General features: G+C 72.6%; 44 protein-coding genes and 2 pseudogenes (1 of these 46 running past the window's edge). 26 read left to right on the top strand and 20 right to left on the bottom strand.

The window, feature by feature from the left end:
• Together ABZS80_RS19670 and ABZS80_RS19665 are read right to left on the bottom strand one after the other, a co-directional pair.
• Positions 1-347 (bottom strand): annotated as a pseudogene (locus ABZS80_RS19670) (EamA family transporter) (its annotated part extends 175 nt beyond the left edge of the window); the annotation flags it as partial.
• 345 nt (positions 348-692) lie between these two features.
• Positions 693-1,457: an HAD-IA family hydrolase gene (locus ABZS80_RS19665; RefSeq protein ID WP_151464615.1), complete on the bottom strand. Its 765-nt coding sequence runs from the start codon at positions 1,455-1,457 to the stop codon at positions 693-695.
• An 86-nt stretch (positions 1,458-1,543) separates the two neighbouring features.
• Here ABZS80_RS19665 and ABZS80_RS19660 point away from each other — a divergent pair, with 86 nt between their 5' ends.
• Positions 1,544-4,345, top strand: a complete 2,802-nt coding sequence (locus ABZS80_RS19660) for a DEAD/DEAH box helicase (protein WP_355057712.1) — start codon at positions 1,544-1,546, stop codon at positions 4,343-4,345.
• A 165-nt stretch (positions 4,346-4,510) separates the two neighbouring features.
• Positions 4,511-5,395, top strand: a complete 885-nt coding sequence (locus tag ABZS80_RS19655; RefSeq protein WP_355057710.1) for an MHYT domain-containing protein — start codon at positions 4,511-4,513, stop codon at positions 5,393-5,395.
• 13 nt (positions 5,396-5,408) lie between these two features.
• On the opposite strand, the gene ABZS80_RS19650 is transcribed toward ABZS80_RS19655, so the two are convergent.
• Positions 5,409-6,332 (bottom strand): 5'-3' exonuclease, encoded by a 924-nt coding sequence (locus ABZS80_RS19650; RefSeq protein WP_355057708.1) that lies wholly within the window; start codon positions 6,330-6,332, stop codon positions 5,409-5,411.
• A 120-nt stretch (positions 6,333-6,452) separates the two neighbouring features.
• Here ABZS80_RS19650 and ABZS80_RS19645 point away from each other — a divergent pair, with 120 nt between their 5' ends.
• Positions 6,453-7,526, top strand: a complete 1,074-nt coding sequence (locus ABZS80_RS19645) for a DUF4037 domain-containing protein (protein ID WP_355057706.1) — start codon at positions 6,453-6,455, stop codon at positions 7,524-7,526.
• Positions 7,527-7,561: 35 nt separating this feature from the next.
• On the opposite strand, the pseudogene ABZS80_RS19640 reads toward ABZS80_RS19645, so the two are convergent.
• A pseudogene (locus ABZS80_RS19640) lies at positions 7,562-7,825 on the bottom strand (MFS transporter); the annotation flags it as partial.
• Positions 7,826-7,908: 83 nt separating this feature from the next.
• On the opposite strand from ABZS80_RS19640, the gene ABZS80_RS19635 reads away from it, so the two are divergent.
• Positions 7,909-8,799 (top strand): winged helix-turn-helix transcriptional regulator, encoded by an 891-nt coding sequence (locus ABZS80_RS19635; RefSeq protein WP_355057704.1) that lies wholly within the window; start codon positions 7,909-7,911, stop codon positions 8,797-8,799.
• Here the strand turns inward: ABZS80_RS19635 and ABZS80_RS19630 are convergent.
• Entirely contained in the window at positions 8,796-9,359 is a 564-nt protein-coding gene (locus ABZS80_RS19630; RefSeq protein ID WP_355057702.1) for a GNAT family protein, read from the bottom strand. The two genes, ABZS80_RS19635 and ABZS80_RS19630, sit on opposite strands and share 4 nt — an antisense overlap.
• A 46-nt stretch (positions 9,360-9,405) precedes the next feature.
• Here ABZS80_RS19630 and ABZS80_RS19625 point away from each other — a divergent pair, with 46 nt between their 5' ends.
• The 5 genes from ABZS80_RS19625 (at position 9,406) to ABZS80_RS19605 (ending at position 15,308) form a co-directional block, all read left to right on the top strand.
• The gene (locus tag ABZS80_RS19625; protein WP_355057700.1) at positions 9,406-9,984 is read left to right on the top strand and encodes a TetR/AcrR family transcriptional regulator; all 579 of its coding nucleotides are present in this window, start codon (positions 9,406-9,408) and stop codon (positions 9,982-9,984) included.
• Between the two features lie 192 nt (positions 9,985-10,176).
• Positions 10,177-11,508 (top strand): PHB depolymerase family esterase, encoded by a 1,332-nt coding sequence (locus ABZS80_RS19620; protein WP_355057698.1) that lies wholly within the window; start codon positions 10,177-10,179, stop codon positions 11,506-11,508.
• Between the two features lie 210 nt (positions 11,509-11,718).
• Positions 11,719-14,304: a discoidin domain-containing protein gene (locus ABZS80_RS19615; RefSeq protein ID WP_355057696.1), complete on the top strand. Its 2,586-nt coding sequence runs from the start codon at positions 11,719-11,721 to the stop codon at positions 14,302-14,304.
• A 102-nt stretch (positions 14,305-14,406) separates the two neighbouring features.
• A complete protein-coding gene (locus tag ABZS80_RS19610; RefSeq protein ID WP_091265774.1) occupies positions 14,407-14,529 on the top strand; it encodes a 50S ribosomal protein L36 in 123 nt (40 codons plus the stop codon).
• 5 nt (positions 14,530-14,534) lie between these two features.
• Positions 14,535-15,308, top strand: a complete 774-nt coding sequence (locus ABZS80_RS19605) for an SDR family oxidoreductase (protein ID WP_355057693.1) — start codon at positions 14,535-14,537, stop codon at positions 15,306-15,308.
• On the opposite strand, the gene ABZS80_RS19600 is transcribed toward ABZS80_RS19605, so the two are convergent.
• The 4 genes from ABZS80_RS19600 to ABZS80_RS19585 all read right to left on the bottom strand — a co-directional run bounded on the left by ABZS80_RS19600 (position 15,268) and on the right by ABZS80_RS19585 (position 17,807).
• Positions 15,268-16,032, bottom strand: coding sequence for a glycosyltransferase family 2 protein (locus ABZS80_RS19600; RefSeq protein ID WP_355057691.1), 765 nt, complete (start codon positions 16,030-16,032; stop codon positions 15,268-15,270). The two genes, ABZS80_RS19605 and ABZS80_RS19600, sit on opposite strands and share 41 nt — an antisense overlap.
• A 98-nt stretch (positions 16,033-16,130) precedes the next feature.
• Positions 16,131-16,766: a YdcF family protein gene (locus ABZS80_RS19595; RefSeq protein WP_355057689.1), complete on the bottom strand. Its 636-nt coding sequence runs from the start codon at positions 16,764-16,766 to the stop codon at positions 16,131-16,133.
• A 52-nt stretch (positions 16,767-16,818) separates the two neighbouring features.
• On the bottom strand, positions 16,819-17,094 hold the full coding sequence (locus tag ABZS80_RS19590) for a DUF4873 domain-containing protein (protein WP_355057687.1): 276 nt from the start codon (positions 17,092-17,094) through the stop codon (positions 16,819-16,821).
• Positions 17,091-17,807: a TetR/AcrR family transcriptional regulator gene (locus ABZS80_RS19585; RefSeq protein ID WP_355057685.1), complete on the bottom strand. Its 717-nt coding sequence runs from the start codon at positions 17,805-17,807 to the stop codon at positions 17,091-17,093. Before ABZS80_RS19585 ends, ABZS80_RS19590 begins: the two co-directional genes overlap by 4 nt.
• A gap of 48 nt (positions 17,808-17,855) precedes the next feature.
• On the opposite strand from ABZS80_RS19585, the gene ABZS80_RS19580 reads away from it, so the two are divergent.
• On the top strand, positions 17,856-18,758 hold the full coding sequence (locus ABZS80_RS19580; RefSeq protein ID WP_355057684.1) for a diiron oxygenase: 903 nt from the start codon (positions 17,856-17,858) through the stop codon (positions 18,756-18,758).
• 43 nt (positions 18,759-18,801) lie between these two features.
• Here the strand turns inward: ABZS80_RS19580 and ABZS80_RS19575 are convergent, their stop codons facing one another.
• The 4 genes from ABZS80_RS19575 to ABZS80_RS19560 all read right to left on the bottom strand — a co-directional run bounded on the left by ABZS80_RS19575 (position 18,802) and on the right by ABZS80_RS19560 (position 21,455).
• Positions 18,802-20,202: a transposase gene (locus ABZS80_RS19575; protein ID WP_355057682.1), complete on the bottom strand. Its 1,401-nt coding sequence runs from the start codon at positions 20,200-20,202 to the stop codon at positions 18,802-18,804.
• Positions 20,203-20,266: 64 nt separating this feature from the next.
• Entirely contained in the window at positions 20,267-20,551 is a 285-nt protein-coding gene (locus tag ABZS80_RS19570) for a BON domain-containing protein (protein ID WP_355057680.1), read from the bottom strand.
• Complete coding sequence (locus ABZS80_RS19565; RefSeq protein WP_355057679.1) at positions 20,551-21,144, bottom strand: STAS domain-containing protein; 594 nt, start codon at positions 21,142-21,144, stop codon at positions 20,551-20,553. Before ABZS80_RS19565 ends, ABZS80_RS19570 begins: the two co-directional genes overlap by 1 nt.
• Complete coding sequence (locus tag ABZS80_RS19560; RefSeq protein ID WP_355057677.1) at positions 21,141-21,455, bottom strand: hypothetical protein; 315 nt, start codon at positions 21,453-21,455, stop codon at positions 21,141-21,143. Before ABZS80_RS19560 ends, ABZS80_RS19565 begins: the two co-directional genes overlap by 4 nt.
• A 154-nt stretch (positions 21,456-21,609) precedes the next feature.
• Between ABZS80_RS19560 and ABZS80_RS19555 the strand changes: the two genes are divergently transcribed.
• The 5 genes from ABZS80_RS19555 to ABZS80_RS19535 all read left to right on the top strand — a co-directional run bounded on the left by ABZS80_RS19555 (position 21,610) and on the right by ABZS80_RS19535 (position 29,876).
• The gene (locus ABZS80_RS19555) at positions 21,610-22,284 is read left to right on the top strand and encodes a response regulator transcription factor (protein WP_355057675.1); all 675 of its coding nucleotides are present in this window, start codon (positions 21,610-21,612) and stop codon (positions 22,282-22,284) included.
• Positions 22,281-23,630 carry a HAMP domain-containing sensor histidine kinase gene (locus ABZS80_RS19550; protein ID WP_355057674.1) on the top strand — a complete coding sequence of 450 codons (1,350 nt, stop codon included), beginning with the start codon at positions 22,281-22,283 and terminating at the stop codon, positions 23,628-23,630. The genes ABZS80_RS19555 and ABZS80_RS19550 overlap by 4 nt, the downstream gene beginning before the upstream one ends.
• The gene (locus tag ABZS80_RS19545) at positions 23,627-24,187 is read left to right on the top strand and encodes a GerMN domain-containing protein (protein ID WP_355057672.1); all 561 of its coding nucleotides are present in this window, start codon (positions 23,627-23,629) and stop codon (positions 24,185-24,187) included. Before ABZS80_RS19550 ends, ABZS80_RS19545 begins: the two co-directional genes overlap by 4 nt.
• Positions 24,188-24,341: 154 nt before the next feature.
• Complete coding sequence (locus ABZS80_RS19540; protein ID WP_355057670.1) at positions 24,342-25,154, top strand: SigB/SigF/SigG family RNA polymerase sigma factor; 813 nt, start codon at positions 24,342-24,344, stop codon at positions 25,152-25,154.
• Between the two features lie 213 nt (positions 25,155-25,367).
• The gene (locus ABZS80_RS19535; protein WP_355057668.1) at positions 25,368-29,876 is read left to right on the top strand and encodes a HAMP domain-containing protein; all 4,509 of its coding nucleotides are present in this window, start codon (positions 25,368-25,370) and stop codon (positions 29,874-29,876) included.
• Between the two features lie 126 nt (positions 29,877-30,002).
• Here the strand turns inward: ABZS80_RS19535 and ABZS80_RS19530 are convergent, their stop codons facing one another.
• A complete protein-coding gene (locus ABZS80_RS19530; protein ID WP_355057667.1) occupies positions 30,003-30,257 on the bottom strand; it encodes a hypothetical protein in 255 nt (84 codons plus the stop codon).
• A 589-nt stretch (positions 30,258-30,846) separates the two neighbouring features.
• Here ABZS80_RS19530 and ABZS80_RS19525 point away from each other — a divergent pair.
• Complete coding sequence (locus ABZS80_RS19525; protein WP_355057666.1) at positions 30,847-34,086, top strand: hypothetical protein; 3,240 nt, start codon at positions 30,847-30,849, stop codon at positions 34,084-34,086.
• 81 nt (positions 34,087-34,167) lie between these two features.
• On the opposite strand, the gene ABZS80_RS19520 is transcribed toward ABZS80_RS19525, so the two are convergent.
• Entirely contained in the window at positions 34,168-36,201 is a 2,034-nt protein-coding gene (locus ABZS80_RS19520; RefSeq protein WP_355057665.1) for a glycosyl hydrolase family 28-related protein, read from the bottom strand.
• A gap of 250 nt (positions 36,202-36,451) precedes the next feature.
• Between ABZS80_RS19520 and ABZS80_RS19515 the strand changes: the two genes are divergently transcribed.
• The 7 genes from ABZS80_RS19515 (at position 36,452) to ABZS80_RS19485 (ending at position 50,216) form a co-directional block, all read left to right on the top strand.
• Complete coding sequence (locus ABZS80_RS19515; protein WP_355057663.1) at positions 36,452-37,453, top strand: LacI family DNA-binding transcriptional regulator; 1,002 nt, start codon at positions 36,452-36,454, stop codon at positions 37,451-37,453.
• 348 nt (positions 37,454-37,801) lie between these two features.
• Positions 37,802-39,181 (top strand): extracellular solute-binding protein, encoded by a 1,380-nt coding sequence (locus ABZS80_RS19510; protein WP_355057661.1) that lies wholly within the window; start codon positions 37,802-37,804, stop codon positions 39,179-39,181.
• Between the two features lie 80 nt (positions 39,182-39,261).
• Positions 39,262-40,218, top strand: coding sequence for a sugar ABC transporter permease (locus ABZS80_RS19505; RefSeq protein ID WP_355057660.1), 957 nt, complete (start codon positions 39,262-39,264; stop codon positions 40,216-40,218).
• A 12-nt stretch (positions 40,219-40,230) separates the two neighbouring features.
• Positions 40,231-41,118, top strand: a complete 888-nt coding sequence (locus tag ABZS80_RS19500; protein WP_355057658.1) for a carbohydrate ABC transporter permease — start codon at positions 40,231-40,233, stop codon at positions 41,116-41,118.
• Positions 41,119-41,226: 108 nt separating this feature from the next.
• Positions 41,227-42,852 carry a glycoside hydrolase family 13 protein gene (locus ABZS80_RS19495; RefSeq protein WP_355057656.1) on the top strand — a complete coding sequence of 542 codons (1,626 nt, stop codon included), beginning with the start codon at positions 41,227-41,229 and terminating at the stop codon, positions 42,850-42,852.
• Positions 42,853-42,974: 122 nt separating this feature from the next.
• A complete protein-coding gene (locus tag ABZS80_RS19490; RefSeq protein WP_355057654.1) occupies positions 42,975-45,839 on the top strand; it encodes a discoidin domain-containing protein in 2,865 nt (954 codons plus the stop codon).
• 93 nt (positions 45,840-45,932) lie between these two features.
• A complete protein-coding gene (locus tag ABZS80_RS19485; protein WP_355057652.1) occupies positions 45,933-50,216 on the top strand; it encodes a discoidin domain-containing protein in 4,284 nt (1,427 codons plus the stop codon).
• A gap of 67 nt (positions 50,217-50,283) precedes the next feature.
• Here ABZS80_RS19485 and ABZS80_RS19480 read toward each other — a convergent pair whose 3' ends face one another.
• The 5 genes from ABZS80_RS19480 to ABZS80_RS19460 all read right to left on the bottom strand — a co-directional run bounded on the left by ABZS80_RS19480 (position 50,284) and on the right by ABZS80_RS19460 (position 54,446).
• Complete coding sequence (locus tag ABZS80_RS19480) at positions 50,284-51,348, bottom strand: SRPBCC domain-containing protein (protein ID WP_355057650.1); 1,065 nt, start codon at positions 51,346-51,348, stop codon at positions 50,284-50,286.
• Between the two features lie 48 nt (positions 51,349-51,396).
• Positions 51,397-52,728, bottom strand: coding sequence for a low temperature requirement protein A (locus tag ABZS80_RS19475; RefSeq protein ID WP_355057648.1), 1,332 nt, complete (start codon positions 52,726-52,728; stop codon positions 51,397-51,399).
• 79 nt (positions 52,729-52,807) lie between these two features.
• Entirely contained in the window at positions 52,808-53,431 is a 624-nt protein-coding gene (locus ABZS80_RS19470; protein WP_355057647.1) for a GNAT family N-acetyltransferase, read from the bottom strand.
• A gap of 52 nt (positions 53,432-53,483) precedes the next feature.
• Positions 53,484-53,825 (bottom strand): MmcQ/YjbR family DNA-binding protein, encoded by a 342-nt coding sequence (locus tag ABZS80_RS19465; protein ID WP_151464746.1) that lies wholly within the window; start codon positions 53,823-53,825, stop codon positions 53,484-53,486.
• Between the two features lie 30 nt (positions 53,826-53,855).
• A complete protein-coding gene (locus tag ABZS80_RS19460) occupies positions 53,856-54,446 on the bottom strand; it encodes a TetR family transcriptional regulator (RefSeq protein ID WP_355057645.1) in 591 nt (196 codons plus the stop codon).
• A 103-nt stretch (positions 54,447-54,549) separates the two neighbouring features.
• Here ABZS80_RS19460 and ABZS80_RS19455 point away from each other — a divergent pair, with 103 nt between their 5' ends.
• The 3 genes from ABZS80_RS19455 to ABZS80_RS19445 form a co-directional block, all read left to right on the top strand.
• Entirely contained in the window at positions 54,550-55,020 is a 471-nt protein-coding gene (locus tag ABZS80_RS19455) for a MarR family transcriptional regulator (RefSeq protein WP_355057643.1), read from the top strand.
• Positions 55,017-56,657 (top strand): MDR family MFS transporter, encoded by a 1,641-nt coding sequence (locus tag ABZS80_RS19450; protein WP_355057641.1) that lies wholly within the window; start codon positions 55,017-55,019, stop codon positions 56,655-56,657. The genes ABZS80_RS19455 and ABZS80_RS19450 overlap by 4 nt, the downstream gene beginning before the upstream one ends.
• A gap of 97 nt (positions 56,658-56,754) precedes the next feature.
• A partial coding sequence (locus tag ABZS80_RS19445) for a phosphatase PAP2 family protein (RefSeq protein ID WP_355057639.1) occupies positions 56,755-57,671 on the top strand: 917 nt, incomplete at its 3' end.

Genomic DNA, 57,671 nt, shown 5'->3' with positions numbered 1-57,671 from the left:
CCGCCCGACCCCACGAGCCCGATGGGAAGGGTGACCAGCGCGGCCACCGCGAGCGCCAGCGCCAGCCCGTCGGCGCGGGGGAACCGCCCGCCGACCCGGGCCGAGCAGACGATGTACGCCGCCCACAGCGCGCCCGCGGCCAGCGCCAGCGCGGCGCCGACCGGGTCCAGCCGGTCGAACCCGCCCTGCCCGAGCAGGGCCACCCCGGCCAGCGCCAGACCGGCCCAGCACCAGGCGGCCAGCCGCCGGGCGGTGATGACGGACAGCGCCAGCGGGCCGAGCACCTCCAGGGTCACCGCCGGTCCCAGCGGGATCCGCTCGATCGCCTGGTAGAAGATCGAGTTCATGCCGGCCAGGGCCAGCCCGAAGGCGACCACGGCCGCCCAGTCGCCCCGGGCGTGCCCGCGCAGCCGGGGGCGGCATACGGCCAGCATCAGCAGCGCGCCGATGGTCAGCCGCAGGGTGACCGCCCCGGCCACTCCGGTACGCGGGAACAGCAGCGCGGCCACGGCCGCGCCGAACTGCACCGACAGCGCCCCGCCGAGCACCAGCCCGACGGCGCCGAGCCGGCCGCCGGAGAGCCGGGCGTGAAAGGAGCGGTCGGGCGTCATGCCCGTTACGCTAGCGCCGCTGGTCGGTCCGGGTGCCGCCGGGCCGCCGGCCGCCCGGCAGGTGGCCTCCGGGGGGTGTGGTCAGTTCCGGAGCGCGAGGTCGAGCACGGCGCCCAGCCCGTTCGGCCGGCCCGGGTCGGCGCCGGGCAGCACCAGCACCTCGCAGCCCGCCGCCACGGCACCCGCGTCGGCGGGGCTGTCACCCACCATGAGTGCCCGCTCCGGGTCGACCCCCAGCATCCCGCAGGCCCGCAGGAAGATCCCCGGGTCGGGCTTGCAGCGTCCCACCTCGTACGACAGGGCCCAGGCGTCGACCAGCCCGTCCAGCTTCCAGGCGGCGAACAGCGGCCGGATGTCGAAGCCGATGTTGCTGACGAGCGCCACCTTCACCCCGGCGTCCCGGAGCGCGCCCAGCACCGGCTCGGTGTCCGGGTAGGGCACCCAGCCCTCGGGGACCAGCAGCCGCTCGTAGAGCGCGTCGGCGAACCCGTCGATGCCGGCGTCGACCGTCTCGGCCAGCCCGGTGTAGGCGCCCCGGTGGGCGTGCTGGTAGAGATCGCGGTCGGCCCAGAGCTCGGCCAGCCGGGGCGGCACCCGGGCCGGCAGCGGCCCGCCCGCCCGGCCGGCGGTGAGCAGCCGGTCGGCCAGCGCGGTGGCCCGCACCCGGTCCAGCTCGACGCCGCAGGCCGCCGCGGCGGCGAGTACCCACTCGCGGGGCTCCTCCACCTGCGCGAGCGTGCCGTGGAAGTCGAAGAGCACCGCCTCCACGGGGCGACGGGACGGGCTCGGGCGGACGGCGTCGTCGGCGCCGCGCGAGACTCGGGGCGGTTCGGCATGATCCGGCACGTCGTGCACCCTACCGACCCGCTCCGACCCACCTGCCGGACGGCCTTGGCCGGTGGCCGTCGTCCGCACCGATTAATCTTGGGGACATGTCGAGTCCCGCCGAGCGGTACGCCGCGGCGCGCCGCCGGGCCGCGCAGGCCTCCGCCTTTCCGGCCCTGGACGAGTTCGCGCTCGATCTGGGGTTCGACCTGGACGACTTCCAGCGGGAGGCGTGCGAGGCCCTGGAACGGGGAAGCGGCGTGCTGGTCTGCGCGCCCACCGGCGCCGGCAAGACCGTGGTGGGCGAGTTCGCCGTCCACCTGGCGCTGCGCGGCGCCCCCGGGAAGCCGGCGGCGGCCGACGGCGGCGGCGGGCCGACCACCCGGCGCAAGTGCTTCTACACCACGCCGATCAAGGCGCTGTCGAACCAGAAGTACCACGACCTGGTCGACCGCTACGGCGCCGAGCAGGTCGGCCTGCTCACCGGCGACAACGCGATCAACGGGGACGCGCCCGTGGTGGTGATGACCACCGAGGTGCTGCGCAACATGCTCTACGCCGGCTCGGCCACCCTGGAGGGCCTGGCCTACGTGGTGATGGACGAGGTGCACTACCTGGCCGACCGGTTCCGCGGCGGCGTCTGGGAAGAGGTGATCATCCACCTGCCCGCCTCGGTCACGCTGGTCTCGCTCTCCGCCACCGTCTCCAACGCGGAGGAGTTCGCCGACTGGCTGGTCACCGTGCGCGGCGAGACCGCCGTGGTGGTCAGCGAGCACCGCCCGGTGCCGCTCTGGCAGCACATGCTGGTCGGCAGGCGGATGTTCGACCTGTTCCACGACGCCGACGCGGCGCGCAAGCACGACGTCCATCCCGAGCTGCTGCGCTACACGCGGGACACCGTGCGCCGGCTGGAGCTGGGGGAGGGGCGCAGCGCCGGACCCGGCGCGGGCCGGCGCGGCCCCCGCTGGCGCGGCCCGATGCGCCCCGACATCGTCGAGCGGCTGGACCGGGAGAACCTGCTCCCCGCGATCCTGTTCATCTTCAGCCGGGCCGGCTGCCAGGCGGCCGTCCAGCAGTGCTTGGCCGCCGGGCTGCGGCTCACCTCGCCCGAGGAGCGCACCGAGATCCGCCAGGTGGTCGAGTCGCGGATCACGGCCATCCCCGGCGAGGACCTGACCGTGCTGGGCTACTGGGAGTGGCTCGACGGGCTGGAGCGCGGGCTCGCCGCCCACCACGCCGGCATGCTGCCCGCGTTCAAGGAGGTCGTCGAGGAGCTGTTCGTCCGCGGTCTGGTCAAGGCCGTCTTCGCCACCGAGACCCTCGCCCTGGGCATCAACATGCCGGCCCGCTGCGTGGTGCTGGAGCGCCTGGTCAAGTTCAACGGCGAGGCGCACGTCGACCTCACCCCGGGCGAATACACGCAGCTCACCGGGCGGGCCGGCCGGCGCGGCATCGACGTCGAGGGGCACGCCGTGGTGGTCTGGTCGCCGGAGACCGACCCCCGGCACGTCGCCGGCCTCGCCTCCACCCGCACCTACCCGCTGCGGTCCAGCTTCCGGCCCTCCTACAACATGGCCGTCAACCTGGTCGGCACCGTCGGCGCGGAGCCGGCCCGGGCCCTGCTGGAGTCCTCCTTCGCGCAGTTCCAGGCCGACCGGTCGGTGGTCGGCCTGGCCCGGCAGGTCCAGCGCAACACCGAGACCATCGAGGCGTACGGCGCCGAGGCGTCCTGCCACCAGGGCGACTTCGACGAGTACTTCGCCCTGCGGGTGGCCATCGCCGACCGCGAGCGCGCCATGGCCCGCGAGGGGCAGACCCAGCGCAAGGCGGCGGCCGTCGCCTCGCTGGAGCGGCTGCGGGTGGGTGACGTGATCCGGGTGCCCTCGGGTCGGCGGGCCGGCCTGGCGGTCGTGCTCGACCCGGCCACCGGCGGCTTCGGCGAGCCCCGCCCGCTGGTGCTCACCCAGGACCGGTGGGCCGGTCGGGTCAGCCCCGGCGACTTCACCACCCCGGCGGAGGTGCTCGCCCGGATCCGGGTGCCCAAGCACTTCAACCACCGCTCGCCGGCGGCGCGGCGGGACCTGGCGGCCGAGGTCAGCGGCACCGGGCTGGACCGGCACGGCGGTCGCCGCGGCGGTCGCTCCCGGCAGGCCGTCGGTGAGGATCACCGGCTCAGCCAGCTCCGCACCGAGCTGCGCCGGCATCCCTGCCACGCCTGCCCGGACCGGGAGGAGCACGCCCGCTGGGCGGAGCGGCGGCGCCGCCTGGAGCGCGACACCGAGGAGCTTCGCCAGCGGGTGGCGGGGCGGACCGGCTCGCTGGCCCGCACGTTCGACCGGATCGTCGCGCTGCTGACCGCGCGCGGCTACCTCTCGGCCGACGGCGAGGTCACCGACGCCGGCCGGATGCTGGGCCGGATCTGGACCGAGGCCGACCTGCTGGTCGCCGAGTGCCTGCGCCGCAAGGTGTGGGACGGGCTGTCCCCGGCCGAGCTGGCCGCCGCCGTGTCGGTGGTGGTCTTCGAGGCCCGCCGCGACGTCGACGAGCGGGCTTCGCTGCCGCGCGGCGCGGTCGTCGACGCGGTCGACGAGACGCTGAAGCTGTGGGGCGACATCGAGGCGGACGAGGCCTCCCGCGGCCTGGCGGTCACCCGCGAACCGGACCTGGGCTTCGCCTGGCCGATCTACCGCTGGGCGCGCGGCGAGGCGCTCGCCAAGGTGCTCGCCAGCGGGCACCAGATCGACGGCGAGATGCCGGCCGGCGACTTCGTCCGCTGGTCCCGGCAGGTGGTCGACCTGCTCGGGCAGCTCGCCGACTCCGGCGGCGCCTCCACCGAGCTGCGCTCCACGGCCCGGCAGGCCATCGCGGCGGTCAACCGGGGCGTGCTGGCCTACCACGCCGCTGCCTGATCATCACTTCCGGTCATCGAGGCCGGAGAATCGACGCATCGCTCCGTCACTGTGACACCACCGCCCGGAACGGCCGGGGGTGGTGTCATGCCCGATCGACGACACCCGGATGATTGCCGAGGCGCAAGTGTTACGCGCCGGTAGCCAGCAGGGGGGAAGTCCGTCATGGCAGAGATCAATCACTTCGAGTACGGGTGGATCACCCCGGCGCTCAGCTACGCGCTGTCCGTGCTCGGCTCGGCGCTCGGGCTGGTCTGCGCCGGACGGATCCGCACCGCCACGGGGGCCGGCCAGCGGGCCTGGTGGGGCCTCCTCGCCGCCTGGGCGCTCGGCGGCACCGCGATCTGGGCGATGCACTTCGTGGCGATGCTCGGCTTCGCCGTGGCCGGCACCCGCATCCGGTACGACGTCCCGCTGACCGCCGCCAGCACGGCGATCGCGGTGGCCGCGGTCGGTATCGGCCTGGCCATCGTGGGCACCGGCCGGCTGTCGGCGGTCCGGCTGCTCGCCGGCGGCCTGTTCACCGGCGCCGGGGTGGCCGCCATGCACTACACCGGGATGGCCGCCATGCGGCTGGACGGCACTTTCGGCTTCGACCAGGCCCGGGTGGCGCTGTCCGTGGTCATCGCCGTGGTGGCGGCCACCGTGGCGCTCTGGCTGTCGATGACCGTCCGCCGGGGGCTGGCCGTCGCCGCCTCCGCCCTGGTCATGGGCGTCGCCGTCAACGGCATGCACTTCACCGGGATGAGCGCCCTGTCGGTGCACCCGCACGCGTCGCGCGGCGAGCTGGCCGGCGCCGAGGTGAACGGACTGCTCGTGCCGATCATCCTGGCCGTGGTCTCCGGCGTGGTCGGGCTGGTCTACGCGCTGCTCGCCGCCCCCACCGACGACGACCGCGCCGGAGTCGCGTACCTGGACGCGCGGCGGGACGGGTCGGCGCAGGACGTCGCGGCAGAGCCCGCCCCCGATCCGGTGGGCCTGCGCGGCCGGTCGACCCTCGGCCAGCCGGGCACGCCGTTCCCGTCGCGCCGGGACGCCAGCCCCCGCTGACCGCTTCCGGTCGTCAGGCGCGGGCGGTGGCGAGCGCGTCCACGAGACGCCGGCACGAGCCGGCGAGATTCCACCGCTGCGCCAGCTCCAGCAGCCGGTCCGGGTCCGCCGGCGCCGTCGGCAACGCGGTGGCCAGGTCGGGCAGCGGCACGTCGAGGGCGACCCGCACCACCTTCGGCGCGACGGCCAGGTAGTCCCGGGCCGCGTCGAGCTTGGTGCGCAGCCCGGGGGCGAAGCCGGAGCCCGGGTCGTCCAGCGCGGCGAGGATGCCGGGCAGGCCGTCGTAGCGCTCGATGAGGCGGGCCGCGGTCTTCTCGCCCACGCCGGGCACGCCGGGCAGGCCGTCGCTCGGGTCGCCGCGCAGCGCCGCGAAGTCGGCGTAGCGGTCGGCGGGGACGCCGTAGCGGGCGCGGACCGCGGCGTCGTCGCAGTCGTCGAGCTTGGCCACGCCGCGCCCGACGTAGAGCAGCCGCACCTGGCGGTCGTCGTCGACGAGCTGGAACAGGTCACGGTCGCCGGAGACCACCTCGGCCGGGCCGGGCTGGGTCACCGAGAGGGTGCCGAGCACGTCGTCGGCCTCGTAGCCGGTGGCGCCCACCGCGGGGATGCCGAGCGCGTCGAGGACCTCCAGGATCATCGGCACCTGCGGGGAGAGCGTGTCGGGCACCACCTCGCCGCCCTGGGGCGCCACCCGGTGCGCCTTGTACGACGGCAGCAGCTCCACCCGCCACGCCGGTCGCCAGTCGTGGTCGAGCGCGCAGACCATCCGGTCGGGCCGCCGGGTGCGGACCAGCTGGGCCAGCATGTCGAGGAAGCCACGGACGGCGTTGACCGGCTGGCCGTCGTCCGTCTTCGCCGCCGACTCCGGGATGCCGAAGTAGGCGCGGAAGTAGAGGCTCGGGGAGTCGATCAGCAGGATCGGGGGTCGGTGTGCCACGCCGACAGCCTGGCACAGCCCACCGACGAGGTGGGGGACGGACGCCCGCCGCGCTCGGCTCACCCGCTCGCGGGTGGAAACCGGGCGGCGCGGGCGGCCGGCGGTGCGCAGACTGGCAGGGTGACGTTCGTACCCGGGCTGACCCTGGCGCACCGGTTCCACGACGAGGTGGTCGCCCCGCTGCTGGCCCGCCGGCTGCCCCGCCTGCGCTACGCGGCCGGGCTGCTCGACGGCGGCTCCGAGCTGCTCGGCCTGGACACGCCCCGGTCGACCGACCACGACTGGGGGCCGCGCACCCAGCTCTTCGTCGCCGAGGCGGAGGAGGTGGCGCCGGTGCGGGCGGTCCTCGACGCGGAACTGCCGGCCGAGTTCCTCGGCTGGCCGACCCGGTTCACCGGCGGCCCGACGGTCCGGCTCGGCGTGGCCCGCGCGGACGGCGAGCGGCACGGGGTGAGCGTCGACGAGCTGGGGGCCTGGCTGCGGGAGCGGCTGGGTGGGGACCCGCGGGCCGGGATGACCGTGGCGGACTGGCTGGCCGCGCCCACGCAGCGGCTCGCCGAGCTGACCGGCGGCGCGGTGTTCCACGACGGGCTGGGCGGGGCGCTCACCGACGTCCGGGTCCGCCTGGCGTGGTACCCGGACGACGTCTGGCGGCACGTGCTGGCGGCCGGATGGCAGCGGGTCGGGCAGGCCGAGCACCTGGCCGGCCGCTGCGCCGAGGTCGGCGACGAGCTGGGCAGCCGGGTGGTGACGGCCGGGCTGGCCCGCGACCTCATGCGGCTCGGCCTGCTGCTGCACCGCCGCTGGCCCCCGTACGCGAAATGGCTCGGCACGGTCTTCGCGGCACTGCCGGCCGCGGCGCCGGTGGTGGACGCGCTGGCTGTCGCCCTCGGGGCGGGCGGGTGGCCCCGGCGGCAGGCCGGGCTGGTGCGGGCGCTGGAGACGGTGGCGGCGTGGACCAACGACACCGGGCTGGCGGCGCCGGTCGACCCGGCCGCCCGGCCGTTTCACGACCGGCCGTTCCTCGTCCTGCACGCCGACCGGTTCACCGCCGCGCTGCGCGCCGCCATCGCCGACCCGGCACTGCGCGCCCGCCCGCCGGTCGGCGCGGTGGACCAGTACCTGGACAACGTCGACGTGCTCACCCGCCCGGCGCGGGCCCGCCGGGTCGCCGCGGCCGTCCTGCCGGACTGAGCGCCCCTCGGGTCACCCGGCCGCCGCCACGAGGCCACCGCGGCGGCCCGGGCCAGGTCGGCGCCGACCTGTGCCCCGCGCAGCGGCAGCCGTTGGACGATCACGCCGGCGGGGAGCCCGATGACCAGCCAGGCGACGCAGCTCGCGGCGGCCACCAGGCCCATCTCGAACGCGGACGCGTCCAGCACGGTCAGCGCGGTGAGCGGCAGCGCGACCGCACCGACCGCCGACCCCACCGAGCTGGTGGTGCCGGCGGTCCACCAGCGCCAGAACACCCCGGCCCCCTGCCCGACGGATATGCCGCCAACCCCCGATCCGAGCCAGTTAGTTCCAGACTGAAACGGACTATAGTCGGGACTGCTGACCGAGCGGGAGGTGGGATGTGAGACGGGCGGACCTCGGCGACGCCGACTGCGGCATCGCGCAGGCGCTCGGCGTGCTGGGCGACTGGTGGACCGTGCTGATCGTGCGCGAGATCGCCGGCGGCGTCACCCGGTTCGACGGGCTGCAGCGCGAGCTGGGCGTCAGCCGGCGGGCGCTCACCGAGCGGCTCGGTGGGCTGGTGGCGCACGGCGTGCTGCGGCGCGAGCCTTACTCGGCGCACCCGCCGCGCCACGACTACCTGCTCACCGCGAAGGGGGAGGCCCTGCTGCCGGTGCTGGTCGCCCTGCAGGACTGGGGCACCCGGCACGTGATGGGCGACGGCGCGCTGACCGCCACCGCCGACGAGGACTCGGCCGAGGCGCGCCGGGCGCACCGGCTGGTCGGCCGGCGCGTACCCCCGATGAGCCTGCCCCGGCACGACGGCGGCTCGGAGCCGCCGGCGGCGCCCGGGCGGTGGACGGTGCTCTACCTCTTCCCGGGGGCGTTCGCGCCGGGCGCGCCGGCCCTGCCGCCCGGTTGGGGCGAGATCCCCGGCGCCGCCGGGTGCACGCTGGAGTCGCGGACGTACGCCGACCGCCACCCGCTGTTCCGCGCGGCCGGGGCCGAGGTGCGGGGGGCGAGCACCCAGCGCCCGGACCAGCTCGCCGCCTTCGCCGCGCACGCCCGATTGCCGTTCCCGCTGCTGTCCGACGAGGACGGTCGGCTCGCCGCCGGCCTCCTGCTGCCGACCTTCCGCGCCGGTGGCGCGGCCCGGTTGAAGCGGCTCACCCTGCTGCTGGACTCGGAGGCGGTGGTGCGGGCGGTGCAGTTCCCGGTCACCGACCCGGCCGGCTCGGTGGACGAGATGCTCGCCGAGGTGCGCCGCCGCACCGCCGCGCAGGCGGCCTAGGCGCCGGCCTCCGGCCCGGCCGCTCGCCACTCGGTGGCCAGCAGCGACCAGACCTCGATGTCGAGCCGCTCGCCGAGGAACGGGAAGGCGGCCCGAAGCACGCCCTCGCGGGTCATGCCCAGGCGCCGCGCCACGGCCCGGCTGCGGGCGTTGTGCGGGACCGTCCGCCATTCCACCCGGGCCAGGCCGCGTTCGCCGAGCGCCCAGTCGATCATCCGGTGGGCGGCCCGGGTCACCAGCCCGTGCCCCTCTGCCTCCGGGGCGAGCCAGACCCCGATCTCGCAGGTCCCGACCGCGGCGTCGAAGGTGCGGAACAGGGTGCCGCCGACCAGTTTCCCGTCCAGCCGGATGCCGTGGATGGAGCCGGCGTCGCGGGCCTGGGCGTCGGCGTAGCGCTGGAGGAAGGCCCGGGCCGTGTCGGTGTCGGTGATCGTGTGCGCCCAGGGCAGCCAGGGCGCGAGGTGGATGCGGGTGCGCGCGACGAAGTCGGCGAACTCCGCCGCCTGCCACGGGGCGAGCGGGTGCAGGGTGGCCCGGTCGGTGAGGGGAAGGGAGAACATGTCGCTCCAAGGTGCGTACCGAACGTTTGTTATGTACTCTAGCCCCATGCCGGCACGGGGTGACCACGACGCCCGCCGCGCCGACGTCTCGGCGGCGGTCTGGCGGGTCCTCGCGGCCCGCGGGTTCGGCGGGCTGACGCTGCGGGCCGTCGCGGCCGAGATGGGTGTCTCCACCGGCCTGCTGACCCACTACTTCCCGAACAAGCGGGCCCTGGTGCGGCACGCCGTCGACGTGGCCGAGCGGCACACCGACGCGCGCGACCGCCACGCCGCCGCGGGGGAGGGCCGGCCCGCGCTGCGGGCCGCCCTGCTCGACGTGCTCCCGCTGACCGACGAGGCGACGGTGATGAGCCGGGTCTGGGTCAGCTACTGGGACGGCGCCCTGGCCGACGAGGAGTTCGCCGCCGACCAGCGCCGCCGCTACGACCGGTGGCGGGCCCGGCTGCGGTCCCACGTGGACGCCGCGCTCGGCGGGGCGGGCGCCGACCCCGACGCTGTGGTGGCCACCTGCGCGGCCTTCGCGCACGGCCTGGTCGTCCAGGCGCTCTTCGACCCGGCGGCGTTTCCGGCCGACCGGCAGGTGGCCCTGCTCGACCGCTTCCTGGCCGATCTGTTCCCGGTCTGAGCCACCGCTCCGACCACTTCCGGAAGTTGTTGTCGGCCATTCGGCCGGGGCCTAGACTCCGGTTCGGATCGCATATCTGCGACCGTCTATCTCGTCTCCGAGGGTCCGGGCCGCCGTCGAAGGCGCCTCGCCGGCGAGCACGCCGCGGGCGCACCCGCCCCGCGCGCCGTCCTCACCACCCGAGGAGATTCCATGCTGCACAGAAGAGGAAGGCGCCGGCTGTTCGGCGCCGCCCTCGTCGCCGCCGGGCTGGCCGCCCTGGCGACGGTCACCGCCCCCGGCCCCGCCGCCGCGGCCGCGCTGACCGAGGTGACGAACTTCGGCGCCAACCCGAGCAACCTGCGGATGTACCTGTACGTCCCGGACACCGTCGCCGCCCGGCCGGGGCTGCTCGTGGTCAACCACTACTGCACCGGCACCGGGCCGGCCATGTACTCCGGCACCCAGTTCGCGGCGCTGGCCGACCGCTACGGCTATCTTGTCGTCTACCCGTCGGTGACCCGGAGCAGCCAGTGCTTCGACGTCTCCTCGCCACAGGCGCTGCGCCGCGACGGCGGCAGCGACCCGGTCGGCATCAAGTCGATGGTCGACCACGTGCGGCAGCGGTACCCCGTCGACCCGAACCGGATCTTCGCGACCGGCGTCTCCTCCGGCGCCATGATGACCAACGTGCTGCTCGGGCTCTACCCGGACGTGTTCAGCGCCGGCGCGGCCTTCGCCGGGGTGCCATTCGGCTGCTTCGCCACCACCAACGGCTCGGAGTGGAACAGCGAGTGCGCCAACGGTCAGGTCGTGAAGACCCCGCAGCAGTGGGGTGACCTGGTCCGCAACGCGTACCCGGGCTACAGCGGGCGGCGGCCCCGGATGCAACTGTGGCACGGGACCAACGACGAGACGCTGCGCTACCCGAACTTCACCGAAGAGATCAAGCAGTGGACCGACGTGAACGGGTTGGGGCAGACGCCGGCGTACACGGACAGCCCGCAGGCCGGCTACACCCGCACCCGCTACGGCGGGACCGGCGGCACCGCGCCGGTCGAGGCGATCAGCATGCAGGGGGTCCCGCACAACCTGCCGGTCGACGCGGCCCAGGCCGTGCGCTTCTTCGGCCTGGACACCACGACGCCGACGACCCCGCCGCCCACCAGCCCGCCGCCGACGAGCCCCCCGCCCACGACGCCGCCGCCGAGCACGCCGCCGCCGTCCGGCGGGTGCCGGGTCGCGTACGGGGTGAACGCGTGGAACAGCGGGCTGACCGCGTCCGTGACGATCACCAACACGTCCGCCACGGCGGTCAACGGCTGGAGCCTCGCCTTCACCCTGCCCGCCGGACAGAGCGTCACCAACGGCTGGAACGCCACGTACGCCCCGGCCAGCGGGGCGGTCAACGCCCGCAACGTCTCCTACAACGGCACCATCGCCCCGAGCGGCTCGGTGAGCATCGGCTTCCAGGCCACCCACACGGGCAACACCGGGCGGCCCGCCTCCTTCACCCTCAACGGCACCCCCTGCACGGTCGCCTAGCCGGGCGGCGGCCGCCGGGAGGAGCCTCCCGGTGGCCGCCCCGCGCTTAGTTCCGGACTTTTCACAAGGCGCGAAAAAAGCCTCGCGTCCCGCGTCGAGGAATTGACATGCATCCCTGTCCGGAGGAAGGGTCCAGCGGAACGGCGACGGCAACTTGTTGGTAACCCGTTCGTCGTTCCGCACCCCACCACCCCCGCCAGGGAGACGCCCATGTCACCCGTCCCGCCGCACCACAGCCCACCCCGCCCGCCCCTGCGCCGGCTGCTCGCCGTGCTGGCCGCGCTGTTCGCCACCGTGGCACTGGTGGCACCGCCGTCCCCGGTCCGGGCGGCCGACCCGTTGCTCTCGCAGGGTCGGCCCACCACGGCCTCCTCGGTGGAGAACGCCGGCGTCCCGGCCAGCAACGCCACCGACGGCAACGCCGGCACCCGGTGGGCCAGCGCCTTCGCCGATCCCCAGTGGATCCAGGTCGACCTGGGCGCCACCGCCACCGTCTCCCGGATCACCCTGGCCTGGGAGGCCGCGTACGCCCGGGCGTACCAGATTCAGACCTCGACCGACGGCGCCACCTGGACCACCGTCTTCAGCACCGCCGCCGGCGACGGCGGCACCGACGACCTCACGGTCAGCGGCACCGGCCGCTACGTGCGGATGACCGGCACCGCCCGGGCCACCGCCTACGGCTACTCGCTGTGGGAGTTCCAGGTCTACGGAGCGACCGGCGGCGGCGCCGGCTGTGACACGGCGACCAACGCGGCGCAGGGCCGGCCGGCCACCGCCTCGTCCACCGAGAACGCCGGGACCCCCGCCGCCGCGGCGGTGGACGGCAGCGCGACCACCCGCTGGGCCAGCGCGGCGAGCGACCCGCAGTGGCTCCAGGTCGACCTCGGCAGCGTCCGCACCCTCTGTCGGGTCGTGCTGAGCTGGGAGGCCGCCTACGGGCGGGCGTACCAGATCCAGACCTCCACCGACGGCGCCGCCTGGACCACCGTGTACGCCACCACCACCGGGGACGGGGGGTCCGACACCCTCACCGTCAGCGGCTCCGGCCGCTACGTGCGGGTGTACGGCACCGCCCGCGCCACCGGCTGGGGATACTCGCTCTGGGAGGTCACCGTGAACACCACCGGCGGCGGCACCATCCCGGGCGGCGGCTCGCTCGGGCCGAACGTCATCACGTTCGACCCGTCGATGTCCAGCGCCAGCATCCAGAGCCAGCTCGACGCGGTCTTCCGCACCCAGGAGTCGAACCAGTTCGGCACCCAGCGGTACGCGGTCATGTTCAAGCCGGGCGACTACTCGGGCATCAACGCGCAGATCGGCTTCTACACCTCGATCATGGGGCTCGGCCGGAATCCCGGCGACGTCCGGATCCACGGGGACCTCACCGTCGACGCCGGCTGGTTCAACGGCAACGCCACCCAGAACTTCTGGCGGTCGGCGTCCAACATGCAGGTGTTCCCGTCGGCCGGGTTCACCCGGTGGGCCGTCTCGCAGGCCGCGCCGTTCCGCCGGATGGACATCCAGGGCGACCTCAACCTGGCCCCGAACGGCTACGGCTGGGCCAGCGGCGGCTACCTCGCGGACAGCCGGGTCACCGGCGTGGTCCAGCCGTACTCGCAGCAGCAGTGGTACACCCGGGACAGCAACGTGGGCGGCTACCTCAACGCCGTGTGGAACATGACCAGCTCCGGCGTGGTCGGTGCGCCGGCCACCAGCTTCCCCAACCCGGCGTACACCACCCTGGCGCAGACCCCGGTCAGCCGCGACATCCCGTACCTCCACCTCGACGGCGGCGGCAACTACCAGGTGTTCGTCCCCTCCACCCGGACCAACGCCAGCGGCGCGTCCTGGCTGGGCGGCGCCACACCCGGCACCTCGGTGCCGCTGAGCCAGTTCTACGTCGCCAAGCCGGGCGACTCGGCCGCCACCATCAACGCGGCGCTGGCGCAGGGTTTGAACCTGCTGTTCACCCCCGGCGTCTACCCGGTCGACCAGACCATCACGGTCAACCGTCCCGGCACAGTGGTGCTCGGCGTCGGCTACCCGACGCTGATCCCGCAGAACGGGGTGACCCCCATGACCGTCGCCGACGTGGACGGGGTCCGGCTGGCCGGGCTGCTCTTCGACGCCGGCCCGGTCAACTCGCCGGTGCTGCTCCAGGTCGGCCCGGCCGGCTCGGCCGCGAGCCACGCCGCCAACCCGACCTCGATCCAGGACGTCTTCTTCCGCATCGGCGGCGCCGGCGCGGGCAAGGCCACCACGAGCCTGGTGGTCAACCAGAACGACGCCCTGATCGACCACATCTGGGCGTGGCGCGGCGACCACGGCACCGGCATCGGCTGGACCGTGAACACCGCCGACACCGGCCTCATCGTCAACGGCAACAACGTGACGGCACTCGGGCTCTTCGTCGAGCACTACCAGAAGACCGAGGTGATCTGGAACGGCAACAACGGGCGGACGATCTTCTTCCAGAACGAGTTGCCGTACGACCCGCCGAGCGCGTCGGCCTGGATGAACGGCTCGCGGGTCGGCTACGCCGCCTTCAAGGTCGCCGACGGGGTCAGCTCCTTCGAGGGCTGGGGGATGGGCAGCTACTGCTACTTCAACGTCGACCCCACCATCGCGGCGTACCACGGCTTCGAGGCGCCGACCAGGGCCGGTGTGCGGTTCCACAGCCTGCTCACCGTCTCGCTGGGCGGCAACGGGTCGATCACCCACGTCATCAACGACACCGGTGGCACGGCCCAGGGCACGAACACCGTTCCGGTGAACGTGGTCAGTTATCCGTGACCGGGCCGGGGGCGGCAGGGAGACCTGCCGCCCCCGCGCATGACGGTGGCCCCGGCGGGTACGCGACCCGGACGGGGAAAGCAGCGGGAACGGAGGAACGGGATGAAGGTCCGAAGCTCCCTGCGCGCGCTGAAGCGCAAGGCCAACTCGATCGTGGTACGCCGCCGCGGCAAGGTGTTCGTGCTCAACAAGGCGGATCCCCGGCAGAAGGCCCGGCAGGGCTGACCGAGGTGGCGGACATCCTCATCACCGGGGCCGGCAGCGGCCTCGGCCGGGGTGCCGCTCTCGGCCTGGCCCGGGCCGGCCACCACGTGATCGCCGGCGCCGAAATCTGGCCGCAGGTGCGCGACCTGCGCGCCGAGGCCGAGCGGGCCGGAGTGAGCCTCGACGCGATCAAACTGGACGTCACGGACGCGGCCGACCGTGCCGCCGCCCGGCGGCACCGGGTGGACATCCTGGTGCTCAACGCCGGCGTCCAGGAGGCGGGGGCGGTGGTGGAGATCCCGATGGAGCGCGTCCGCCGGTCCTTCGACGTGAACGTCTTCGCGCACCTGCACCTCGTGCAGGACCTCGTGCCGCCGATGCTGGAGCGCGGCGCCGGCAAGGTCGTCTGGGTGTCCTCCGCGGTCGGCATCCGGACCCGGCCGTTCGTCGGCGTCTACGCCGCCACGAAGCACGCCATCGAGGCCCTGGCCTGGGCCATGAAGGGCGAACTGGAGCCGCGTGGCGTCCGCGTCGCCGTGGTCAACCCCGGCCCCTACCGGACCGGCTACAACGACACCGGCGTCGAGGCGATGTCCCAATGGTGGGACCCCTCGACCGCCCTGCTGGACCGGCCCGACTTCGCCGACTACCTGGAGCACCAGCGCGACCCCGAGGAGATGGTCGAGGAGATGGTCCGGGTGATCCCGGCCGACCGGCATCCCTTTCGGACCGCGTGGCCGGAGGAGATGCGGCAACAGCTCAGGGAGTTCGAGTCGCAGGTGTGGGACACGACGGCGTGACCTCGGCCGGGGGCACGTCCTCGCCGCGACGTCCGGGCGCGAGCAGCCGGGCGGCCGCGAACCGCGCCAGCGGGCCGTAGATCCGGGCCGAGTCGGTCAGCGCGGAGAAGTGCGACGAGGCGTTGCCGGCCTGATAGCGGGTGGCGATGGGGACCTGGGCGATGGGCAGCCCGGCCCGGGCCGCGTGCAGCAGCACGTTCATCTCGTACTCGAACCGCTCGCCGGGGACGGTCCGCAGCCAGCCGAGCAGCCCGGCCGGGCAGGCCCGCAGCCCGGTCTGAGTGTCCCGCACGGGGACGCCGGTGGCGAGGCGGAACGCCGCCCGGGTCGCCGCGTTGCCGAACCGGCTGCGCAGCGGCACCTCGCCGTCGAACCGGCGCACGCCCAGCGCCAGCGCGCCGGTGTCGCGCATCCGGTCGGCGACCCGGGCGACGTCGGGGATCAGGTGCTGCCCGTCGGCGTCCACGCACACCACGTCGCGACCCGGGTGGTGGCCGACGGCGTACCGGAAGCCGGTCTTCAGCACGATGCCCTTGCCCCGGTTGACCCGGCGCCGCAGCACCGTGGCGCCCCGGTCGCGGGCCGCCGCGAGCACACCGGCGGAGGTCGGGCCGCTGCCGTCGTCGACGACCACCACGTGCGCGGCGGGCAGCGCGGCGGTCAGGTCGTCGACGAGCCGCGGCAGGCGGTCCCCAGGTCGGTACACCGGCACCAGCACAATCACGGAACCTCCCGGGTGGACCCGTCGCCCGCCGGCCCCGCCGTCGGGGCCGATCGACGATCGTCCTTACCCGAGGCGCGGGCCGGCGAATCCCGCCCGGGTCAACGGCGGAACAGGCCCGCGACGCGCTCCGCGGAGCGGGCCAGGCCGTGTTCCCGCCGCAGCAGCGCCTCCGGGGTACGCAGGCCGAGGTAGCACACGCGGCTGGCGGCCCGGGCCACCCGCTCGCGGCCGGCGGGCACCGGGTCGGGCCCGGTCACGGGCACATCCAGCAGCGTCGCGCCGGACAGCCCGAGCACCTTGCCGGCGAGGAACCGGATCCGGGGCAGGTGCCACGGGTGGGAGACCAGCCCGAGCGGCCGGGCCGGGGTGAAGACCTCACCGGCGAGCAGTCCGTCCTGGACGGTGTGCGCCAGGTTCTGCAGGGTGGTCCGGGACCGGGTCTCGGCGTGCAGCCGGGCGTACCCGTCGAGGCCCGCGGCGCGGGCCAGGGCCAGCATCAGCTCGCCCTCCCGGGAGCCGGCGGGCGGGCCCGGCGCCCCGGCGGGGCCGTGCGGCCAGCCGCCGGTGAACACCACCCGCGCCCCGGCGGCCCGCCGGAAGTCGGCCGCGTGCGCGCGGACGTACCCGATGGCCGCCCGGGCGCGGGCGACGCTCCCGGCGCTGAGCCGGTAGCCGTCGTCGCCCGCGACCACCCCGCGTCCGAACACCAGCAGCACGGTGGCGGTCGGCGTCATCCGACCCACGGTACGCCGGCCGGCGTCCGCCCTCGTCCGCGTCGCGCGGCGTTCAGTCCTCGTCCGCGCCGGGCGGCCAGGGCGGCTCACCCACGCCGGTGACCCGCACCCCGCCCCACGGGTCGGCCTCGGCGAGCCGGCCCCGGGCGACCCGCTCGCCGACCCGCACCTCGACGTCGCGCCGGCCGGAGCGGAGCAGCCGCAGCATGCGCGGGTCCGGCTCGATGCGCCCGGCCCAGTGGTAGCGCCCGTCGACCGGCTCCCAGCGCCCGCTGGCGTGCAGCCGGACCGGGGTGCCGGCGACCTCGACCGGACCCTGCCAGCTCACCGCTCGATCCGCTCGTGCGCGCGGGTCAGCTCGGGAGGCAGGTCGGCCCCGCGCCGGACCCCTTCGATGCCGCTCCAGAGCAGGGTGGTCAGGTAGTCGGTGAGCGCGGCCCGGCGGATGGGCTGGCCGTGGGTGGCCCACCAGTCGCCCACCGCCTGCACGAACCCGACCAGCCCGTACGCCCAGGGCTCGGCCGGGCCGGCGTCCAGCCCGAGCGCGCGCAGCCGGTCCCCGATGACCCGGGCCAACCCGGTGGCGACCTGCCGGCTGGTGCCGGCCACCACCTGCTGGATGCCGGGATGCCCGGCCTCGTGCAGCAGGAACCGGTAGAGCGTCGGCTCGGACTCGATGATGCTCAGGTAGGCGTCGATGGTCGCCTCGACCAGCGCCCGCTCCTCGCGGACCCGCTCGACGGCGGGGGCCACGGCGTCGACGACCCGGGCCGCCACCACCTCGCTGACGGCCAGCCAGAGCTGGGCCTTGTCGGCGAAGTAGCGGTAGAGCACCGGCTTGCTGACCCCGGCCGTGGCGGCCACCTGATCCATGTCGACGGTCGGCCCGTGCCGCAGCAGCGCCTGCACGGCGGCGCCGATCAGCTCCTGCCGCCGCTGCTCGCGGTGGCCGGCCCAGCGGTCGCGCCGGCCGGTGCGCGGGGGCGTGGCCGGCTCCGGCGGTGGGTCCGAGGCATTGACATCCGTGGAGGTGCGTCGCATGCTACCACTCGTAACAGTTACTCGAAGTTACGTCAACCTGGAGGGGCCATGGAGGGGACGTCGGCCGGATTCCCGCGCGAGGCGGTGGCCACCCGCCTGCTCGCCGCCTCGGTGCGCACGAGCTACGACCCCGTGGTCGACATCGACTGGTCGGCGCCGCACACCCCCGGGGCCTACTGGATGCCGCCACGGCGCAGCAGCCTGTACGGCACGGCGCTGTGGGAGGGGATGAGTGAGGAGCAGCGGATCGAGGTGACCAAGCACGAGGTGGCCGGCGCGGCCAGCGCCGGGCTGTGGTTCGAGACGATCCTCATGCAGATGCTCATCCGGCACTACTACGACGCCGACCCGAGGACCCGGCACGCCCAGTACGCGCTCACCGAGGTCGCCGACGAGTGCCGGCACTCCATCATGTTCGGTCGGCTCATCGAGGCGCTGGGCTGCCCGGTCTACCGCGCCGACCCGGTCGATCACCTGCTCGGGCGCTGGCTCAAGGCCACCGCCACCGGCCCGCAGATGTACGCGGCCATCCTCATCGCCGAGGAGATGCTCGACGCGTTCCAGCGGGAGGCCATGGCCGACGAGTCGATCCAGCCGCTGATCCGGATGGTGTCCCGGATCCACGTGGTCGAGGAGGCCCGGCACGTGCGGTTCGCCCGCGACGAGCTGGCCCGTCAGGTCGAGGCCGCCGGCCCGGTCGCGCTGGGCTACGCGCGGCTGGTGATCGGGCGGGCCGCCTACTCGATCACCCGCCGCCTGGTCAATCCGCGCGCCTACGCGGCGGTCGGCATCCCGCCGGCGGTCGGGGTGGCCGCGGCCCGGGCCAACCCGCACTGGCGGGCCACCCTGCGCTGGTCCGCCCAGCGCATCACCGAGCACCTCACCGAGCTGGGTCTGGTCGCCGGGCCGGGCCGGCTGCTCTGGCGCCGCGCCGGCCTCCTGCCGGACTGACCGACGGCGGCCCCCCGCAGAGGGCCGCCGCCGCTCGCGCCGGTCAGGACGTGGGGAAGTTGTCCGGGGTGCGGATGCGGTTGCGCATGAAGTTCCCGGAGTCGGTGAGCAGGGCCGTGCCGGCGTAGCTGCCGCCCGCGCAGGTGCCCGGCCGGAACGCCGCGCTGCCCTCACTCGCGAGTACGTCCAGTTCGCTTGACGTTCTCTCCACCATAAGGGCGAAGATTCCCTCCACGCTGCGTGTGGAGCACGCGGCGTCTGGGCGGATTCCTGCTTCCCGGCGCGGTGCCGGCAGGAGTGCCGGTCTTACCTGCGCTCCACAGGCGTTTAGGCTCTCCCAGCGTCCCTGGGCGAGGATGTTCTTGGCCGCGTTGACATCCCGGTCGTGGGCCGATCCGCACGGGCAGGTCCACGACCGGACGTTCAACGGCTTGGGTCCGTCGAGCCGTCTGCAGGCCGAGCAGGTCTGCGATGTGGGCGCGAACCGATCAATCTTGGCGAAGGTTCGCCCGGCGCGGGCGGCCTTGTACTCCAGCATCCGGACGAATTGCGACCAGCCGGCGTCGTGCACCGACTTCGCTAGCCGGGTTCGGCCGAGACCGACGACGCTCAGGTCCTCGACGTACACCGCTTGGTTGTCGCGGATGATCCGTGTCGAGAGCTTGTGCTGCCAGTCCCGCCGGGTACCGGCCACCCGCGCATGCGCGCGGGCCACCCTCACGACGGCCTTGCCCCGGTTCGCGCTGCCCCGCTGCTTGCGGCATAGGTCCTGCTGCAACCGGCGCAGCTTGCGCGCGGCGCGGCGCAGGAATCTCGGCGCCGCGATCTTCGTGCCGTCGGAGAGGACCGCGAAGTGGGTCAGCCCCAGGTCGATGCCCACCTCGGTACCGGCCGGGGGCAGCGGCTGGTCGGGGACGGCCACCACGAACGAGGCGAAGTACCGCCCGGCCGCGTCCTTGATGATCGCGACCGAGGTGGGGTCCGCGGGCAGTGCCCGTGACCACCGAACTGCCAGGTCGCCGATCTTCGGCAGCCGCAGTCGACCGTTGTCGAGCAGCTTGAAGCGGGCGTTGGCGGTAAACCGGATGGCCTGCCGGTTGTCCTTGCGGGAACGGAACCGGGGTGGGGCGACCGTGCGGCCTTTGCGTTTGCCGGTCAGCGAGGAGAAGAAGTTCCGGTAGGCGGAGTTCAGGTCCGCAAGGGCCTGCTGGAGCACCACGGCCGAGACCTCGCCCAGCCATGCCCGTTCGGGCGTCTTCTTCGCCTCGGTAATCACCCGCTTGGACAGCTCGCCGTCCGACACATACGCCAGCCCGTCCTCGCGCGCCGACTGGCGGATGCGCAGCCCGTTGTTGAACACGATCCGCGCGCACCCGAACGCCCGAGCCAGCGCTTCCTGCTGGGCGGGTGTCGGGTAGACGCGGTAGTTGTAGCGGAGCTGCACATTGGACAGCTTGCCATCGGCCTATGACACAGATTGGGGACATTCGAAGCCGGGGACAACCGCCTCAGCGACCCCGGCGCCGCCCCGAGTGCAGCCGGAGCGCGTTGCAGACGTCGAACACCCCGGACACGTCCCAGGCCAGCTCGCCGGCCACCCGCCGGGTCTCCGCGTCGGCCACCATTCCGGCGAGGATCACCACCCGGTTCTGCACCGTGACGGTGATCTGCTGCCGCCGGGTGGTCCAGTCGATGCTCAACCGCTGCGCCACCAGGGCGGCGAGCCGCACGTCCGCGCGGTCGGGCGCGGGCCCGTCCGAGGCGAACGGGAAGTCAGGGTACGGCCAGGGCATCACGAGCTGCGGGCTCCTTCCGCTCGTTCCCGGCACTCCACCGGCGTCTCCGGCCGGCGCGGCGACGCCCCGACCGACCCGCCCAACGCCCGGGCCCGGCTGTCGAAGACCGCGAAGACGCCGTCCAGCCGCATGGTGTGCAGCACCGTGCGGACGAAACGGGACGGCGCCACGAGGCACAGCCGCCGCCCGTCCCGCCGGGTCTCCTGGTGGGCCCGGACCAGCAACCCGAGCCCGGCCGAGTCGATCACCTCGACCTCGGTGAGGTCGACCAGCACCCGCTCGCCCACCGTGGCGGCCTCCGCGAGCGCCCGGCGTACCCGTTCGGCGGAGTCGGCCTCGGGGACGGCCTGGGCCCCACCGACCTCGTCCAGGTCGTCGACGCCCAGGCCGCCGTCGTCGATCGTCGCCCGGGCGCCGCACCGGGGGCAGTGGTGCGGCCCGGAGGCGAAGGGGGAGCCGGCCCAGCCGTTCTCGAACACCAGCGTCCAGACGACCTCGGCGTCGGGCAGGATGCAGCCGGTGCCGGTGACGCTGTCACCGCAGCCGTCGCAGATGAGCAGCATCAGGTGCTCCGCGGGTACGACCGTCACGATCCCTCCCTCCGCCGCGCGCCCGGTCGGGGCGGCGGTTCCTTCCCGGGCGCCGGACGCCCGGCGGCCAGCACCGCGAGGACGACCGCGACGGCGGCGAACCCGGACTGCACGACCAGCGGCCACACCGCCGGCCCGCCGGGACCGGTGTCCACCAGGCCCACGACGATCGCGCCGAGCAGCGCGGCGGCCACCCCGAGTGCGAGGGTCAGCCAGACCGGCGCGACCGTGCGCCCCGGCACGACCAGGCGACCCATCGCGCCGACGGCGAGCCCGACGACGAGCGCCCCGACCAGCGTGCTGCCGTTCACGGTTCCTCCCTCGCCGACCCGGCTGTCCGGTCCGGCTCCCACCCTGCGCAGCGACCGTGGAGGGCGCCGCGCGGTTGTGTGACAGTTCCATGACAAAACCCGGGAACGGCTGACGCGGTTGGGCGCCCCGCGGGTGGGCGGTCATGATGCGGATATGACGGCCGTACTGGTGATCGAGGACGACGACCGCATCCGGCTCGCGCTGCTGCTCGCCCTGGAGGAGGAGGGCTATTCCGCCGCCGGGGCGGCGACCGCGGAGGAGGGGCTGCGCCGGCAGCGCGAGGATCCGGCCGACAACGTGCTGGTCGACCTGATGCTGCCCGGCCTCGACGGGTTCGAGTGCATTCGCCGGCTGCGCCGCGACGACGACGTGCCGATCGTGGTGGTCAGCGCCCGCGACGACACGCACGACATCGTCGCCGCACTGGAGGCCGGGGCCGACGACTACGTCGTGAAGCCGGTGGCGATCAAGGAGCTGTCCGCCCGGCTGCGGGCCCTGCGCCGGCGCGGCCGGGTCGTGGCGGACGCCGTCCCCGCCCAGGTCTTCGGCGAGCTGGAGATCAGCGCCGAGGCCGGCGAGGTCCGCCGCGCGGGCCGGCCCGTCGCGGTGACCCGCACCGAGTTCCGGCTGCTGTGCGAGCTGGCCGAGCACGCCGGCCGGGTGCTGTCCCGGCAACAGCTGCTGCGCCGGGTCTGGGGGTACGAGACCGGCGACGAGCGGCTGGTCGACGTGCACGTGGGCCGGCTGCGGCAGAAGATCGAGCCGGACCCGGCCAACCCCCGGCACCTGGTCACCCTCCGGGGCCTCGGCTACAAGCTCCAGCGATGACCCGCCTCGGACTGCGCGCCCGGGTCACCGCCGCGTTCGCCGTCGGCGCGTTGCTGCTCGCCGCCGTGATGGCCCTCTTCTCGTACGACCTGACCCGCCGCTCACTGCTCGACGAGCGGGAGCGCGCGGCCGTCCGGGCCGCCTACTACGACGCCGCGGTGGTCCGCTCCGGGCTGGACACCGGGACCCCGGACGTGGTGGCGGTGCTGCGCTCCCTGGACACCGGCAGCAGCCGCCGCCCGCTGCTGCACCTGCGCGACGGCTGGTACGCCCGCACCGCCGACGTCGGGGCCGGCTCCGTCCCGGTGGAGCTGCAACGCCTGGTCGCCGCCGGCCAGCCGGCCGTGCAGCGGGTCCGCCTCGACGGGCAGCCGACGCTGCTGGTCGGCGTCCCGCTCGCCGGTGAGCTGGGCTACTACGAGCTGACCTCGTTGCGCGAGGTCGAGGGCACCTTCCAGGTGGTGGGGCTGGCGCTCACCGCGGTGGCCATCATGGTGGCCGGGGCCGGCGCGGCCCTCGGCTGGTACGCGACCCGGCACAGCGTGCGGCCGCTCACCGCGGTCGCCGACGCCGCCGAGCGGATCGCCGCCGGCGACTTCGCCACCCGGCTCGACCCCACCACCGACCCGGACCTCACCCGGCTCTCCACCTCGTTCAACCACATGGTCGACCAGTTGGTGCGGCGGATCGAGCGCGACCGCCGCTTCGCCGCCGACGTCAGCCACGAGCTGCGCTCCCCGTTGCAGACCCTGGCCGCCGCCGCCAGCGTGCTGACCCGCCGCCGGGAGCACCAGGACGCGCGTACCGCGACCGCGGCGGGACTGGTCGCCGACGAGGTGGCCCGGTTCCAGCGCCTGGTGGACGACCTCATCCAGTTGGCCCGCACCGAGCAGCCCGCGCACCGCGACACGGTCGACCTGGCCGCGCTGGCCCGCGCCGCCTGCCGCGAGCGGGCGCTCCCCGAGAGCCTCGTCGAGGTGACGGCCGGCACTCCGGCGCAGTGGCGGGTCGACCGGCGCCGGGTCGAGCAGATCCTGCTGAACCTGCTCGACAACGCCGTGCGCTACGGCGGCGGCCCGGTCGCCGTACGCCTCGGCATGCGCGACGGGATCGGCGTCCTGGAGGTCGACGACGACGGGCCGGGCGTGCCGGAGGCCGACCGGGAGGTCATCTTCGACCGCTTCGTCCGTGGGCGGGCCGCGCACGCGCGGGCCGGCACCGACGGCACGGGCCTGGGTCTCGCCCTGGTGGCCCAGCACGCCGCCGCGCACGGCGGGCACGCGACCGTGGTGGACCGGGAGCCGGGCGCCCGGTTCCGGGTCGAGCTGCCGGGGGCGGGCGGATGAGCCCGCGGCTGCTTGCGGTGCTGCTCGCCGCGGCGCTGCTCGGTGGCTGCGGGGTGCCGGTCGACGACGAGCCCCGCCCGGTGCGGCCGCCGGCCGGCGGTTTTCCGACCCCGGCGGGCACGGCGACCGCCGAGCCGGACGGGCGGGTGGACGAGCCGCTCTGCTTCGTCCAGGGGGACGGGCTGGCGGCGGTCACCCGCCGGGCCGACGGCCTGCCGGGTGTGGACACCCACCTGCAGCACCTGCTGGCCGGTCCGGACAGCGGGGAGCGGGAGCGCGGGCTGGCCACCGCGCTGCCGGGCACGGTCGTGGTGGCCGGGGCGACCCTGGACGGCAGCGTGGCGACCGTCGACGTGCGGCAGGCCGGCGAGGAGACCGGCCGCAACGACGAGGTCCTCGCCTTCGGGCAGATCGTCTGCACGCTGACCCAGCGCCCCGACGTGGACAGCGTCGCCTTCCGCCGGGACGGGCAGCCGCTGGAGGTGCCCCGCGCCGACGGCAACGTGTCCTCGCTGCCGCTCACCGCAGCCGACTACCGGCCGCTGCTGCGCCGCTGACGGCCGAAGCGGCGCGCGCCACCGCGCATTTGTCCGCTCCTGGGCGAAATCTCCATCGTCCGTTCGGTTGATTAGGCGACAGCCTTTGGTCTAGGGTGACTGGCACGACCGGTGCTCTGGAGGCACCCGTTCTCCTCAGGACAGGAAGGGCAGCATGACCACGACGACCATCGCGCCGACGACGACCGGCGAGGTGCACCGCACGGCGGTGACCGGCGAGGAGACCCGGGCCAGCGAGCTGATCGCCGCCCTGGCCGAGCTGCCCGAGGGCCACCCGGCGCGGCCGGCCCTGCGCAACCAGGTCATCGAGGCGTGGCTGCCGCTGGCCAACCACCTCGCCTCCCGCTACAGCGGCCGCGGCGAGCCGGCCGGCGACCTGGCCCAGACGGCGGCCCTCGGCCTGATCAAGGCGGTGGACCGGTTCGACGCCTCCCGGGGCGTGGACTTCGCCGGCTTCGCCATCCCGACCATCCTGGGTGAGATCAAGCGGCACTTCCGCGACCGCACCTGGAACATCCGGGTCCCGCGCCGCCTCCAGGAGCTGCGGCTGCGCATCTCCGAGGCGAACAGCACGCTGACCCAGACCCTCAACCGGGCCCCGACGGTCGCCGACATCGCCAGCCACCTCGACCTCACCGAGGAAGAGGTGCTCGAGGGCCTGGAGGGCGCCCGCGCCTACAACGCCGTCTCGCTCTCCACCCCGATCGGTGACGGCGACAGCGCCACCGAGCTGGGCGACACCCTCGGCACCGAGGACAACGAGTACGAGCTGGCCGAGCTGCGCGCCTCCCTCGGCCCGGCGCTCGCCACCCTCGACGAGCGCGAGCAGAAGATCCTCACCCTGCGCTTCTACGGCAACCTGACCCAGAGCGAGATCGCCGCCCGGGTCGGCGTGTCCCAGATGCACGTGTCCCGGCTGCTCACCCGCGCGCTGACCAAGCTGCGCGGCCAGCTCACCGAGGCCTGATCCGTTCCGGGCGGCCCGCCGCCCGGCCGTCCACCTGGCTCGCGCGAGCGCTGCCGCCTCGCTCCGGGCCCACGCACCGCCACCGACCTCGGTGGCGGTGCGTTTTCCTCTCCACCCGCCTCGCCCGTCCAGCGGACCGGGGCGGGACCTGTGCATACTTGCGCGGTTGCAATCGTTGCCGGGGGACACCCGGCTGTCCCAGAGGCGGTAGTGGTGGTCGACCAGACGATCCCGCGGCGACGCGACACGACCCCGGCGGCCGGCGCCCCGGTGGCCGACCCGGGCCTGCGCCAGCTGCTGGCCGGTCTCACCGCGGTCCGGGACGGCGACTTCGGCACCCGGCTGCCGGAGGACGCCGACGGGCTGCTCGGCGAGATCGCCACCGTCTTCAACGGCATGGTCGACCAGCTCTCCCTGTTCACCTCCGAGGTCACCCGGGTGGCCCGGGAGGTCGGCACCGAGGGGCAGCTCGGCGGCCAGGCCGACGTGCCGGGGGTCTCCGGCACCTGGAAGGACCTGACCGATTCGGTCAACGCGATGGCCGGCAACCTGACCGACCAGGTGCGCGACATCGCCGAGGTGGCCACGGCGGTGGCCCGGGGTGACCTGTCGCAGAAGATCACCGTCGACGTGCGCGGCGAGATCCTGGAGCTGAAGGTCACCATCAACACGATGGTGGACCAGCTCTCCTCGTTCGCTGACGAGGTGACCCGGGTGGCCCGGGAGGTCGGCAGCGAGGGCCGGCTGGGCGGCCAGGCCGAGGTGCCCGGCGTGGCCGGCACCTGGCGCGACCTGACCGACTCGGTGAACTTCATGGCCGGCAACCTGACCAGCCAGGTGCGCAACATCGCCCAGGTGACCACGGCCGTGGCCCGCGGCGACCTGTCCCAGAAGATCACCGTCGACGCCCGGGGCGAGATCCTGGAGCTCAAGAGCACCATCAACACGATGGTGGACCAGCTCTCCTCGTTCGCCGACGAGGTGACCCGGGTGGCCCGGGAGGTCGGCACCGACGGCCGGCTCGGCGGGCAGGCCCAGGTCAGCGGCGTCGCCGGCACCTGGCGGGACCTGACCGACTCGGTGAACTCGATGGCCGTCAACCTCACCGACCAGGTGCGCAGCATCGCCCAGGTCGCCACGGCGGTGGCCCGGGGCGACCTCTCGCAGAAGATCACCGTCACGGCACACGGCGAGATCCTGGAGCTGAAGAACACCATCAACACGATGGTGGACCAGCTCTCCTCCTTCGCCGACGAGGTGACCCGGGTGGCCCGCGAGGTCGGCACCGAGGGCCGCCTCGGCGGCCAGGCCGACGTCAAGGGCGTCTCCGGCACCTGGAAGGACCTCACCGAGTCGGTGAACGTCATGGCGGACAACCTCACCGCCCAGGTCCGCAGCATCGCCGAGGTCACCACCGCGGTCGCCAAGGGCGACCTCACGCAGAAGATCCGGGTCGACGCCCGCGGCGAGATCCTCGCCCTGAAGGAGACCATCAACACGATGGTCGACCAGCTCTCCGCCTTCGCCGACGAGGTGACCCGGGTGGCCCGCGAGGTCGGCACCGAGGGCCGGCTCGGCGGTCAGGCCCGCGTCTCCAACGTGGCCGGCACCTGGAAAGACCTGACCGACAACGTCAACGAGATGGCGAACAACCTGACCAACCAGGTGCGCTCCATCGCGCTGGTCGCCACCGCGGTCGCCCAGGGCGACCTGAGCCGGCAGATCACCGTCGAGGCCAAGGGCGAGGTCGCCGTGCTCGCCCAGACCATCAACACGATGGTCGGCACGCTCAGCGCGTTCGCCGACGAGGTGACCCGGGTGGCCCGCGAGGTCGGCACCGAGGGGCAGCTGGGCGGCCAGGCCCGGGTGCCGAACGTGGCCGGCACCTGGAAGGACCTGACCGACAACGTCAACTCGATGGCGAACAACCTCACCGGCCAGGTGCGCAACATCGCCCAGGTGACCACCGCCGTGGCGCAGGGCGACCTCACCAAGAAGATCGACGTCGACGCCCGCGGCGAGATCCTGGAACTCAAGACCACCATCAACACCATGGTCGACCAGCTCTCCAGCTTCGCGGCCGAGGTCACCCGGGTCGCCCGCGAGGTCGGCAGCGAGGGCCGCCTCGGCGGTCAGGCCGAGGTCGAGGGCGTCTCCGGCACCTGGAAGCGGCTGACCGAGAACGTCAACGAACTGGCCGGGAACCTGACCCGGCAGGTGCGCGCCATCGCCGAGGTGACCAGCGCGGTCGCCACCGGCGACCTGACCCGCTCGATCACGGTCGACGCCTCCGGTGAGGTCGCCGAGCTGAAGGACAACATCAACTCGATGGTGGAGTCGCTGCGCGAGACCACCCGGACCAACCAGGAACAGGACTGGCTCAAGACCAACCTGGCCCGCATCTCCGGCCTCATGCAGGGCCACCGGGACCTGGAGGTGGTCGCCGGCCTGGTGATGAACGAGCTGGCCCCGCTGGTCTCCGCGCAGCTCGGCACGTTCCTGCTGGTCGACGAGGCCACCGACGGCCGCAGCCTGCGGGTGGTCGGCGGCTACGGCCACGACGCCACCCGCCGCCGGTACGCCCTCGGCGACTCCCTGGTCGGGCAGGCCGCGCTGAGCAAGCGGGCCATCGTGGTGGACGCCGTGCCGGCCGACTACGTCACCGTGTCGTCCAGCCTCGGCGCGGCCGTGCCGCTGCACCTGGTGGTGCTGCCGATCCTCTTCGAGGACCAGGTCCTCGGCGTCATCGAGCTGGCCGGCATGGGGCGGTTCACCGAGGTCCAGCGCGACTTCCTCGACCAGCTCACCGAGACCATCGGCGTCAACGTCAACACCATCGTCGCCAACGCCCGCACCGACGTGCTGCTGACCGAGTCGCAGCGGCTGGCGGCCGAACTGCAGGCCCGCTCGGAGGAGCTGCAGGCCCGCTCCGAGGAACTCCAGAGCTCCAACGCCGAGCTGGAGGAGAAGGCCGCCCTGCTGGCCCGGCAGAACCACGACATCGAGACGAAGAACTCCGAGATCGAGCAGGCCCGCCAGGAGCTGGAGACCCGGGCCCAGCAGCTCGCGCTCGCCTCGAAGTACAAGTCCGAGTTCCTCGCCAACATGAGCCACGAGCTGCGTACGCCGCTGAACTCGCTGCTCATCCTCGCCCAGCTGCTGGCCCAGAACCCCAACCGCAACCTCACCCCGAAGCAGGTCGAGTACGCCACCGTCATCCACTCGGCCGGCGCCGACCTGCTCCAGCTCATCAACGACATCCTCGACCTGTCCAAGGTCGAGGCCGGCAAGATGGACATCAACCCGGAGACGTTCGAGCTGTCCACGCTGCGCGACTACGTCGACGCCACCTTCCGCCCGCTCACCACGCCGCGCGGGCTGGAGCTGGACCTCGTCACCGGCCCGGACGTGCCGGCCCGCCTGCGCACCGACGAGCAGCGGCTCCGGCAGGTGCTGCGCAACCTGGTCTCCAACGCGGTCAAGTTCACCGAGAAGGGCCGGGTGCAACTGCGCATCGAGCGGGCCCGCCCGGACGAGCTGCCGGCCGGAATGCCGCCGGCGGAGACGGTCATCGCGTTCCGCGTCGTCGACACCGGCATCGGCATCGCCGAGCAGCACCTGACCGCCATCTTCGACGCGTTCCAGCAGGCCGACGGCACCACCAGCCGGCGGTACGGCGGCACCGGCCTGGGCCTGTCCATCAGCCGGGAGATCGCCCGGCTGCTCGGCGGGCAGATCACCGCGAAGAGCGTCCTCGGCCAGGGCAGCACCTTCACCCTCTACCTGCCCGCCACGACCACCGCACCGCTGCCCGACACCGGCGCCGCCCTCCCGGCCGCGGCGACGGCGACTCCCATCGAGGCGGAGGCCCAGCGCTGGGTCGAGCAGCAGCAGCGGCGGGTGCTGGTGCTCGAACCGCACGAGAAGGGGCTGCTCACCCTGCTGGCCCGCGGGGTGGCCGCCGAGACCGGCGGCCCGGTCGAGGTGTCGACCGCCGTGGACGTCGAGGCGGCGGTCGGCACGCTGGCCCGGCACCGCCACCACCTGCTCGTGGTGCAGCTCGACCCGGCCGACGAGCACGGCACCGCGCTGCTCAAGGCGCTGCACGAGCACCCCGGCCTGCGCGGCCTGCCGGTGCTCGCGTATCACGGTCAGCCGCTCGCGGCCGGGCAGGACACCCTGCTGCAGGGCATGGCCGCGGACCGCCCGCTGGAGATCCTCGCCAGCCTCGACGAGCTGCGGGAGCGGATCGTGCTGCACCTGACGGCGGACGCCCCGGAGCGGGTGCCGTCGTTCACGGCGCCCGCCGCGGACCGGGGCCCGGTCGACGACCCGGTGGTGCGGGAGCTGTCCGGCCGCAAGGTGCTCGTCGTGGACGACGACGCCCGCAACGTCTTCGCGCTGACCAACATCCTCGAACTGCACGGCATGGACGTGGTCTACGCGGAGAACGGCCGCCAGGCCGTGGAGACGCTGATGCGGCACGACGACATCGACCTGGTGCTGATGGACGTCATGATGCCCGAGATGGACGGGTACGCGGCCACCGCCGCGATCCGCGCCATGCCCCGCTACGCGGACCTGCCGATCATCGCGGTGACCGCGAAGGCGATGCGCGGGGACCGGGAGAAGAGCCTGTCGTCGGGCGCCAGCGACTACGTCACCAAGCCGGTCGACGCCGAGGACCTCCTCACCTGCATCCACCGCTGGCTGACCAGCTGAGCCACCGCAGAATCCGGCCTCAGCAGCGGGATTCGTGGGGTCAACTCGTTCATCACCTGGCTCAGCGCATAGTCGTGTCGGCCGTCCGCCAGCTCGGCGATGTCTATCGTCGCGCCGAACATCAGTTCATGCTTGACGAACAGGGAGACCGGAGCCGGGAAGCCGTCCGGGGGTGTTGTCGGCTTTCTCGCGGAAGCCGTCGGGGGGGCACGCCGACGGTGACCGACTCCACCACGGGGCATCCTCCTCCGCGAGGATCTCCCACACCAGGCGGGGATCCGTCTCGCCCTCCCGCGGGGGCATGGTGAGGCGCAGGTAGCCGATCGGGCAGGCACGGTCGAAGCGCAGGACGAGCGCGCCGTCGACCAGTTCGGCGGTCACCCGCTCGTCGCTGCCGGAGTCGCAGGCGACCAGCGTGGCGGCGACGAGCGGCAGGACCAGGCCCAGAAGCCAGTTGGTGGCTCGACGACGTGTCCGTCCTCTCGGACGGCGGCACGGCCTCCGGGCAGGGAACCTCAATTGCCGCATCCCCCCGCCAGCCGAACCCGCCGAGCACCGTCAGTATTCGTGATGGGTCCTGCCTGCGCCATGGGCCAGTCGTGGGCAACCCCAGGTTGCTTCTTTCTCGGCTCATCTTTCGAAGCCGTGACGCGCGACAGCTTTGGCTTTGTGGCCACGGCCGCACGGGCTCAGCATGCTGGTTGTTCTGTCTCTGGCCGGGGCCCCGTTCGTACCGCCATCTGGACTGCGCGGGCGGGTGGCGGGTGCTCTGCTCCCAGCCGCCGGCCGACCGGTGGCGGGTTGCCGCCATGCCGGCAAACCACCACACATAGGCGCGAGCACCGACCGGTAGTCGACCATGACGTTGTACGTGGCGCGGTAGCGGGGTTGACCTGTGTGGAACCGAGTGCTCGAATCGAGTCGGTCCCCGTGCGGATCGACCAACCAATACTTCGGCAGGCGGGATCTGATGGCAGTCTCTCCCTATAGCCTGGAAGGCGCGCGCGTAATTCTGTCCGGCTCGAATGAAAAGTGGGCCAGGAATCTGAGTACGCTCCTCGGCATTGGCGTCATCGCCGCCGGTCCGGTCGGCCTGGCTACTGGTTCGGGCATCGTCCTGGCGGCTTGGGGTTGGGTCGACCAGAAGAACGAGGCGGTCGGTCTCCTCCGTGAACTCGTCCGAGCGGGTCGCGACCGGCTCACCGGTAGGCGGTCGCCTGAAAGGGCCGTCGTTCTTGCCGCTACTCACACTGCTCTGGTGTATGGCGCCTTCTTCGCCGCGATCCGCGAAACCCTCGGACCTGTTTACGACCAGATCGGACTCAGTGACGAGGACAAGCAGCTCCTCACCGACCGAGCTGCCGCCCTCATGGCCCAGAAACAATTGACGTACACGTTCACCACTGCTCAGGTTCCTCTTCCTTGGGCGGGGTGCGGATATCACGCCAACCGTGACACGGTCATCACCTCGCTCTACGAGGAACTTGCCGCCCTGTGCATCAAGTTCTTCCAACATTTTGCCGTCTGGGGCAGGGCCGAGGTCGTGAGCCCGGCGCAACCGTTGATCGACAGCATGGTCGAGCGGGCGGTGCGGCGGTACGACTCGGAGTACAAGATGCTGGCTGCGGAGGTCCGGGAGTTCGAGATCTGGGCATTGCTCGGCGAGCACGCCGCGACTCAGGCAGTGCTGGGACAAGCGGCAGAGTCCCTGGTCCGGTTGGAGCGCCTGATGGTCTCCCTGGCGGGTGCAACCCAGCAGCACGCACACCAGGTCCGGCGAGTCAGCGCCGACTTCAACCGGGCGGTCCTGAACGACCCGCTGGTGACCGCCGGCGTTTCCGACGACCTTCCCGCCCTGAAGGTACCCACTGTTGAGGACGGCTACCTCAGCCCGCCCTTCCGGTGGATGGTGATGGGCCAGGACGCCAAGCCGGCCGACGAATCGTGGTGGGCGCGGTCGACGCCTCTGGAGAACGATCTGGACGGATTTTTGGCGGCCTACTTCTCCTCACCGCAGAGTCATGACCGACCGCTGGTGGTCCTCGGCCATCCCGGCTCGGGTAAGAGCATGTTCACCAAAGTCTGCGCCGCACGGCTCTCCAGCAGCACCGCCTTCTCCGCGGCTCGGATCCCGCTGCGTCAGGTGCCGGATCCCAACGCTCCGCTTTACCAGCAGGTGACCGCCGTCCTCGGCAAGGCCACGAATGGCCGTGTTTCCTGGCCCGAGCTCAGCGACGCGTCCGCCGACGCGACCCGGGTGTTGTTCATCGACGGACTCGACGAGTTCATGCAAGCGTCTGGCGCGTCGGAGTCGAACTACCTGCAGAACGTGGTCGAATTCCAGCGCGTCGAAGCCGTCACCTCCCACCCGGTCGCCGTCGTCGTCACGTCGCGGACCCTGGTCGCAGATCTCGCTCGCATCCCCGACGGCTGCCTGGTGGTCAAGCTGGAGAATTTTCGATCCGAGCAGGTGGCCGCCTGGCTCGGCATATGGGAGCGCGTCAACGATCATCTGCGGCACAGCGAGCTGGCTGGCATCCCACCAGCCGCATCCGTGCTGTCCTACGGCGACATCGCCCGCCAGCCGCTGCTTCTGCTGCTCCTGGTTCTCTACGGCGTACCAAACGGCCTTCCCCCGATGGAGAAGGACTCCACGCCTGCCCAGATCTACGGTGGGATATTGCGTAGGTTCATCCGACGCGAACTCAGTAAGCCGAGAGATGTCGAACCAGCCGGGAGCGAAGAGGTGCAGACGCACGCGGAACTCTGGCGGCTCGGAATCGCCGCCTTCGGCATGTTCAACCGAGGCAAGCACTACATCGAGGAGCAGACACTCCTGGAGGACCTCTACGCACTCGATTCGGCGCCGCGGAAGCGGCAGAATCCGCAGCGGGGCGTTTCGCTGAACGCGGCACGCCGGGTACTCGGCCGCTTCTTCTTCGTTCATGCCTCTGAGGCTGACGAGGGCTTGGAGGGGCGAAGCTACGAGTTCCTGCACGCTACCTTCAGCGAGTACCTCATCGCCTACCTCACCATGACGGAACTCGACGAACTCTGGAATTCCCGCGATCGGCCGTCCTCCCAGAACTGGGACGATGACCGCCTCTACGCACTGCTGTCGCACCAGAGCTTTAATTCGGGTGGCTCGGCCATCCTTTCATTTATCGAACAGCTGTACTCGAATTCGGACGCTGCAGTCCGCGCCGGTCAGATATTGCGCGTTCTGTTGAGCGAGGCCGAGAGTCGATGGGACAGCGGCCGATACGGGGCATATGCTCCGTCCGCAGGTACCTATGTCGAACGGTTCGCCATCTATACGGCTAATCTTGTGCAGATTCTGCTGCACGTCGAGAAGGGGCCAGTCGCACTTGATTCGATCGCCCCAAGGTCGGCTCAGGTCAGCGAGTGGTGGGTGAGGCTGGTCCGGGTGTGGCAGGGGTGTCTCGGCACCGACTTCCTCGGCACCCTGTCGGTGGACGAGGCGGGATTGTTCGTTTCTCGTGGGGAGCTGGAAGAAGAGCAGCCGGTGGTTCACACGGAGTGGCTTGCCCTGTCCCGAATCGACGCGGTGATCTTCAACGCGGGGCACGGCGTGGTGGGTAACACTTATACGATCGGAAGCCCTGATCGCGAGGTCGACGTCATGGGCGAGGCGGCGCGTGCCTACGTGGACCCGAGAGCGTTCTGGCGGAGTCGCCGGAAAGTGGCCCAGCTCATCCACGCGGACGAAACAAAAAGGCCCCAGAGTTACAGTCTGTCGTTGTTGATCGCTCATGTCGCGCACAGTCCGGAGCTCTTCTCGGGCGAAGATGCGGCAGCCCTCGCACCGCTTGCGATCAAAAAAGGACCGGTGCCCGCCGATGGCTGGCCGGTGTCGCTCATTATCGCGCAGTACCCGCAGATTTCGCACAGGTCAGACGTCAGGGGGTACATCGACCGCACGCCCCCCCACGGACCTGAGTTCGCCGCACTGCTGGCCGGGGCGTTGGTCTGGAAGGACGGGTGGTCGGCGGCTCAAGACATCGTGGCCCGTGCAGAGGAAGACTTGCTTGAGGAGGCGGTGGCGATGCAGCCGTGGATCGACGGAATGGCCAGCGTGATGGATGAACGTCGGCAAGTCCTCGTCGTCGCCGGGCATTTGGTCGTAGTGATGGAGGGTCTGTTTCCCGAGGAGGATCACGCCGAAGTGCCCGCCGAGGATCGTCAGTAGTTGCTACGGCCCATTCCGGGTCCGTCACGCTGGAGGACCGCGCCCCGGCGGTCGGGTCGCCGCCGGGGTGCTCCGGATCACCTACCAGGGCGTGGGTGCCGGCGGCGGCACCACCGGTGGGCGGTCGTCGCAGGTGATGGTGTCGGGCAGCAGCCAGGGGGCCAGCCAGCCGTCGTTGCCGCCGAGGTCGGTGAGGCCGAACTCCGACCCGGCCGGGGTGAAGTGGAACGACCCGCAGTTGTTCACCCCGACCGCGCCGACGTTGCGCGCGTCCACGTCGGCGAACGACGCCGAGCCGGCGGTCCGGGCGCTCACCACCGAGGTGCCGGTGCCGTCGACGCGGATGTCCCGGAAGTGCACGTTGCTGATGGACACCGCGTCCTTCACCGGCCAGTCACTGACCAGCATGATCGCGTTGTAGGTGTTGTCCAGGTAGCTGTCGCCGACCACCTGGATGTCGGCGTCGATGCTGCGGTCCAGCGCGTAGAACCAGATCGCGCCGAGGCCGATGTTCCAGTTCAGCTCGTAGGTGCCGGCCCGGACCGTGGTGTTGCCGGTGACCCGGAGCTGGCCGGTGAACGGTTCGGCGCCGAACCGCGAGCCGATCTGGATGGCGCTGCCCTCGCGGACCGGGTCGGCGATCAGGTTGTGCGAGACGGTGAGGTCGGTGCCGCCGTAGAGGGCGATGCCGTTGGCCAGGACCGGGGACTGCACCGTGTTGTGGTCGAAGGTGTTGTGGGCGTTGCCGGTCGTCTCCGACCACATGGCCAGCGCGTCGTCGCCGGTGTTGCGGACGAAGCTGTGCGAGACCGAGGAATGTTTGACGCCGGTGTGGAAGTTGAGCCCGTCGGCGATCTGGTCGGCGATGACCGTGTTGGTGACCCGCAGGTCGCTCATCGGGCCGTCGAACCACAGGCCGACCTTGGTGTGGTGCAGGTAGAGACCGTCGACGGTGGAGTGGTTGAGCGCCCCGCCGACGGCGTTGACCTGGTCGGTGTCGATGCGGTCGCGCACGTCGCCCTCGACGGCGAAGCCGGAGAGGTGGACGTCGCTGCTGCCGCCGTCGGCGGCGTCGCGGCCGTAGAAGCCGACGCCGGTGTGCACCGAGCCGTCGGGCGCCGGGGTGTCCAGGGCCACCTCGCGGCCCTTGACGACGGTGTACCAGCTGCCGGCGCCCGCGATGGTCACGTCGTCGACGGTGATGTGCCGGTTCACCTGGTACGTGCCGGGCGGCAGGTAGAGCGTCCGGTCCGCCCGGCGGGCGTACGCGACGGCGCGGTCGAAGGCGTCGGCGGACTCCCGCCGGCCGGTCGGGTCGGCGCCGAAGGCCAGCACGTTCACGGCGTGCGGCAGCACCCGGGGCGGGGCCACCAGGTGGGAGTCCAGCAGGTCGATCACGGTCCATGCCGCGGCCGTGCCGGTCGGTGCGGTGAGCCGGACCACCTCGCCGGCCCGGTGGGTGCGGCCCAGCAGCAGCCGCTGCTCATCGTAGAAGTGGTGCGGCCGGAACGGCTTGGTGATGGTGGGCGCGGGCGTGGTGGCCGCCGGCACGCAGGAGCACTCGGTGATCCACCAGTCCGGGTGGATCAGGTCGGCGCCCGGGTCGTTGGTGAACGGGTACTGGTTGTAGAGCCACGCGTACTGCGAGGTCAGCGTCATGGTGCGGGCCGGCGCACGGCCGACGGTGACGCGCAGCGGCGCGGTGATCCCGCCGCCGCCGGGCGCGTCGGGAATGCTGTACCGGACGGTGAGCGCGTTCGCCGCCCGCGGGAGGGTGAACTCGACGTACTGGCCGGGGGAGAGGCGGACGGCCCGCCGCCCGGACGCCTCCCCGGCGAGGGTGTAGGCGGCGCGGTCCCGGCCGATGACCGTGCCGGTGGTCCGGGCCCGTTCGGCCTCCTGCTCGACGAAGTCCACGGTGGCGCCCCGGCCGGCGACCAGTGCCGGGTCGAGCCCGGCGCGGGTGATCACCGGGGCGGGGCCGGTGTGGCCAGCGGCCAGTGCGGCGCTCCCGGTCGGTACGGCCAGCGCGACGGCGGTGGCCGCCGCCGCGAGGATCCTGGCGATGGGCGCGGCCGGGCGCCGGCCCGCCGCGCCTTCCACGCTCCGCTGCATCGGACTACCCACTTTCACCGGGGGACGGGGGAGACGGTGGTGGCATCGGCGCGGCTGGAAGGCACCGGCCGAAAGGTGCCTCATGTTATTCCTGGCGTTTGTCGATATTCAAGCTTCTGTCTGTTCAAATCTTTCGGGGCTCGGTGGAGCCCCCTGGCCCGCCCGGGTGGGCCGACGGCGGCTCGGACCGGGCAAGGGTGCCGCCCACCCTTGTTCATTTCTTGCAAGAAAATGACGTACGATTGCCGCCGTGACGAAACGGTTGACGGAGGTGGCCCGCAAGGCGGGCGTCAGCGAGGCCACCGTGAGCCGGGTGCTCAACGGGCGCGGTGGTGTGTCCGAGGCGACCCGGACCGCGGTGCTGACCGCGCTCGACGTGCTCGGCTACGAGCGCCCGACCAAGCTGCGCGGCGAGCGGGCTCGGCTGGTCGGCCTGGTCCTGCCCGAGCTGCAGAACCCGATCTTCCCGGCGCTCGCCGAGGTGGTGACCGGGTCCCTCGCGCAGCGCGGCTTCACCCCGGCGCTCTGTGCCCGCACGATCGGCGGGGTGTCCGAGTCGGACTACGTCGAGATGCTCCTCGACCACCAGGTCTCCGGCGTGATCTTCGCGGGCGGGTCGTACGCCCTCGCCGACGCCACGCACGAGCACTACCGCCGGCTGACCGACCGGGGCCTGCCCGTGGTGCTGGTCAACGCCGGCGTCGACGAGCTGGGCTTCCCGCGGGTCTCCACCGACGACGCGGTGGCGGTCGAGCAGGCGTACGGGCACCTGCGCTCGCTCGGACACGAGCGGATCGGCATGGTGCTGGGCCCGGAGGGGCACGTCCCGTCCCGGCGGAAGCTGGCCGCGATGATCCAGGCGGCGGGCTGGGCCGACGGCACCACGTACGTCGAGCGCTCCAGCTTCTCGATGGAGGGGGCGCGGGTCGCGGCGAGCAAGCTCATCGAGCGGGGCGTCACCGGCGTCATCTGCGCGAGTGACGTGCTGGCCCTGGGCACCATCCGGGCGGCGCGGCGGCTCGGGTGTGCGGTGCCCACGGACGTGTCCGTGGTCGGCTTCGACGACTCCGCGTTCATGACCTGCACCGACCCGCCGTTGACCACCGTGCGGCAGCCCATCGAGACCATGGGGCAGGCCGCGGTGGACCTGCTGGTCACCCAGATCGAGGGGGCCGGCGTGCTGCACGACGAGCTGCTGTTCGAGCCCGAACTCGTGGTGCGCGGCTCCACCGCGCCGGCCCCCGGCCGCTGACCACCGCCCCGGGCGCCGCGGTGGCGCCCGGCCCCGAACCGCCGCCCGCCTGACCTTTCGACGATGCCTTCGGCCGCCGACCGCGCAACCGCGGTCGGCGGCCGTTTTCTCGTTGCGGCCCGCCGGGACCTCAAGGGACGGAACCCGGGACCGTATCTGCCGGCGTACCACCGTCGACATCTGTCGTCACAAAGTCGTGTCCTTTCACCTCGCGATCGAAACCTTGCCGCAACTAGTCCGTCTCGCTACAGTGACTCCACTCGCACCCGGCCTCGACGCCGGGCGGTGGCGATCACGGCAAATCAAGCGAAGGTCATGGATACCCCGTTCCCCCGAAGGGATGGACAGATGTCCGTACCGCAGTACCGGAAGGCTGCGGCGATAGCGCTCGTGGCCGGCCTGGGGCTCAGCCTGACGGCTTGCTCCACGAAGAGCGACGACGCGGCGAAGGACGCCAGCGGCAAGGTCACCATCACCGTCGACTGCCAGCCGGTCGGCGCCCAGAAGGAGCTGCTGAAGAACTGGAACGACGACGTCGCCGAGTTCCAGAAGCAGAACCCGAACATCGTCATCAAGAGCGTCAGCGTCGGCGAGCAGTGCAACAACCCGCCGGACTTCACGGCCCGCCTCGCCGGCGGCACGGTGACCGACGTGTTCTACGGGTACATGACGGATCTCCAGCAGGTGCTGGACTCCGGTCAGGCCATGGATATCACGGAGTACGCCAACAAGGACACGATCTCGACCTGGGACAGCGTCGACCCGGCGCTCAAGGGGGTCTTCACCGACGGCGGCAAGCTCTACGCCGTCCCGGTGAAGAACTACTCGATGGGCCTGGTCTACAACAAGGTCCTGTTCCAGCGGGCCGGCCTCGACGTGAACAACCCGCCCAAGACCTGGGCGGAGGTCCGGGAGGCGGCCAAGAAGATCTCCGCCCTGGGCAACGGCATCGCCGGGTACTCCGAGTACAGCGCCGGCAACACCGGCGGCTGGCACTTCACCTCCCTGCTCTACTCGCAGGGCGGCCAGGTGCTGACCGAGGACGGCAAGAAGGCCGACTTCAACAACGCCATGGGCAAGCAGGTCCTGCAGAACCTCAAGGACATGCGGTACGGCGACAACAGCATGGGCAGCCGCCAGCTGCTCCAGTGGGGTGACCTGCTGACCAACGCCGGCGCGGGCAAGGTCGGGATGTTCATCGGTGCCCCGGACGCCACCCAGGCGATCGTCAGCCAGTTCCAGGGCAAGTTCCAGGACTGGGCCATGGGCCCGCTGCCCGGCCAGGACGGCCCGGCGAAGGCGACGCTCGGTGGCGGCGAGGGCTACTTCTTCAAGAAGGGCCTGACCCCCGACCAGGTCAAGGCCGGTCTGAAGTGGATCGCCTACCAGAAGTTGACGCCGGGCAAGGGCCAGTTCGACTACGTCCGGGCCAAGCCGCAGAACTACCCGGTGGGTCTGCCCCAGCCGCTGCTGTTCGCCAACGGGAGTGACGCGCAGAAGAAGGAGCTGGAGCTGCGCAAGGCGAACGCCAACGTCGACACGGCGAATTTCGCGATCTTCGAGGCGAACCAGGTGGCGATCAAGGGTGAGCCGCGCAACGCGCAGGCGGTCTACGCGGTGCTCGACGCGGCGATGTCCGGGGTCCTGACGAACCCGAACGCGAACATCGACGCGCTGCTCAAGACGGCCGAAGACAAGGTCAACCAGCTGCTGGCCGCCGGCAGTTGAGCCCGCGGGTGTGGGGGCCGGCGCGCCGGCCCCCACACCCCGCCCGTCCCGTCCGGTCACCGACGTCCGCAGGAGAAGCCTTGGCGATCACCACCGTCCCGGGTACCACCAGGCAACCGGGTCGCTCCGAGCCGCCGTACCCGTCGAGTCGCCGCCGGACGAGCCTCGGCCGCAAGGTACGGGACAACCTCAGCGGGCACACGTTCCTGATCGGCGCGGTCGTCTGCTTCGCCGTCTTCTCCTGGTACCCGATGGTCCGCGGCATCGTGATGAGCTTCCAGCGCACCCGCCGCGGCGAGACCACCTGGGTGGGCTGGGACAACTACGCCCGCATCATCGCCGACCCGAGCTTCTGGACCGCCTGGAAGAACACCTTCTACTTCACGTTCCTCGCGCTGGTCCTCGGGTACGCGGTGCCGTTCTTCGTGGCGATCCTGCTCAACGAGTTCCGCCACGCCCGGGGCTACCTGCGGATCCTGGTCTACCTGCCGGTGATGCTGCCGCCCGCCTCGGCGCTGTTCCTCTTCAAGTTCTACGCCTACGACCCAAGCGAGGCGGGCCTGTTCAACGCGGTCCTCGCGGCGCTGCACCTGCCGACCTCGGAGTGGATGCAGTCACCCGGGATGACCATGCCGGCCATGGTGCTCGCGTCGACCTGGATGAACATGGGCAGCGCAGTGCTGATCTACCTGGCCGCGCTGCAGAACATCCCCGGCGAACTCTACGAGGCGGCCGAACTCGACGGCGCCGGCATCTGGCGGCGGATCCGGCACGTGACCATTCCGCAGACCCGGCTCATCCTCGCGCTCCTGGCGATGATGCAGATCGTCGCCACCATGCAGCTCTTCATCGAGCCGCTGATCCTCGCCAACGGCGCGGGCACCGGGGACTCGGCCACGTCGGTGGCGTACCTCATCTACCAGCACGGGTTCTTCCAGAACGACCTCAACGGCGCGGCGGCGCTCGGCGTGATCATGCTCGTCGTGCTGGCCGGCTTCTCCGCCGTCTACGTGCGGCTGACCGCGAAACAGGACTAGGACGGACGAGGAATGGCACAGGACTCCGGGACCCGGACCCTCATCTCCCAGGCCCAGCTCGAACGGGGACGCGGCCGGATCATCTACTGGACGCTGCTCGCCGTCGTCGTGGTGGGGTTCACGCTCGTCTTCATCGGGCCGCTCTACTGGATGGTCACCGGCGCGCTCAAGTCCGGCCAGGAGATCGCGCAGACGCCGCCGTCGCTGTTCCCCGAGGACCCGCAGCCGCAGAACTACGTCGACGCGTGGCACAACCTCGACCTCGCCAAGCTGCTGTTCAACACGTTCTACTACGCGACCGGCGCCGTGCTGTTCCAACTCGTCCTGGACACGGCGGCGGCGTACTCGCTGTCGAAGCTGCGGCCGGTCTTCGGCAACGCGATCCTCGGCCTGATGCTGGCGACCCTGATGATCCCGGCGATGGTCCTCATCGTCCCGCAGTACGTGACGGTGATCGACCTGCCGATCCTGCACCTGAACCTGCTGGACTCGCCGTTCGCCATCTGGCTGCCCCTGGTCGCCAACGCGTTCAACATCTTCCTCCTGAAGCGGTTCTTCGACTCGATCCCGGAGGACCTCATGGCGGCGGCCTTCGTGGACGGGGCGACCCCGCTGCGCACGCTCTGGTCGATCATCCTGCCGATGTCGCGCCCCATCCTCGGCGTGGTCTCGATCTTCGCGGTGACGGCGGTCTGGAAGGACTTCCTCTGGCCGAAGCTGGTCATGCCGTCGCCCGAGACCCGGACGGTCAGCGTGGGCATCTTCGCCTTCGCCGGCGGCACCCCCATGAACGTGGTGATCGCCGCCTCGGTCATTGCCGCGATCCCCACCGTCGTCATCTTCCTGATCTTCCAGCGCAACATCATGTCCGGCCTGACCACCGGCAGCCTCAAGGGCTGACCCGGCCGGACCCACCGGCGAACCCTCCCGCGGCGACCGACGACCGTTCGCCCGCCACATCCAGGTCCGGCGAACCCGCCGACGTACCGACGCAGAAAGCAGGTGCTCGTGTCCACAGCAGACAGCGGTCCGTGGTGGCGTGGAGCGGTGATCTACCAGGTGTACCCGCGGAGCTTCGCCGACGGTGGTGGCGACGGCATCGGCGACATCGCCGGCATCCGGTCCCGGCTCCGCTACCTGTCCGAGCTCGGCATCGACGCGATCTGGTTCAGCCCCTGGTACCCCTCGCCGATGGCCGACGCCGGCTACGACGTGGCCGACTACCGCGACATCGACCCGGTGTTCGGCACCCTCGCCGAGGCGGAGGCGCTCATCAGCGAGGCACACGAGCTGGGCATCCGGACCATCGTCGACATCGTGCCGAACCACTGCTCCGACGCGCACCCCTGGTTCCGGGCGGCTCTGGCCGGCGGGCCGGACGCGCCCGAGCGGGAGCTGTTCTGGTTCCGGCCCGGTCGCGGCCCGAACGGCGACGAGCGACCCACCGACTGGGTGGGTGAGTTCGGCGGCCCCACCTGGACCCGGACCGTCAACCCGGACGGCACCCCCGGCGACTGGTACCTGCACCTGTTCGCCCCCGAGCAGCCGGACTTCAACTGGGACCACCCGCGGGTGCGCGCCGAGTTCGAGGACGTCCTGCGGTTCTGGTTCGACCGGGGCGTGGACGGCATCCGGATCGACTCGGCCGGGCTGCTGGTCAAGGACGGCACGCTGCCCGAGACCCGGCCCGACCGGCCGCACCCCTTCCGGGACCTCGACGGGGTGCACGAGATCTACCGGAGCTGGCGGCGGGTCGCCGACTCCTACCCGGGCGACCGGGCGCTGATCGGCGAGGTGTGGCTGCCGGACCGGCAGCGGTTCGCCAACTACCTGCGCCCGAACGAGCTGCACTCGGCCTTCAACTTCGACTTCCTCGGCTGCGTCTGGGACGCCTCGGCCCTGCGCGAGAGCATCGACGGCACGCTCGGCGCGCATGCCCCGGTCGGCGCGCCGGCCACCTGGGTGCTCTCCAACCACGACGTCACCCGGCACGTCACCCGCTACGGCCGGGCGGACACCCGGTTCAGCTTCGCCGCCAAGCGCGAAGGCATCCCGACCGACCTCGAACTGGGCACCCGCCGGGCCCGGGCCGCCGCGCTGCTCTCCCTGGCGCTGCCCGGCGCCGCGTACGTCTACCAGGGGGAGGAGCTGGGGCTCTGGGAGGTCGAGGACATCCCGTTCGAGCTGCGCCAGGACCCCATGTGGGAACGCTCCGGCCGGGTCGACCCGGGCCGGGACGGCTGCCGGGTGCCGCTGCCGTGGGCCGGCGACGCCCCGCCGTTCGGGTTCAGCCCGGACGGCGCGGCGGCCGGGCCCTGGCTGCCCCAGCCGGCCGACTGGAAGGACCGCACGGTGCGCGCCCAGACCGGCGACCCGCACTCGATGCTGGAGCTCTACCGGGCGGCCATCGCGATCCGCCGGTCCGAGGCCGCGCTCGGCGACGGCGCGCTCACCTGGCTGCCCGCCCCCGACCAGGTGCTCGCCTTCGCCCGGGAGCCGGGCCTCACCTGCCTGGTCAACCTCTCCGCCGCCGCCGTGCCGCTGCCCGCCCACGAGCGGCTGCTGCTGGCCAGCGGCCCGCTCGACGACGACCGGCTGCCGCCGGACACCGCGGTCTGGCTGCGCACCGGCTGACCCGTCCCCGGCGCCGGCGGCCCCTCCGCCGGCGCCGCCCGCCGCGCCACCCGAAGGGAGGGGAGGAAACCACCGCACCGCACGGGGGACCTGGCCATCCGACGAAAGGGAGCGCACCCCTCATGGCCGATCACACCACCCCGCACCATGCCCGTCGCACCCGGCTCCGCGCGGGGCTCGCCGTCCTCGCCGGCGCCGCGCTGGCCGCCACCTCCGTCACCGTCGTGGCGCTCACCACCACCGCCACCCCGGCCCGCGCGGCCGGGCTGTCCCCGTTCGCCATCGCCGGCCGCGGCGCCACCGTCGGATTCGTCGAGCAGGAGGCGGAGAACGTCGCGCACACCGGCACCCGCATCGGCCCCGACCGCCGCTACGGCACCCTCCCGTCCGAGGCGTCCGGCCGGGAGGCGGTCACCCTCGACGCCGCCGGCGAGTACGTCGAGTTCACCCTCACGGCGCCGGCCAACGCGATCACCTTCCGGTACAGCCTGCCGGACAACGCCGCCGGCACCGGCCGGGACGCCAGCATCGACCTGCGCGCCGGCGGCACGCTCGTCAAGTCCGTCCCGGTCACCTCCCGGTACGGCTGGTACTACGGCGGCTACCCGTTCAACAACAACCCGGGCGACACCAACCCGCACCACTTCTACGACGAGACCCGCACCCTGTTCGGCACCACGTACCCGGCCGGCACGAAGATCCGCCTCCAGGTCTCCTCGACCGCCCAGTCGCCCACCTTCACCATCGACCTGGCCGACTTCGAGCTGGTCGGCGGGCAGATCGCCAAGCCCACCGGCGCGCTGGACGTGGTCACCGACTTCGGCGCCGACCCGAGCGGCGCGACCGACTCGACGGCGAAGTTCCAGGCCGCCGTGGACGCCGGGAAGGCCCAGGGCAGGACCGTGTGGATCCCCGCCGGCACGTTCACCCTCTGGGACCACGTGGTGGTCGACGGGGTGACCCTGCGCGGCGCCGGGCCCTGGTACTCGGTGCTCGGCGGCCGGCACCCCACCGACCGCAAGCGGGCCGCCGGCATCTACGGCAAGTACGTCGCCGGCGGGGGTTACGGCGGCGGGATCCGCCCGCACGAGGCCGGCGGGCCCAGCCGCAACGTCACCCTGCGGGACTTCGCCATCATCGGCGACATCCGCGAGCGGGTCGACGAGGACCAGGTCAACGCCCTGGGCGGGGCCATGTCGAACTCGGTGGTGGACAACCTCTGGTTGCAGCACACCAAGGTCGGCGCCTGGATGGACGGCCCCATGGACAACTTCACCATCCGCAACAGCCGGATCCTCGACCAGACGGCCGACGGGGTGAACTTCCACTGGGGCGTCACCAACTCCACGGTGACGAACACGTTCGTCCGCAACACCGGTGACGACGGCCTGGCCATGTGGGCGCAGAGCGTGCCGAACGTCAACAACGCCTTCACCTTCAACACGGTCGGTGTGACGATCCTGGCGAACCACCTGGTCACCTACGGGGGCCGGGACATCCGGATCACCGACAACGTGACCGCCGACTCGGTCACCAACGGCGGCGGCATCCACGTGGCCAACCGCTATCCCGGCGTGAACGGCCCGACCGCCGTCGCCGGCACGATCACCGTCGCCCGCAACACCCTGATCCGCAACGGCAACTCCGACTACAACTGGCGCTTCGGCGTCGGCGCGCTCTGGTTCTCGGCGCTCAACGAGCCGATCCAGGGCGCCACCATCAACGTCACCGACACCGACATCCTGGACAGCTCCTACGCGGCGCTGCACTGGATCGAGGGGCAGACCAGCGGGATCAACCTGAACAACGTACGCATCGACGGCGCGGGGACCTTCGCGCTCCAGGTGCAGGCGCCCAGCCAGGTCAGCTTCACGAACGTCCGGGCCACCGGCATCGCCCAGGCGAACCCGATGTACAACTGCGTCGGCAGCGGCTTCCAGATCACCCAGGGCGCCGGCAACTCCGGCTGGTACTCGGCGAACCCGTACTGCGGGCCGTGGCCCGAGCCGCAGTGGGGCAACGGCCCGTCCACCCCGCCCACCCCGACCCCGACCAGCCCGACGCCGAGCCCCACCCCGACCACCCCGCCGCCGTCGGGCGGCAACCTCGCGCTCGGCCGGCCGGCCACCGCGTCCAGCAGCACCCAGACGTACGCGGCGGCGAACGCCGTGGACGGCAACGCCGGGACGTACTGGGAGAGCGCCAACAACGCGTTCCCGCAGACGCTGACCGTGGACCTCGGCGCGGCGCGCGCCGTCGACCGGGTGGCGGTCCGGCTGCCGGCCGGCTGGGAGCGGCGTACCCAGACCCTGTCGGTGCTCGGCTCCACCGACGGGTCGACCTGGACCACGGTGAAGGCGTCGGCCGGCTACACCTTCGACCCGGCCACCGGCAACACCGTGTCGATCCCGCTCCCGGCGGGGGAGCGGCGGCACCTGCGGCTCAGCGTCACCGGCAACACCGGCTGGCCGGCCGGCCAGGTCGCCGAGTTCGAGGTGTACGGCCCGACGGGCACCACCCCGCCGCCGACCACCACCCCGCCCCCGACCACCACGCCGCCCCCGCCCAGCGGCAACCTGGCCGCCGGGCGGCCGGTCACCGAGACCAGTCACGCCGACGTGTACGGCGCGGCCAACACGGTCGACGGCAACGCCGGCACGTACTGGGAGAGCGCCAACAACGCGTTCCCGCAGTCGCTCACCGTGGACCTCGGCGCCACGTACCCGGTGTCCCGGGTGGTGTTGAAGCTGCCGCCCTCGTCGGCCTGGCAGGCGCGCACCCAGACCCTGTCGGTGCTGGGCTCGACCGACGGGTCGACCTGGACCACGGTGAAGGCGCCGGCCGGCTACACGTTCGATCCGGCCACCGGGAACACCGCCACCATCACGTTCCCGTCCGCCGGGCGCCGGCACCTGCGGCTGACCTTCACCGGCAACACCGGCTGGCCCGTGGGCCAGCTCGGCGAGTTCGAGGTGTACGCCACCTGACCGCCCCCGGGGTCCCCGCGGCGCGGCGGGGACCCCGCCCACCCCCCACCACACCCACCTCTCCACGTCCCCGGAAGAAGGTGTCCCTCCACCATGTCCAGATTCCGTACCCGGCTGGTCGCGGTGCTCGCCGCGGTCGCACTGGCCGTCACGGCCCCGCCCCCGTCCCCGGCCGCCGCGGCCGGCGGCCCCAACCTCGCGCTCGGCCGGGCCGCCACGGCCAGCAGCGTCAACGGCCCCTACGCGGCCGGCAACCTCACCGACGGCACCGCCGGCAGCTACTGGGAGAGCGCCGGCAGCACCTTCCCCCAGTGGGCCCAGGTCGACCTCGGTTCCGCCCAGTCGGTCGACCAGGTCGTGCTGAAGCTCCCCACCGGCTGGGAGACCCGCACCGAGACCCTGTCGGTGCAGGGCAGCACGGACGGCGGCACCTTCACCACCCTGGTCGCCCCGGCCGGGCGCACCTTCAGCCCGGCCAACGGCAACACGGTCACGCTGAGCTTCCCGGCCACCAGCAGCCGCCACGTCCGGGTCACGGTCACCGCCAACACCGGCTGGGCCGCCGCGCAGCTCGCGGAGCTGGAGGTGTACGGGTCGGCGAGCCCGTCGGCCAACCTGGCCCTGGGCCGGACCATGGCGGAGAGCGGCCACTCCGACGTCTACGGCGCGGGCAACGCCAACGACGGCAACCCGGCCACCTACTGGGAGAGCGCCAACAACGCGTTCCCGCAGTGGCTCCGGGTCGACCTCGGGGCCGCCGTGGCGGTCAACAAGGTGGTGCTCAAGCTGCCCGCCGGCTGGCCGGCGCGCACCCAGACGATCACCGTGCAGAGCAGCACCGACGGGACCACCTTCGGCACCCTCGCCGGCTCGGCCGGGTACGCGTTCAACCCGGGCAGCGGCAACACGGTGACCGTCACCCTCGGCACGGCCACCACCCGCTACGTGCGGCTGCTGGTCACCGCCAACACCGGCTGGCCCGCCGGCCAGCTCGCCGAACTGGAGGTCTACGGCCCGGCCACCGGCGACACCCAGCCGCCGAGCGCGCCCGGCAACCTGGCCTTCACCGAGCCCGCCGCCGACCAGGTCCGGCTCACCTGGACGGCGTCCACCGACAACGTCGGCGTCACCGGCTACGACGTCTACGCCAACGGCACGCTGCGCACCAGCGTGGGCGCGTCGACCCTCACGTACACCGACACCCAGCCGGCCGGGTCGACGGTCTCCTACTACCTCCGGGCCCGCGACGCGGCCGGCAACCAGTCGACGCCCAGCAACACGGTCACCCGCACCGGCAACACCGGGGACACCACGGCGCCGACCGCGCCGGGCAACCTGGCGTACACCCAGCCGGCGTCCGGGCAGGTCCGGCTGACCTGGACGGCGTCGACCGACAACGTCGGCGTCACCGGCTACGACGTCTACGCCAACAACGCCCTGCGAGGCAGCGTCAGCGGCACGACCCTCACCTACACCGACACCCAGCCGGACAGCGCCACCGTCTCGTACCTCGTCCGGGCCCGGGACGCGGCCGGGAACGTCTCGGCGACCTCCAACACGGTCACCCGGACCGGCAGCACCCCGGGCGGCAGCAACCTGGCCGCCGGCAAGCCCATCACCGCCTCGTCGGTGGTACACGTGTTCACGGCGGCCAACGCCAACGACGGTGACGTGACGACCTACTGGGAGGGCGCGCCGGGGGCGTACCCGAGCACGCTGACCGTCGCGCTCGGCGCCAACGCCAGCATCAGCGCGATCGTGGTCAAGCTCAACCCCGACCCGGTCTGGGGGCCCCGCACACAGACCTTCCAGGTGCTCGGCCGGGAGCAGTCCGCCTCCGGGTTCACCAGCGTGGTCGGCTCGGCGACGTACTCGTTCAACCCGAGCAGCAGCAACACGGTGACCATCCCGGTGAGCGCCACCGCCGCCGACGTGCGGCTGCAGTTCACTGCCAACTCGGGCTCGTCCAACGGGCAGGTCGCCGAGTTCCAGGTGATCGGCACTGCGGCGCCGAACCCGGACCTCACCGTCACCGCGGTGTCCGCGGCGCCGTCCGCGCCGCTGGAGACCGACGCCGTCACGCTCTCCGCCACCGTCCGCAACGCCGGCACCGCGCCGGCCGCCGCTTCCGCGGTCACCTTCTCCCTGGGTACGACCAAGGTCGGCACCGCGGCCGTCGGAGCGCTCGCGGCCGGCGCGTCGGCGACCGTCACCGTGGGCATCGGCGCGCGCAACGCCGGCAGCTACGAGGTGACCGCCACCGCCGACGAGGCGAACACGGTCATCGAGCAGAACGAGTCGAACAACAGCCGGACGGCCTCGCTGACGGTCAGCGCGGTGCCCAGCTCCGACCTGGTGGCCGGGGCGGTCACCTGGTCACCCGGCACGCCGAGCGCGGGCGCCGCGGTCAGCTTCGCGGTGTCGATCCGCAACCAGGGCACGGTCGCCTCGGCCGGCGGGGCGCACGGCATCACCCTCACCCTGCTCAGCGACACCGGCGCGGTGGTGCGCACCCTGACCGGCTCGTACACCGGCGCCCTGGCGGCCGGGGCGACCAGCCCGCCGGTCAACCTGGGCAGCTGGACGGCGGCGAACGGGAAGTACACGGTGCGGGTGGCGCTCGCCGCCGACGCCAACGAGCTGCCCGTCAAGCAGCAGAACAACACCAGCGAGCGGCCGCTCTTCGTCGGGCGGGGCGCGAACCTCGCGTACGACATGTACGAGGCCGAGGACGGCCGGGTCGGCGGCGGGGCGCAGGTGCTCGGGCCGAACCGGAGCATCGGCGACCTGGCCGGCGAGGCGTCCGGCCGCCGGGCGGTCACCCTGAACACCACCGGGGCGTACGTCGAGTGGACCACCCGCGCGCCCACCAACACCCTGGTCACCCGCTTCTCCATCCCGGACGCGCCGGGTGGCGGCGGGATCGACTCGACGTTGAACATCTACGTCAACGGGGTGCTGCACAAGCCGATCAACCTGACCTCGAAGCACATCTGGCTCTACGGGGCCGAGGCCGGCCCGAGCGACTCGCCGGGCGCCGGCGCGCCCCGCCACCTGTACGACGAGGCCAACGTGATGTTGAACTCGACCGTCCCGGCCGGCGCCACCATCCGGCTCCAGAAGGACCCGGCCAACAGCACCACGTACGCGATCGACTTCGTCAACACCGAGCTGGTGTCGCCCCGGGCCAACCCGGACCCGGCCCGCTACACGGTGCCGAACGGCTTCAGCCACGCCGACGTGCAGAACGCCCTGGACGCCGTCCGGATGGACCCCACCGGGAACCTCGTCGGCGTCTACCTGCCGCCGGGCACCTACGACACCGCCCAGAAGTTCCAGGTGTACGGCAAGCCGGTCCGGGTGGTCGGCGCGGGCATGTGGTACACCCGCTTCCAGACGCCGACCAACCAGCAGAACACCGACGCCGGCTTCCGGGTGGAGTCCTCGGCGAGCGGGTCGACCTTCGCCCACCTGGCCTTCTTCGGCAACTACACCAGCCGTATCGACGGTCCGGGCAAGGTGTGGGGCGAGCTGAAGGACGTCGACAACATGACGCTGGACAGCGTCTGGGTCGAGCACACCGTCTGCGCGTACTGGGGGGTGAGCGTCAGCGGGCTGACCATCCGGGACAGCCGGTTCCGGGACACCTTCGCCGACGCGGTCAACATGACCAACGCCAGCACGAACAACCTGGTCACCAACTCGGAGGGCCGCTCCAACGGCGACGACGCCTTCGCGCTGTTCTCCGCGACCGACCAGGGTGGCTCGGGCGGCAACCACGGCAACGTGTTCGAGAACCTGAGCGCCACGCTGACGTGGCGGGCGGCCGGGGTGGCGGTGTACGGCGGCTACGACAACGTCTTCCGCAACCTCTACATCGCCGACATGCTGACGTACTCGGGCATCACCGTGAGCTCGCTGGACTTCGGCTACCCGTTCGTCGGCTTCGGCGCCAGCCCGCCCACCCAGTTCCAGAACGTCTCGCTGATCCGGGCGGGCGGCCACTTCTGGGGTCAGCAGACGTTCCCGGCCCTGTGGCTGTTCTCCGCCTCCAAGGAGTTCCGCGGCATCCGGATCTCCGACGTGGACATCGTCGACCCGACGTACTCGGGGATCATGTTCCAGACCAAGTACAACGGCAGCCAACCGGAGAATCCGGTCACCGACACGGTCCTGACCAACGTGTCGATCTCCGGGGCGAAGCGCAGCGGTGACGCCTTCGACGCCAAGTCGGGCTTCGGCATCTGGGTCAACGAGATGCCCGAGCCGGGGCAGGGCCCGGCGGTCGGCTCCGCCACCTTCACCAACCTCCGGCTCACCGACAACTACCAGGACATCAGGAACACGACCAGCACGTTCACCATCAACCGGAACTGACCCCTCGGTCAGCGGCGCCGCCGGGAGGACCCGTCCTCCGGGCGGCGCCGCGCCGCGGGCGCACCGCTCACAACCCGGCGCAGGCCGCGCCGTCCACCGTGCAGCCCTCCGGCTCGTTGGCCGCCAGGTCCGGATCCCGCACGTCGAACCGGATGGTGGTCGACCCACCCGCCGGCACCGCCGCGCCCGTGAAGGTGACCACCGCCCCGTCCTGCTTCGCCTCGGCCCCGTTGACGCTGCTGACTGTGGCGTCGTCGCCCAGCGTCACGGTCACCGTCCAGTCCGGCTTCGCCGCCGGACCGGGATTGCTCACCACCACCTGGCCCCGGTAGCCGAAGACCCGGTCGGAGACCGTTTCGTAGCTGGCGGCCAGCCGAGCGGCCGGCCGGGCGCTGGGGCTGGCCGTACGGGTCGGGGAGGTGCCCGCGGTCGCGCTCGGCGCGACGCTGCGGCGGGTGGCCGACGGCGTGGGCCGGGACGGGGTGGCCCGGGGCGGCGCGCTGCTCGTGGAGGGCCTGGCCAGCGGCGACGCCGGTGTCGACGCCGGCAGGGCGGCCGGCGTCCTGGGCGCGGGCCGGGTGGCCCACACCGTCGCCCCGGCGGCCACGCCGAGCACCGCCAGCACGCCGGCCACCAGCAGCACCAGACGGCGCCTGGTCCGGCCACGCCCCTCATCGGGCCGGACCACCGGCAGTTCGGCGGTCAGGCCACCCTCGGCCCGGCGCAGGTCGACCTCCTGGAACGCGAGCCAGTCGAGGATCGCCGGGAGCCGTCCGGTCACCGCCCGCTGGTGCTGCTCGGCGCGCCGGTCGGCGTCCCAGTCGCCCTCCTCCAGCACCTCGCGCACGGACAGCCGGGAACCGTGGCCGAGGGGCGCCAGGTCGCACGCCAGCCGGGTGCTGCGGTCCCCCTCGCGGCAGCGCAGCACCAGCCGTTCCGGCGCGCGCAGCTCGACCACCTCCACCTCGGTGTCGGCGTCGTAGCCGGGCAGCCCCCCGGTCCGCAGCAGCGTTCGGTCGCCCAGCGACTCGCTTCCGGCGAACCACTTGGCGAGCAGCGCCTGTTCCGTCAGCGCCCGCCAGATTCGTCCCGGCGGGTGGAACAGGTCGACCTCGGTGGCGATCTCGATCACGCCGAGACTCTAAGGCCAGCCGTCCCACCATGGGGAACGGGCGGCCGGCTACCCGGTGGACCGGTCCGGGCCGCCGTCGTGCCAGCGGGCACGGAAGGCCGCCTCGCCCGCCTCGTGACTGGCCTTCTCCTCGAACACCGTCCGACGCAGCGCGGTCCGGGCATCCGCCATCAGCACCAGCTCGACCGCGACGAGCGCGACGCAGATCGCGGTGAGCAGCCCGAGCGCGGCGAGGGCGCGCAGGTCCCGGGCGACCGGCAGCCCGACGGCGAGCGCGGCGAGGGCGGCGACCCGGGTCCACGACACGGTCTTCAGGGTGCGCAGCTGGAACGCCATGTCGGCGGCGAGGAAGATCATCACCCCGGCGAAGAGGAGCGGCACGGCCGGTCCGTGGCCCCGCTCGGCCACCCCGCCGACCGGGTCGGTGATCGTCCGCACCAGCTCCTCCGCACCGATCGCGAACAGGATCACCCCGGCGATCATGGGCAGGTAGAGATAGGCGTACGCGTCCCGGGCCATCGCCACGCGCGGGTGGCCCTCCGCGGCGTGCAGCGCGATCCGGGCGGCCGGGCCGATCATGTCGAAGTGCGCCCACCAGAGCGCCGCCGTGAACAGGATGCCGAAGATCGCCGCGGGGATGGCCGGCCAGGTCACCGGCTTGCCGATCAGGTTGCCGCCGACGCCGACCGAGATCACCGACTCGCCCAGCGCGATGATCAGGATCAGGTCGTAACGCTCGGTCCAGTGCTCGGCGGAGGTGACCTGCCAGCCCTTGGTGCCGGACAGCAGGCCGCCGGCGTACTGCACGACCACCACGCCGATCCAGAGCCCGTCGCGCAGCCACAACCCGAGTTCCGGGTCGGCGACCCTCGGCGGGAGCAGCGCCGCGATCAGCAGCAGGCAGGTGGTGATCAGCACCTCGGGGACGAACTGCCAGAGCTTGCGCCGGCCCGCCGGGTCGCCCCGGGTCGCGTACACGTAGAGCGACAGGTGCACGGCGCGGATCACCACGTAGCTGACGGTGACCAGCATCGGCCCGGCGGTGCCCTGCTGGAGGTCGCCGAAGGTCTGCGGCAGGGCGAGCGCGAAGGTGAACAACGCGATCATGCCGATCACCATGAGCGCCGGGACGAAACCCTCGCCCAGCCGCAGCCGGCTGGCCACGACGCTGTGCACCACCCAGCACCACCAGAGCACGGCGAGGACCAGCATGGCGTGCAGCAGTTCGCGTCCGGTCACGTTCGCCGCGGTGGCCCGCGTGATGATGAAGAACGACACCACGAAGACGAGGTCGAAGAAGATCTCGAACTTGTCCACCCGGGCGGCCGGGGCGATCGGCATGGCGGGACCCAGCCCTTTGCGCCACCGGTCGCCGCCCACCGGACGAGTCTGTCAGCGCCGGACCGGCCGGCGGGGCGGAATCGAGCGCCGTCCGCCCGCGACCGGCCGTCGTCGCAGCTCAGGTGGTGGACCGCCCCAGGTAGGTGAGCGGACCCCGGTCGGGCACCGGGATCACGTGGAAGCCCAGCCGGTCGTAGAAACCGCGCGCGCGGACGTTGGCGGTGACCATGCCGATGTGCAGCGCGGGCGCGCCGGCCCGGGCGGCGGCCAGGAACGTCTCCAGCAGCCGCCGGCCGTGGCCGTGCCCCTGGTGGCTGGGGAGCAGGTCGATGTGCAGGTGGGCCGGGTAGCCGGCCAGCTCCGGCAGGAGCATCCGCTCGGGGTGGTGGTGCAGGGCGATCATCTCCTCGTCCGGGGTGCGCGGGTCACCGGCCGGCGCCGGGTAGCGGTGCGCCAGCCGGGGGATCCAGACGTGCCGGTAGGCGCGGACGAAGGCGGCGGTGTCGGCGGTGCCGACCACGTAGCCGACCACCCGGCCGGCGTCGGCCAGGACGAACGCCAGGTCGGGTTCGAGGTGCAGGTAGGGCCCGGCGAACAGGTCGGGCATGAGGTCGTCCGAGGCGTACCGGCCCCGGGCGTCGCCACCGGCGTCGGCGGTGCGCACGCAGATGTCGTAGACCGCGTCGTGGTCGGCGGGGCGGTACGGCCGGACGGCCGCCGTGGATGTCGTGGTGCCGCTCATGCCGGGACCGTACGGCGTGGTACCGCTCTCACCGAAGCCTCGCCGGTCGCGGCTAGCCGCCCAGCCGCTGGCGGGCCAGGAACTTCGGGACCACCATCCGCCACGCCTCGCAGACCAGCTCGGTCATCTGGTCGTGGTCGAGCCGCTCCAGGTGGCAGCAGACCCAGTTGAACCGGAGGTCGGAGGGGCGGGGCAGGAAGAACAGCGCCGGATCGGCGGCGACGAGCCCGTCGCGCTGCTCCTTCGGGTAGCCGAAGCCCATGGTTTGTTCGTCGCGGCTGAACGCGACGTAGACGATCGCGCCGACCCGGAACTTGACCCGGTCGTGGATCAGGTGCTCGCTGGTGCGGGGCAGCGTGCGCGCCAGGGCACGGACGTCGTCGACGGTGACCACGTCGAGGACGCTAGCCCCACGGTGCGACAGTCAGCCGGTCGCCGGGGCGGCGTGGGCGAGCGCGGCCCGCAGCGTGTCGGCCAGCGGGTGGTCCGGCTGCTCGATCCACTGCTGGACGGCGACCCGCAGGGTGGCCAGGAAGGTCGCGGTCAGGATCCGCGCGCGCAGCGCCACGTCGGGGCCGGTGAGCCGGCGGCCGATCTCCCCGGCCAGCTCGCGCTCGATCGCCGTGTACGCGGCCACCTGGTGCGCCAGCAGGCCCGGGTTGCCGTGCAGCCGGCGGCGCCGGTTGAGCCAGGACTCGGCGGTCTCGTCGTACGTCTCGTCGGCCTGGCGCAGGGCGGCTCCGCTCAGCGCCGCCCACGGTGTCAGGTCGGCGGGCTGCTCGGCGATCAGGTCGAGCAGCCGGCGCAGCCGCATGGTGTCGCCGTGGAAGAGCGCCTCCTCCTTGCTGGAGAAGTAGTTGGAGAAGGTGCGCCGGGACACGTTGGCGGCGTCCGCGATGGCCTCGACGGTGACCCGGTCCGGCCCCTGCTCGGCGGCGAGACGCAGGGCCGCCTCGTGCAGGGCGAGGCGGGTCGCCGCCTTCTTCCGCTCGCGCAGCCCGGTCGACTCCTCCATGGCTCGCCAGCGTACGTGATCCGTTTCTCAATGAGCAAACTTGCCTGATGCGCAAGATTCGCGAATCATTGCTTGAGGCAACCAACGCAGGGGGAGGGGAAGAGTGGACGCGACCAGCCGTGAGCTCGTCGCCCGGTTGCAGGACCTGCTGACCGGCGTGCGACTGCTCAAGCAGCGGCGCGCCGACGACCGGCCGGCCGTGCCGCCCGGCCTGGTGGGCCTGCTCCGGCACATCGACGGGGACGGCGTCACCGGCTGCCACGCCCGGGACCTGGCGGAGCGCAGCCGGCTCGACCCGTCGACGGTCAGCCGCGCCGTCGCCGCCCTGGTCGCCGACGGCCTGGTCGACCGGCGCGCCGACCCGCAGGACCGGCGCGCCAGCCACCTGACGATCACCCAGGCCGGCCGGGCCGCCATGACCGAGGCCTACGACTGGTACGGCGGAGTGCTCTCCCGGGCGCTCGCCGACTGGACCCCCGGCGAGGTGGCGGCCCTGTCCACCGCGCTCGCGCGCCTCACCCGCGACCTCGAGGTCGCCCTCACCCGACACGACAACCTGGAGGACGCGCGATGAGCGCACCCACCGCGACGGCGGACGCCGCGCCCATGAACCGGCGGCAGACGCTGGAAGCCCTCAGCGGCCTGCTGCTGGTGCTCTTCGTGGCCATGCTGAGCAGCACGGTCGTCTCGACCGCCCTGCCGAAGATCATCGGATCGCTCAACGGCTCGCAGACCCAGTACACCTGGGTGGTCACCGCCACCCTGCTCACCGCCACGGCGACCACCCCGATCTGGGGCAAGCTCGCCGACCTGTTCAACAAGAAGCTGCTCATCCAGGTCGCCATCGTGGTCTTCCTGGCCGGCTCGGTCGCGGCCGGCTTCGCGCACTCGGCGGGCCAGCTCATCGCCGCCCGCGCCTTCCAGGGCATCGGCGTCGGCGGTCTCCAGGCCCTGGTCCAGGTGGCGATCGCGGCGATGATCCCGCCCCGGGAGCGCGGTCGCTACAACGGCTACCTCGGCGGCGTCATGGCCCTCGCCACGGTCGGCGGCCCGCTGCTCGGCGGCCTCATCGTGGACACCTCCTGGCTCGGCTGGCGCTGGTGCTTCTTCGTCGGCGTGCCGGTCGCGATCGTCGCGCTGTTCCTGCTCCAGGTCACCCTGCACCTGCCGACAGCGCGGCGGGACAACGTGAAGATCGACTATCTGGGCGCCACCCTGATCGCCGCCGGCGTCAGCCTGCTGCTGGTCTGGATCTCGTTCGTCGACGGCTCGTTTGCCTGGCTGTCCTGGCAGACCGGCGCGATGGTCGGCGGCTCGGTGCTGCTGCTCGCCCTCGCCGTCCTGGTCGAGGCGCGGGCCGCCGAGCCGGTCGTGCCGCTGGAGATCGTCCGCGAGCGCACCACGGCGCTGGCCATCCTCGGCAGCCTCGCCGTCGGCATGGCGATGTTCGGCGGCGCGGTCTTCCTCGGCCAGTACTTCCAGATCGGCCGCGGCTACAGTCCGACCGAGGCCGGCCTGCTCACCATCCCCATGATGGCCGGCGTGCTGCTCTCCTCGATCGTCGCCGGCCGGCTCATCACGGCCTCCGGGAAGATCAAGCCGTACATCGTCGCCGGGTCGATCATCCTGGTCGTCGGCTTCGCGCTGCTCGGCACCATCGACCACGAGACCTCGCTGGTCCTGGTCGGCGCCGCCATGTTCATCGTCGGCGTGGGCGTCGGCATGACCATGCAGAACCTGGTGCTCGCGGTGCAGAACACCGTGGCGCTCAAGGACATCGGCGCGGCAAGCTCCAGCGTGGCCTTCTTCCGCTCGCTCGGCGGCACCATCGGCGTGTCGGTGCTCGGCGCGGTCCTGGCGCGCCAGGTCACCGACCGGATCACCCACGACCTGGCCGCGGCCGGGATCCCCACCTCGGGGGGCGGCGGCAGCAGCACGCTCAACCTCGCCGCCCTGCCCGCGCCGGTGCAGCAGATTGTGCGGGCCGCGTATGGTGACGCGACCGGGCACATCTTCCTGATCTCGGCCGCCATCGCGGTCGTCGGGATCCTGGCCGCGCTGCTGCTCAAGCCGGTCACCCTGCGGTCCAGCCTGGACCTGCCCGACACCGCCCGCTCGGTCGCCGTCGCGGCCGACGCGGTCGACGGGGCGCCCGCCTTCGACGAGGTGGCCGTGGACGTCGCGGGGCCGGGCGAACGCGCCCGCCGCTGACGCCCCGTCGTCCCAGGGCCGTCGCCGATCCGGCGGCGGCCCTGGTCCGTGCCCACCCGGGCCGGCGTCACGCCGGCCGTGACCGAATCGAGGCGCCGTGGACACCACGCAGCCCGCGCCACCGCCGGTGATCGTCGACGCGCGGCCGGCCGGTGCGTTGCGCCGGGCGGTCCGCGAGCTGGCCCTCGTCGCCGCGCTCTTCCTCGCCTACAAGGCGGGCCGGGTGGCGGTGGCCGGGCGGTCCGGGACCGCGCGGGCCAACGGGGAGCGGATCTGGTGGCTGGAGCGGCTGCTCCACCTGCCGGACGAGGCCGCCGTGCAGGCCCCCTTGCTGCTCCACGAGCTGCCGGTCCGGCTGGCCAACTGCTACTACGCGTACGTGCACTTCCCGGCCACCGTGCTCTGCCTGGTCTGGCTCTACCTCCGCCATCCCGTGCACTACCGGTGGATGCGGCGGGCCCTCGCCGTGCTCACCGCGGCGGCGCTCGTCCTGCACGTCCTCGTGCCGCTCGCCCCGCCCCGGATGACCGCGCTCACCGGTCTGGTGGACACCGGCAGCCGCTACGGCCCCGCCGTCTACGGCCCGCCCGACACCGACACGCTGAGCAACCAGTACGCGGCCATGCCCTCCCTGCACGTCGGGTGGGCCGTCGCCGTGGCCGTCGCGCTGGTCACCGTCACCGCCGGGCGGTGGCGGTGGCTCTGGCTGGCCCACCCCGTGCTCACCCTGCTCGTGGTGGTCGGCACCGGGAACCACTACTGGCTCGACGGGATCGTTGCGGTGACGCTGCTCGGGGTGATCCTGCTCGGGTTGCCCCGACCGGGAGCGTCGCGCCGACGACCGGCCGGCCCGCAGTCCGCCGCGCGCCTGCGCCCGCACGTGGTCCCGGCTCCGCGCCGTCCGGGGAGCGCGGGCCGCCGACGGAGCCCGCGGACCCCGTCGGCGGCCGACGGCCGGCTCGTACGTCGCGGTCGACCGCCGGCGGGGCGTGACGTGACGATCCGACCCGTGCT

Origin of the sequence: Micromonospora sp. NPDC005305 (assembly GCF_040607315.1) — a bacterium.
In the GTDB taxonomy this organism is placed as follows: Bacteria; Actinomycetota; Actinomycetes; order Mycobacteriales; family Micromonosporaceae; genus Micromonospora.
Note: the sequence above shows the minus strand (reverse complement) of the source record. Positions and strands in the feature narration are given on the sequence as shown.

Bases quoted from the DNA above. Each gene is read 5' to 3' on its own strand.
- ABZS80_RS19660 (WP_355057712.1), top strand. From the start codon at position 1,544: ATGTCGAGTCCCGCCGAGCGGTACGCCGCGGCGCGCCGCCGGGCCGCG.
- ABZS80_RS19655 (WP_355057710.1), top strand. From the start codon at position 4,511: ATGGCAGAGATCAATCACTTCGAGTACGGGTGGATCACCCCGGCGCTC.
- ABZS80_RS19630 (WP_355057702.1), bottom strand. From the start codon at position 9,359: ATGTTCTCCCTTCCCCTCACCGACCGGGCCACCCTGCACCCGCTCGCC.
- ABZS80_RS19625 (WP_355057700.1), top strand. From the start codon at position 9,406: ATGCCGGCACGGGGTGACCACGACGCCCGCCGCGCCGACGTCTCGGCG.
- ABZS80_RS19620 (WP_355057698.1), top strand. From the start codon at position 10,177: ATGCTGCACAGAAGAGGAAGGCGCCGGCTGTTCGGCGCCGCCCTCGTC.
- ABZS80_RS19615 (WP_355057696.1), top strand. From the start codon at position 11,719: ATGTCACCCGTCCCGCCGCACCACAGCCCACCCCGCCCGCCCCTGCGC.
- ABZS80_RS19610 (WP_091265774.1), top strand. From the start codon at position 14,407: ATGAAGGTCCGAAGCTCCCTGCGCGCGCTGAAGCGCAAGGCCAACTCG.
- ABZS80_RS19595 (WP_355057689.1), bottom strand. From the start codon at position 16,766: ATGACGCCGACCGCCACCGTGCTGCTGGTGTTCGGACGCGGGGTGGTC.
- ABZS80_RS19585 (WP_355057685.1), bottom strand. From the start codon at position 17,807: ATGCGACGCACCTCCACGGATGTCAATGCCTCGGACCCACCGCCGGAG.
- ABZS80_RS19580 (WP_355057684.1), top strand. From the start codon at position 17,856: ATGGAGGGGACGTCGGCCGGATTCCCGCGCGAGGCGGTGGCCACCCGC.
- ABZS80_RS19570 (WP_355057680.1), bottom strand. From the start codon at position 20,551: ATGCCCTGGCCGTACCCTGACTTCCCGTTCGCCTCGGACGGGCCCGCG.
- ABZS80_RS19555 (WP_355057675.1), top strand. From the start codon at position 21,610: ATGACGGCCGTACTGGTGATCGAGGACGACGACCGCATCCGGCTCGCG.
- ABZS80_RS19550 (WP_355057674.1), top strand. From the start codon at position 22,281: ATGACCCGCCTCGGACTGCGCGCCCGGGTCACCGCCGCGTTCGCCGTC.
- ABZS80_RS19545 (WP_355057672.1), top strand. From the start codon at position 23,627: ATGAGCCCGCGGCTGCTTGCGGTGCTGCTCGCCGCGGCGCTGCTCGGT.
- ABZS80_RS19540 (WP_355057670.1), top strand. From the start codon at position 24,342: ATGACCACGACGACCATCGCGCCGACGACGACCGGCGAGGTGCACCGC.
- ABZS80_RS19525 (WP_355057666.1), top strand. From the start codon at position 30,847: ATGGCAGTCTCTCCCTATAGCCTGGAAGGCGCGCGCGTAATTCTGTCC.
- ABZS80_RS19520 (WP_355057665.1), bottom strand. From the start codon at position 36,201: ATGCAGCGGAGCGTGGAAGGCGCGGCGGGCCGGCGCCCGGCCGCGCCC.
- ABZS80_RS19510 (WP_355057661.1), top strand. From the start codon at position 37,802: ATGTCCGTACCGCAGTACCGGAAGGCTGCGGCGATAGCGCTCGTGGCC.
- ABZS80_RS19500 (WP_355057658.1), top strand. From the start codon at position 40,231: ATGGCACAGGACTCCGGGACCCGGACCCTCATCTCCCAGGCCCAGCTC.
- ABZS80_RS19490 (WP_355057654.1), top strand. From the start codon at position 42,975: ATGGCCGATCACACCACCCCGCACCATGCCCGTCGCACCCGGCTCCGC.
- ABZS80_RS19485 (WP_355057652.1), top strand. From the start codon at position 45,933: ATGTCCAGATTCCGTACCCGGCTGGTCGCGGTGCTCGCCGCGGTCGCA.
- ABZS80_RS19470 (WP_355057647.1), bottom strand. From the start codon at position 53,431: ATGAGCGGCACCACGACATCCACGGCGGCCGTCCGGCCGTACCGCCCC.
- ABZS80_RS19460 (WP_355057645.1), bottom strand. From the start codon at position 54,446: ATGGAGGAGTCGACCGGGCTGCGCGAGCGGAAGAAGGCGGCGACCCGC.
- ABZS80_RS19450 (WP_355057641.1), top strand. From the start codon at position 55,017: ATGAGCGCACCCACCGCGACGGCGGACGCCGCGCCCATGAACCGGCGG.